This is a genomic window from Vibrio sp. TAP-3B, assembly GCF_057784735.1.
On the sequence record NZ_CM173495.1, the window covers coordinates 1,903,161 to 1,960,656 of the forward strand.

Consider the following 57,496-nt stretch of genomic DNA (forward strand, 5'->3'; position numbering starts at 1 on the left):
CTGAAGGATGGGTTTTGATATTTTCAATCTGAGCAAGCACGTTTTCTCGGATCATTGCTTCCGTGCTAGCACGCTCGCTGTTGTATTTCGTTGCTTTATGAACAATACGAGCTGAATCAGCATTTCGCAGCCAGTCATTCACCGCTGGCATGTGCTCCATACATTGACAGGTTGCAATGGCTTTCATAGCGCCACAATCTGAATGACCACATATCACTATATCCGAGACCTGCAAAGCAGCTACTGCGTACTCTATTGATGCAGAAACGCCACCGGGCTCTCGTCCGTATGACGGCACAATGTTCCCGGCGTTGCGGATAACAAACAATCCACCAGGCTCACTCTGAGTCACTAGCTCAGGCACAAATCGGCTGTCAGAGCATGAAATAAACAATGTGCTCGGACTTTGCTTCATCGCCAGATTTTTAAATAACTTTGTACGCTGGGGGTACGCTTCATTCTGGAATTTAATAAAGCCTTCAATAATATTTTTCAAAAACAACTACCTCTGTCGTTGTGTTGAAGAAAATATTATTACCTTATTGCAATAAGGTAAAAGACCCGTTTATTATCAAAGCTATAACCAAAACTTATGGAAAGAATATGATCTTAAGACATATTAAATACTTCCTTGCAGTTGCAGAGCACGGCAGCTTTACACAGGCCTCAGCCTCGATGTACGTCTCACAACCAGCGTTATCGCAACAAATCAAGCAATTGGAAGAAAATTTAGGGGTCGTACTGTTTGATCGCTCAGGTCGAAAGATCAGATTGACGGATGCCGGCGAAGTGTACGCACGTTATGCTCGTCGTTCATTGCAGGATTTAGAGGAGGGGCTCAGGGCAATTCACGACGTCGCCGATCTAAGTCGAGGTAACCTACGTATAGCGATAACGCCCACTTTCTCAACTTACTTCATCGGACCTTTGATAAAAGCATTTCACAAACGGTACCCTCATATAACCCTGAGTGTGGATGAAGTTTCTCAGGAGAAAATGGAAGAAAAGTTACTTGAAGATCAATTTGATGTGGGGATTGCATTTGAAACGGTACAATCTTCTGGTATCGATTCTCAGCCATTGCTTGTCGAAACTCTGGCATTAGTGGCCGCTCTGGATAATCCGCTGACCAAAAAAAACACCATTAACTTAAAGTCTCTCAATGATCAGTCGCTGGTACTTCTTAATCGTGACTTTGCTACTCGTGTGCATTTAGACCAATATTTCCGCGAACACCAATTACATCCTCAGGTACAGATGGAAGCTAACTCGCTAAGTGCCGTGATCGAGATAGTACGGCATACACAACTTTCAACTCTGCTCCCCGCTAGTATCGCGGAGAATTATCAAGAGTTAAAAGCGATCCCCATAGCGCCCTCATTTCTTCAGCGAACGGTGGTATTGCTACAGCGAAAAGGGGCTTATCAAACAGCAGCCACCCAAGCGCTGATTCAATTAGCCCATCAACAAATAAAAATGGATGCTTCCCTCTCTAACTCGCTTTATCACACGTAGGAACATTCATTACCATCACTAACCGCTATCTCACGATAAGCTGCTGAGCCTGTCCTCTTGGCAATACTGCCCTACAAATTTGCTAAAACCGGAGTTTGTTGGATTTACTAAGATTCCCTTGCGCACAGAATCGTCACGCGATGAACCATAGATGGACCATGGGAGAAATTTTAAGATTGATAAAGGGAGTTTATTTTGGGAAGAAAAGAGACGATAGCAGGAAAGGAAAACTGAGGTAAGATACTGAAAAGCCGAATATTTTCAAGCACCTAAAACGACGAAAGGCCGCTATAAAAGCGACCTTTCTATGTATGGTACCGGTGGGCGGACTTGAACCGCCACGCCCGAAGGCAACGGATTTTGAATACAAAATCAGCAAGGCTGATCCGTGTATAAACAATCATTTAAAGTCATTTTCACACCAGAATCCATGGTAACTTATCGTCATGAAATGCACTGTTAGATAACGCAAGTAGAAAACCTTAAATAACTATCGTTTGCTGATAATTTCGCCACAAAGTGTGACAAAGGAGATCTCATCACAACCCAGCCAGCCGTTTCACTTCTAAATCAACTATAAGAGACCATGAATCTTCTCGGTCACTTTCAGGTTCAAAATACCGTTGCTTAATGGGGAAGGTTCAAGTCTAGATGGTGTTGAGGCTAAACGTTTTGGGATAGCCATGTCCATTCATCCTCAGTCAACCAACCTGAGTACTCATCAACACGTGAAACAAACATTTTGTCACTTGCATCTAGATAGGGCGAGATCATGTCACGAATCTGTGTTGCATTATAATGTGTAGAAATGAGCCATGTAGAATCCATGATGTGATACCACTTAGAAAAGCTCTTTAAAACTTCATGTACTTTTTCGTATTTCTGACCCGGAGAATTCAAATCATAACTAACGCAGTAAACTGCCATTTTAAGTCACCTAATTAATAATAAAGAGACTTCATGATAAATAGAAAACAGGTTGAATATCTGTGGTTCACTTCCCAAAAGAGCCACGATATACGTGGTGGGTTACCACATTTCAGAAACAGAACGACAATGAGGAAGAATTAAGGGTAAGCACTATGAAGTACTTACCCTTATAAAATCAGAAATTAAACGGTACCACCACATCATCAAATGGAGATACTACCTTCGGCGAGTATTCTATACCTGTGATTTCAGATAGCGTTTCAATTGTAACCCCTAACTTTCGAGCCAACATATCAAATGTTATCCCTAAGTCAGACTCTAGTACTTCTATAGCCTGATTCATAACATGAGGAGATTCAATTGGGATTAACTCATCTCGACGCTCACCCTTTGTTTGACCAGTCTTACTAAACCAAACATTCGCAGAACGATATTGTTGAGCTGTAATAAAACCTAGAAAATGCGCTCTATAAATAATCGCCCTAGCACTCATTTTCCAACGCTGCTTCAAATCATACAAGCGATTCCAACTAATCCCTCGTTGAGTCAAACAACTTGGAAACTCAACCGCAAATGCTTCTCTAGGAAAGAGAAAAGCACTTGCGAACATATCAGCTTCCTTCTCTGTTTGTTTACAACCAGTTTCAATACCATTATGCATAATCAAATGACCACACTCATGAGCGATATCAAAACGTAAACGACATACACTGCCTTTTGCATTGTTGCGAATAATAATAGGGTATTTACGATTGACCGAAAGTGCATCCACTTTTTCTGACACACCATCAAAGCAAGTAACTATCGCCCCAGCATTCTCAGCCACATCAATCATGTCGTCTATAGGTGCATCAAGAGGCAGCCCCCAAAACTTGCGAGCACCTTCTGCAATTTTTTCAACAATCGGAGCTGATAGTTCTGGAATTTTATCTGCATCAATCAAGTTGAAGCGATTCTCAGGCAAATCTAAATTTTGGTGAAGTATACCGACTAGCTGTTCTAAAACAGTGCTGTACGAAAGAACTCTATTAGCAACTACTGCTGGAGTCGTCTTTCGCTTTCTAAAGTGACATTGCTCTGCTTTTACGTCCCCTGACAAGGGCATATAAAAGAAATCTACAGAGACACCAAGAAATTCAGCTAAAGCACCAACAACATCATCAGGAGGAGTCCTTGCCTCTCCTTCATATTGATGAATACTCTGGCGACTAACAGATACGGCATCTCCTACATCTTGTAAAGTATACCCTTTTAGCGTTCGTGCGAGACGTAATCTCTCACCAACAAAAAATTCACACATTAACGATTACCATTTTGTACATCGCTGTCTTCGTTTGGCTTTTTCTTAACTGATACCTTAGCTTTGTTAAGCTTAGCTGGTTCTGGCAATGCTTCAGTGACCTTACTTAAGACAGGAACAGGTTGTTCTAGCGGCACTTCATATGCAGACACTTGCTCTTCATTGAGATATCCCGTAAAGGTGATACGCTCAACATATCGATCAGAATCAACTTCAACCGCAAAAAGCCAGCGAATATATGATGATTCACCGATATCTTCAAACAAAAATGTCATTTGGCGATGTGCTTCCGCGCATGCAATTTGACGCCGTTTCCCAGGAGCTCTTGGAGAACCTCTATACATACGAACAGGAACGCCTCCGATAGAAAAAGTGAAGCGACCATCATCTTTTAACATACCAAGCCACGACCAATTTTCAGTATCTAACGTAGCCCAAATGATCTGCTGACGACAACATTCATAAGCTCTCAATCCCGTAGATCGGGCTGTGTCCCCAAGCTCTTCATTATGTAAATCAATAACGTCATCACGGACAGAACGAATTAGAGAAGCGGCCTGTTTAATACGTTCAGGCGTCAGCTCTGGAACAATATCCCAAGGGTCTTGCATATTTAAGGTTCCTAATAAATATATGTAGCGGTGAAATCACGTACAATAATATGCTTTTAACCAATTTTGTCAACACCATTAAAATAAGTCATCCAATAAGACACATGTCACCACAACAAGAGTAAGTCAACACACTCCTAGTAACAAAGACCTGATCCCACTAAAGGATCAGGCTCTCTATTCCGCTCATACAGTTAGACCAAATTGCTCACCACTCACTATCAGGGTAATACCATATTAAATCGGACCTCCTAGCGGAGTTATTTATATGTTTAGTTACACTCGATGAAAAACAGCACCATTTTGAGAGTTCCCATGTCCGGTATGGGTTTCTACTTTCATCAATTGCCCCACTCCCCATACCACACATCAAAATCTCAAAAATCATCGTTCTGTCCCTCCCACTTTCTACACAACCTTATCACTCACACACAAAACCAAGACGAAGCCACACTCATCAGTGGATGAGCTCTGTGGTATAAAGAGGGACGCATCACCCGCCAACAATGCACTTGGTTATAAGAGAACAACGATGAACAATGAAAACAAACCTAACCATGTTGAAGCCATAGATAAAGAACTCGACGAATACTTCCAAGCAGAAACCACCGACCAAACCACAGCATCAAGCAGCATTGAACTCGACGCTTTTCTAACGCAAGAGCAAACCGATGAATACTCAAGTAAAGCTGTCGATGATGAGCTCGATATCTACTTCGAAAATGAACAGCAGTCACCATGGCAAGCTCTCAAAGGTGATGATGAAGCGGTTCACATTGGTATAGACAGTGAGTACGTCTACAACGCCGAGGAAAACCGAAACGACATTCTGTCCTATCAGTATTATCTAATCGCAGGTGAGCACCATATGAGTGATGTCGTGCTTACCCCCGTTGCTGATGTTATCAAGAAGTCCAGAGCCGCTAACAAAAGCCGTGAAGATGAACTCAAAGCGATTAATCGCATCAAAAAACCACGTAAGAAATTTGAAGAGTTCTTGGTTAAAGTACTCCAAACTGCAATGGGGCGCGGATTTATCACAGGATGGCCAAAGAAAATCTACATCTATGCTCACTACCTTAGAGCTGACATGGTGTCATTCGAAGCGTTCTGGGATACCAGTCAGAAAGCGAAACTGGAAGTCGTCAGAAGCACATTAACCTCCACGCGTGGCGCATACGGCATCGACCTAGACGCAGTGGGTAGAACCAAACAAGCTTCAGAGCCCGCTCACTTTACAGACAAGAATGGAAAGAAACGTGAGAGTCGTGTCCGCTTTGTAGATACTTTACTACTCAGTCCAGGGCAAAGCGGACTTGATAGTGTGGGGGAACTCATCGGCATACCAAAAGAAGTAATCCCAGCTCCATATCGCAAAGACCGAATGGATGAACTACTCGTAGACAATGAACCACTCTTCCTTCGTTACGCATTGAGAGACGCCGAAATCACCGTTAAGTACGGATTGGAAATGCAACACTTCGCCCTTAACGACATCAAAGAATCATTAAAGGGTAAAATTCCAGAAAACAGGTTAGATAAACTTCAGTTTAAACATCTACCATCAACACTAGGTAACTTCTCAGTATCACTCTTCAAAGCACTCACGGGTGATAAAAACGCATTAAACCAAGCACTCGGTATGGAGACCAAAACGATTCAATATTGGAATCAAACTAAAGGTCGAGTCATGCAGAAGAAAGAAACTGTCATCACAGCAGGTCGTCGTGTCTTCGAACAACTGGCAATAGACTGTTTCCATGGAGGAAAAAACGAATGTTACGTGTTTGGTGGCGTAAACTTAGGCGATTACAACGATTTTGACCTTGCTACGGCTTACGTCAATGCCTTAATGGATATTAAACCTATTTCATTCGAGAGAAGCTTCACCTCAACAGACATCAACGATTACCTTGGTCACAAGATGGGATTTGCTTACGTTAAGTTTAAATTCCCAGAGCATACTAAGTTTCCATCTCTTCCAGTCAGAACGGACTTATACGGTCTGTACTACCCACTAGAGGGCTACTCTTACTGCACCGCACCTGAAATAGAAGTCGCATATAACATGGGATGTGATATTGAAATTCAGTTCGGAGTGATAGTTCCATGGATTGAAGATAAAGAGCCACTTTTCAAAGGCTTTACGGAACTCATCAGAGAGCAAAGACAAAAATACACGGATGAAGGCGATAAATTCAGAGAGAAGCTTTGGAAAGAAATAGGAAACACGCTATACGGTAAATTAGGGCAGGGACTGAAGGGAAAACGGGGCTTCAACTCATCAGATGGATTAAGTAAAAACATACCTCATTCTCCTGTTACCAATCCATATTTCGCAGCTCATGCGACAGGGTTCGTTAGAGCCGTTCTCTCAGAGCAATTAGCAGGGTTATCGACACTGGATGATAAAGCTAATCACGACGACGTTACCGTTGTGAGTGCCACAACAGATGGCTATCTCGTAGACTGTTCCGAAGACCAGCTCCATTTATCGGGAACCATTAGCCAACGGTTCAGTAAGATCTGCGAGCAAACGGGTGACGGTAAGATGATTAAGCATAAGCACCATGCTAAACAAATCATCGCAATGAAAACCCGTGGACAAATCACTGGTGAATATGGCGATACCAAACCCGTCATAGCAAAAGCAGGCGTTAAGCCACCTGAATCAGCTTTATCATCGGCAAAAAATGAAAATGCTTATATGGTCGAACTGTTCTTAGACCGTTACCCCGGACAGAAGATCCCAAACAACTCATTGATTTCACCTCGTGACATGTACCTGAAAGACATGGACTTGATAGAAATCCAACGAGAAAAGACGCTCAACTTAGAGTTCGACTTTAAGCGTAAACCCGTTAATCCTCGCATGACTAAAATCCGCCATCCTAAAGGTCACATCGTCAAGCATATCTACTTCGATACCGTACCGTGGAAGAACGAGCAACAGGGACAACAGACTCGCGCATTGTTCGATGGGTGGAGACGTACTAACTGCCTTAAAAATATGAGCGACTGGGAAGACTGGATCGACTACAGCAAAACCAAACCATTGTTGAAAGGGTCACACATTAAGTATGAAGAAGACGGTTCACACGGTGTCCTGCTAAAACTCGCGTTAAGAGCTCTATCTAAAGAGAGCTACGGACTCACCAAAACCATTAGCGGTAAGAAACTCACTATCAAACAGCTCACTGAACTGTTTAACAATGCAGGATTTGAAATCGCCCCTAATGCTATCAGTAACTCTAGACAAGCCGCTTTCCGTCCTAACGTACTCGCTGCAACCCCAAGACTAATCCCACTACTGCGTTGGTTAATTGCAACGTTCCCTGACATGGATATAGAACACTTTTTCCATAAAGACGAACTGGATGAAGTAAAAATGATGCTGAAGGACTTGTGATAGTGGGTAACGATAGCGGAAAACGTGAAGGTGACCGCTTACACATAAACATATAACCGATTGATTTAATAGAATTATATCAACATAAATGGATGTTACATCTTGATAGGGGATTAGGTTAACGATTTCGTGATGAGATTACTGACGTAATCAGAGGGGAATTGCGTGACCTAATTACACTATCAAGATACAACATCCATCTTTTAACTTAATATTATGATTTATATACCATTATTCAGTCAGAACTAAGTTTAGCTATCCTAATTTTTTGCCTCTATTCAAGTTAAAAAGGAGTGGACGGTATCTACCCTCCATTTAAGTGCATAAAGCGTGATCAGGTTCACAAAAAATAACGCTAAAAATCTTGCTCTCATTTGCTCTGAAAAATACCGATACATGTCTAGCAGGCTCTTAAACCAATTCTCCCGAGTGGATTAATACCCCTTTTTAGTGACAAGCAATTCGGTAATACCCTCGTTACACGCCTTTTAAACAACGATACGCCCCCTTGTAATCCACTTTTCATTTTTCACTATAAAACACTCAAAACCACATATAAGCTGTTGTTTTAAAGGCATTTTTAATATTGACCAAAAACTTAAAAGGGGCTTAAATGAGGGCTCTTTTTAAATATGGAGACAAGAAAAATGACTGATGTAAACAAAGTACTAGAACTCACTGAAAGCCGTCTAAATGAATTAACCGATGCCATAGTAAACGCGTTGTCGAACGCGGGTGCTGGTCGTGTTGTTGATAAGGAACTGTGTGAGCAAGCCCAGTACGATATTGGTGCTGCAATGCTTGAAGCTAAGCAGCTCTTTCAAGGGAACAAGAATAAGTTCGGTAAATGGCGTGATGAAAATATTATCGGTAACGGTAAACGCACAGTAGATAAGCGCACGCTTACACGTTGGACTAACTTATGTGAATTCGGAACGCTAGATGAATGCCGTAAAGTTGGATTTACCAAAGTTTACAAGTTATCGAGTAAACGCTATGCCCCTTTGCGTGAGCAAATTAAACAACACCTAGAACAACACCCGGATGTTGAATCTGACACTATCAATGAAATGTTCAACGATTTTGCAACTCAGTTAAAAACAGAGAAGAAACAAACCAACCCCGTTGTGAACGTTGTGAATGATGACTTGGTTGACAAAGTATCGGAGCTGGAAGCTCGCCTCAAAGAGCTAGAGCAGGAGAATGCCAACCTACGTCAACAATTAGAAGGTCAACCCACTCTTGAAGCTGCGTAACTTGTTACCGAAACGACATTATGACGTTTCGGTTTTGCTATCGACTATTAAGGAACACCCATGGCAACCGAAGTAAAAAAGAACACGGTGAACTTATTCAGTGTCAAGTTACAGGTGTCAACGAGTATCTTGGCATCAATCAATATCACTGATGGAAATGTCAGTGTCAGAGCAGCGAGCGGTAAACAGCTAGCTCATTTAACTCTTAAAGATGAAGAAAGTGAGCAAAATCTCGATACGCTATTTGCTGACCTTGAGAAGTTTTGTATCCGAGACGCGAATTACTGGATAACTCTCCCAACAGGTAGTTGGGTGCGGAAAAATGCCATTCTAGGATATGAATGTCACCTTAGTGAAAAATATCAAGGACTTATCCTGAGAACTCAAGGTAACCGGATTCTTTCATTTATTCCCTGTGATGATCTAGATACACAGTTAATGATTAAACAGGAAATTCTGAAGGCTACAGCAGCCTCATCACCGTCCCGTCGTTACAAACCTAACTGGGACTTCCATCAAAGCGCAGTTTAACTGCATCTTTTACTTAACTATTGGAATATAAATTATGAACATGTCTATCTATGATTTAATCGTTAATGCTTTCACCGCTGAAGCAAATCGCACTAACCAGAACCGCCGAACTCGCCTTCGTGAGGTTCGTAAAGTTGGTCAGAATATCGAGTCGAAAGGTGGCAAGATCCAACACTGGGATCAAATCCTTGATGAGCTTGAAACCGCGCTGGTGCACGACTATGACACTAAACGCGATTCTTTCGGTTACAAGGAGACAGCGAAGCGCTTGAAGCAGGTCATTAGCGAAGTCACTGGTCACTAACGTGTTACCAGTTACTCTCACTACTTAATAGTTTTTTAATAGTACGTTTTTTATCAAATAAATTGCCCAGACCTTAGCGATTATTTCATGCAAGAATTTCCATGCCCTATCTGAAAGGTGTTTGTTGACGGACGTTAGCAAGCACCTTTCGACCTTCTGCTTTCCATTCTTGAAACGACATAATTTCAGCTCGAACCCACCAATAAAAAAGAAGCAGAGTCCCCCCTACTTCTTCCTTTACTAGATAACATCTAGTTCATCCAATGCCCCTCCGATTAATGCACCTGCGACAAACCCGATCGCCCCACCAAGAACGACACCCTGTGGACCATAGCGGGTACCGAGTGTGGCACCGTACTTCGCGAATTGAACACCTGTTGACGCGCTCGGCTTAAACCAGCGCTGCTGAGGGTTAGAGTGAAAATGTGTTTTCGTCATAATGTTTTCCTTTTCTATAAATACAGAAAAGGGCGATACCTTTCGATATCGCCCTTGTTGATAAGCCTAATTTAGTGATGGGACTTAATCATCGTCATCATCAGCCATGAAGTCGCCGCCGAGCCAACCATCGTCGCCCGGTTCCATGTCGAAGTCCTGACTGAAGCCAGAATCTTCTGTGCCATCATCATAGTCACCTTGGTCTTCTGTCCAACCGCCCATAACGAATACTCCTTCTTAACTGTAATCCATTGCGCCACACGTATCGCATGACCCACCCTTGGTGACCCAACCGGGACAACCTAAAGAGCGGCATGAGTAACCTGATGCCATAAGCGGCTTAATGAATGTCACTTGCATTACTTGTTTCCTTTAATTGACGTTGTAGTAAATCTACGTTGTGTAGTATCCCACTCCGCTCGGACAGGGTATGTCCAAGACCGCAGAATGAGTGTGAAAATAGTCATCGTCATTGCCCTACCTTATCCGATGAAAGCTATGCCAAATCTAAGTGCGTGACGGTTAGAAACATTTAAAAATGTTTTGCCCTCAACCTGTCCAAGGGAAACCGTACGCTAGTAGTATGAGCGATAAGAGTGAAAAGCTAGCTTTAAGGCTAGGTGACATATTGACGAGATTGTTTATGGGAGAAGTGCTCTCCCCTGAGCAGTTGGTCGCGGATTATCAGGTAAGCGAGAAAACCCTGAGACGCGATTTCAATGAAAGGCTCGTCAACGCTCCAATTATCCGCACCAATGAGGGTTATCGGTTAGATCCAGTAACTCGAAATAATGGTAATGCGAATACCAACAAGGTACTGCACGATACGGGGTTGTCCGCGCTACTACCTAATCACTACAAGTTCAACGGTCACACTCCCGTTCTGTTTAAGAACCCACGCTCCGAACCCATGGAGAAGTTCGATGCGCTGTTTAGACAACTGACCGAAGTTATTACCACTCACTCTGTTATTGACCTTATTTACAATGGCAAAACGTTTGAATCTGTCCACTGTTATCGTTTGGTTAACGACCGTGGTATATGGTTCCTCGCTGCGACCTACTGTGACCAGCTACATTCGTACCGATTACCAAATATTTCACGAATTCACCGCCGGGAAGATAAATACAAACCGAATCAAAAGGTCCACGAGGAGATACATAAACAAGGGATGGAGTGGCTAACTCCGGATGATGCTGAGGTGCTTGTACAGTGACTTTTATCTCATCGAACACGCCCATTTCCACGTAGCTAAGAAAGTTGGATTCCCACATCGAGTAGAACTCCATTACCTCACTACTTGTTATTGGCAGTTCTGGAACATAGGAAAAACTGGCTGTTCCAGATGAGAAGTTAAAATCCACCTCTTTAACCAGTTCGGGATAAGGAACACCGCAATACGCAAAGTCAGTGATGTAATCAAAAATCCACTGGTCGTAGAGGCGAACAAGCCTGATTTCAACAGGGTGCCAACCGCCAGACTCAGCACTGTAGCTTGTATCTCGGAAGTTGATCACCACCGATTGGATCATGGGTGTCCATTTGCCTGATTCGCTGATCACTCGGTTTAAAGCATCTTGAAGATCGACACTGACAGGCAGCAGTAATCGCTCAACGTCAAAAGTTAAGTTCATAATAAAATCTCTTTTAGTTTGTTAGGGATGCACTCTTGTTAAGTGCTCGGTATGAAAGCCAGAATAGGCTTAGTGGGTAAGGCTTGATGTGGTTTTGGGGTTATTCAGCTTTAGCTTCAGAATCCACTAGAGACAGGATTTCCTCTCGAATCGTTACGTAGTCTGGCGCTAGAACGTGGAGAAACACTGATTTCTCCGACTGGATGATAAGACCAAGCCCCCTACAACAAGCTGCCATAAAACCCGCGTTGTTCGCTGACTGTCCAGAAAATACACACTTCAGCACAGAACTCTTGAACGGCTTATCACCCTGAACATCTAGTACAGCGGTGATATCTTTAAGCGGGATCATCTCTTTACTATGCAGTCCAGAGCCCTGATTTCCAGTCATACGGATATAGAGCTCGTTTTCTTCATCATGAATGGCTATTTCATAGAACACGTGGTTCTCTGTTTTCGGACTTAACTTCTTCGCTTTACCCTCGCGCACGATATTAGTGAAATGATCTACTTGTTGATCGTCAGTGACCGAGATTTGTTCATTGCCTTCTACAACTTCTGGTAGAACGGCTGCTTGATTATTGCTTGGTTTACGTGCCATAGGGCACCTCCTTTAAGATGGAATTGTTCAGGTTTATTTGGTTTTAAGATTCAGCTTGGTCAGCTAACTTGGCGACAGGGAACGTTGGACTGTTCATTGGAGCGCAGCAGTACACACCTGAGCCCTCCATGGTCACTATGGCGACCGCCAGCAACCAAGGACAGTCATCGTCGTTTAACAACAGCACCCATTCTGGGTAGTTAGATACAAATCGAAGGAAGTGCAGATCTTCCTCAGATTCTTCACTCAAGGTTTCGTCGGTATCGGACTCCTCAATCAAGTACAAGGTCGTACCGACCTCATCCCAAAACGTTTTTGTGCTTTCTTCATCACCGAATGACTCTATCAGGTGTTCGAGCAGTTTTGCTTTCACACCATCAGGCATTGGTAATGATTGAATGTCTTCAAACTTGTTTACTGTTTTCATTTCTAATCTCCGTTTAATAATGAAAAAGCCCCTGTTTAGCTCGTCGCTAAACAGGGGCTTTTCTAATGTCATTTCTAAATTAATTGGTTAAACCTAACTTCTTCATTCCCAACGTATCTCTGGCTTCGCAGTCACCATATCCGATAAACGAGAGCCAATATCCCTCCGACGCCCTACAGTCAATTTTGAGTAGCGCCTTGTTGATGAAAGGTCAGCGTGATTCAACTGCTTGGCTATGTCGTGTAACGAGACTCCTTGTGACGCCAAAAGCGACCCAACGGTATGACGAGCACTGTGCAAGGTTAGATTCGCTTTATCACCGGGTATGTCGGGCAGTCCCATCTTGGCTTTAATAGCCTTGAAAGCATGCCTAGGTTGCCCTACTGGTTTACCCTTTTTGCGTCCAGGAAAGAGATACGGATTATTCGCCACATGAGGCACCGACCTCAAAATATCAAGCATGTAATCACTTAGGAATAAAACGTGGCTACTACCGTTTTTCGTATGCGGAATAGTGAGTGTTTTTTCCTCCCAATTCACATCGGATTTCAAGCGCAAACGCAGCTCTTTATCCCTCGCGCCAGTCAAAAACAACAAGGCTAGGTACGCGCCAATACTTTTGTCTTCATGGTTCAGAGCGTGACCGATGAACTCCTTTAGCTGCGATTCGGACAAGTAACCAGTACGCACGTTATCCTCTTTCAACAAGCTCACCTTGTCAGCAATGAGCGGAGCGTCCATCAACTTGTATGCTTGACGATTGACCGTTTTCAATAGAGCTAAAACGCGATTAATCGAAGCAGGAGCATACGGTTTACCCTTAATCGTAACGGCGTTTTGCATCTCCATTTGGACTTTGATGATATCGGCGGCGGTTAGGTCATGAATTGAGATATGATGTATCGACTTTGCTAAACGAAACCGAGCGACATCATCCTTCCAACTGCGTTTCTGTTTAGCCAGTGGCAGGTACACTTCATCAAAGAACCGTTCTAGAGTCATCGTCTTCTCGGTCGTCTGATTGTCACGTTCAAGCTTGGGATCAACGCCTTCAATAATTTGCTGGCGATACTCTTTGGCTGTTTTGCGCAATGTAGAAAGATCGGTTTCAGGATGCTTACCAAGACCAATAGATGCCTTCTTACCTGTTACCGGACTGGTATAACGCAGCAGGAAGCGTTTACCGCCGGACTTACCTACTAAGCAGCGAACACCAGTAGGTAAGCCACTGTCTTTCATAGCAGATAAATTAACTTCGTAATCGGTGGATTTAGCGTTAGCCGGATTGGGTTTAAGGTTGTTGAGGAAAGTGGTGGTGAGTCGCTGTGATTTACTCATTCAAACCTCCATTAACTAGATATTCAATTAGTTAATATGTGTTTGAATGAGTCTCTGTTACGGGTGAGATCTGTATGAAAGAGCCACTTGGTGCTAACAATGACCGATTGGACTGAACTAGCTCGTTTTTGGACATAAACGAGCTAGGCTTTCAACCTTACCTCAGTCTATGTCCATTAGAGTAAGTATCTTGAAACATCAAATGCTCGTTAGGTTCTGAGCAGTTTTGACATATAGAATTCGTCAACATACTGACCGTCAACTTTCAAAGAGTTCCGCTTGGTCCCCTCAACTTCAAAACCATGTTTGCTGTAAAGATTAAATGCTCTTGCATTGTGACACATGACCGTTAGCTCTAGCCTTGTAAAATCTTGAGTTAAAGCCCAAGCTTCTAAGTGTTCCAGCAATTGCTTGCCATAGCCACGCCCTGAAGCTGATTGCTTGATTCCCATGACGCAATACATGGAGTGACGATTTCGATTAGCGGTATTTCCTATGCCAGCAGCAAAGCCATATACCTCTTGCCCATCTGAAATCACAAACATAGTCTTAGAATTACTTTCACAAAATGACTCTAGAATTCTTACTTGTTGCTCAAGAGTGGTGTTCCTTTCACCCTCTTCTAACAACATAAATTTCGACTCACGATCTAGTTGATACATGAGACTTAAAACTGATTGAGCGTCACTCGTTCTTACTTCCCTGATTTGCATACAACTTCCCATCTTCTCTCAATATCTAGTGCCACCTAGACTTCTATCTAGTGTAATTAACAATCACAAAACCTAATCACTTTACCTGAGTTTAATTTTTTTAATCAAGTGCTTAGGCATTGAAGGCCACTTGACTTTTTATAGTGCTGCATAGGTCAATAAATATCAGCATTCGGATAACATTTTATAAGGGAAGTGCTCAAAAAATGATATTAGTGTGTAACTGAAGTAGCTCGGAAAGGGGCAACTTCACGTTACCCCATTTATGTTCCGCTGAGTATTCAAGGAAAGTTACAAAGTGACTTGTACCTGAATTCCTGACTCTTGGGCAAAATCATAATCATGGCTTACAAGAATAAAACCACCACGGTAAGTACATAGAGCTTGTGCCAGCATCATTTTAGAATCTAAGTCGAGATGATTATCTGGCTCATCGAGTAATAAAAAAGGTTGTTCTGGTTGATGGCTGACAATAAGCATGGCTAGCTTCATCTTCTCTCCGCCACTCAACATACTACCAAAACGAAATACACTATCACGCCGAAACCCGATACCTGCCAGCAAGGTTCTGCCATCGCTATCTTTGACTCCACTGCACTGCTGTATCAAATTGTCCAGTATCGACAACTCGGGTCGAATAACACCAAAATGCTGATCAAGATAATACAAAGGCGTATTTAATTGCAGTTCCCCTTTTTGCAGCGACAACTCACCCAACAGAGTTTTTAACAGTGTTGATTTACCGCAACCATTTTTACCTACAAGGTGCACCTTGTCATTGGCATAGACTTGCAGCGAGATTGTCTTACTACTGCCAAAAGGTAAAACCCCTTCAAGTATCGAAATCACTTTACGTGACCGGCTTAGACTATCCTGCAGATAGAGCGTTTGCCCTTTCAGTTGCTCTTTTCTCGCCTTTAACGAATGTTCTTTATCTTTTAGGTGAGCTTGACGAAGTTGCTCATTTTTATTGCAATTCGATGCTCGTGCTGTGGCTTTGTCTTTTTTAAAATCAAGTAAGCTTGTTCCATGACTACCTTCTTTGCGTAATTTGATACCTTGTTCAGCTCTTTGATCTGCCTTTTCTCGGGTTCGCTGTGCTTGCATTTCCAGCTTTTTTCTCTGCTTATCAACGCTCGCAAGTTGTCGCTCTACCGCTTGTAACTCAGTACTTTTCTGTTTGGCGTAAATATCATAATTCCCACCAAATACTTGTAATCCAAGCCCAGAAAGCTCCCAAATTTCGTTCATTTCGCGCAATAACATTCGGTCATGACTGACAAGTAAAATCGCACCTTTGAACGCTCGCATCGATTCCAGTAACCAGCGCTTTGCTTGCGCATCAAGATGGTTAGATGGTTCATCAAGGATAAGTAATTCAACGTTGCTTTCAAACAACTGCCAAAGCTGCAATCGTGCTAATTGTCCTCCACTGAGTTGAGCGCAAGGTAAATCAGTGTCTTGTGGTAAGCCGAGCTCTTTAAGTTGCAGAGGAAGTTGCAAGGGTAAATCCCATTGCTCCTCAATCACATCAAACCAATGCTGTGAACAATCACCTGATTCAACATGCTTTATCGCTTTAAGCACCTCATCTTTACCCAAGAACTGGGCAATAGAAAGTTCACCAGATAACAACTGAGATGGCTGCTGACGATACACCGCAAGTGACTTAGGTAACGTGACCGTTCCACTTAACGGTTGCTGTTCGCCACTTAAGACCGAAGCGAATATCGATTTACCAACACCGTTACGGCCAACTAAGCCGACACGATTGTTAGTCATAGAACATGACAATTGTTGAAACAGCATCTCGCCGTTATCAAATTGATGACTTATGTTGTAAGCCTGTAATACTGGCATGATTTGCCTCCTGTATGACAGGGACAACAGCCGCAGCTAGATAATTCAGAGATGAGATCAATACAAATACACGCTCTTACCTAAGCGCAAAACTATACAAATGTACTTGCAGAGAAATATCGGAAAGTGAGCTACGCCTACTAACCCTGTAAATCCAAAAATAAAATGAAAAATGGATGACAGGTTTAGTTGTTCATATCGGCGTAATCTCCTTAAGAAGTAATAGACAAAGAGTACTGTATTCACTCTTCTCTAGTCAAGGTACGTAGTACTGACAAAGCTATCCTTAGGATAACTTTTGGTAGGGGAAATGAACGTAAATTGGATGGTATAGAGCATTTAATCTAAATGACTTTGGGGCATTTCCAAATCAGAGCACTTTGTCATTAACCCAGAAAGCCACAACCATTTATCATATCCCCAACGCACTTACTAAACACACCGCAAAACCGCCTATCCCAAGCCGACTTTTCGACTATCCATCGAAACGATCAGTTGTTCCATAAGAGCAAAGCCAAAACCGCATAGCACCGTAAAGTCACCATGGTCGTACCATGGTTCTTCTCGCTCGAAGCCCTTGATAATACTGGCTTGTGCGACGGCTGCTTTTTGCATTTGTTGGATTTACTGGGATTCCTTTGCGCACAGAATCGTCATGCGATGAACCATATATGAACCATGAGCGAAATTTTAAGGCGGATAAAGAGAGCCTATTGGAGCGAGAAAAGCGTCGATAACAGAAAAGAAAAACTGAGGTAAGCAACTGAAAATCCGAGCATTTTCAAACGCCTTAAACGACGAAAGGCCGCTATAAAAGCGACCTTTCTTTGTATGGTACCGGTGGGCGGACTTGAACCGCCACGCCCGAAGGCAACGGATTTTGAATCCGTCGTGTATACCAATTTCACCACACCGGCATCTTGGGGCTTTGCCCTTCGATGGTTGGCATTATACGGAAGCATTTTACCTGCGCAAGCAGAAAAGTCTTAAATAACTATCGTTTGCTGATAATTTAGCCATAAAACGTGACCAGTAGCATTAGTCGAGAGCATCGCATCATTACTCCAAAAGTGCAGAACCAGAATTTCGCTTCCTAGCCAAGCTTACAACCTATTTACTGTAATATCAGAAATATAACCATTGCCAATACTCGACAAGGCATTGTGGATCATCTCTGCGGCATCTTTGGCTTGCATAAAACCGGAGGTATCCAAAGTCTTACCGCTGGTTTTCCAGAACTCTGTCGCCATTCCACCCGGATAAACTGCGATAATTTTCATCGGTTTCCCCTTCAGCTCCAAACGAACCGACTCAACCAAGCCTTTAATCGCCCACTTCACTGCACAATAAGTAGACTCTTGCGCTTTTGGTTGTTGAGCGGCAGTCGACATGATCATAACGACATTAACTGGGTGATCTTTATAGCGCTTTACTAACTCTCTCAATACATAAATCGCAGAATTCAGGTTATTATCAAGCAGCTTTTGAATCTCTTCAGGCTCCTGCTCTTCCAACAGCCCAAAATAGCCACTTCCGGCGCTATGAATCACCATTTTAGGGGGATGTGTTACACCATCAAATAAGAGTTCCACCTCTTTATGCGATGCAAGGTCACAGGATTGATACCCCATATTATTAGGCAGTGCATTGGCAAGCGCAGAAAGTTTATCTGTATCTCTCCCTGTAATATACGTTGGCTTACCTTCAGTATCATAACGTTTTGCAAGTTCAGCTCCTAAGCCGCGGCTTGCGCCTGTAATTACGATCATTTTTACCTCTCTTTTTCTTCACCTTCATTAATGCATACAAGCTTTGATGTTGAGTAGCGTAACACTTATGAGCTCACACTCTACTATCGTAATTCTTTAAGTATAAAGCGCATTTAGATGCGCATCTGTGACAAATTATCATCCGGATTTCAACAGAAATGAGCACTCTGTGCGTTAGGTCTCTTCCCACATAGTGAGGTAGTCTATATTCTGACGCACAATTTTTAAGGTAAGTGATGGAATCATGACAACATCTACAACTCTTCAAACTGCGGGTCTCTTTCGTCGACTTGCAGCTTTGGTCTATGACACATTGATTATTATCGCGATTGAAATGATGGCTGCTGGCATTGTCATGGCTGTTGTATTTGCACTGAATGCGGCTGGGTTATTGAGTTATGGCCAATATGTGGATGCCGCAGATATGCTAGGAAAGCACCCCGTATTGAGCCCTCTATTTACGCTTTACCTCGCGGCTGTGTGGATTTTCTTCTTTGTGTTTTTCTGGACACGCGCAGGACAGACCCTCGGTATGCGCGCTTGGAAGCTTCAAGTTCGTAATGCAAAAGATGACGCACCAATTACGGTAACACAGGCCTTAATCCGTATTGCAACTTCTGGCTTTGGCTTGGCGAATCTCACTGTGCCCATTGACCCACAGAAGCGCGGCTTCCATGATATTTGGGCTAAAACAAAAGTGGTGGTATTAACTAAAGCGCAATAGCCGCCCATGAATACCAAAAGGAAGGCATTGCGCCTTCCTTGTTTGGTTTATAGCTTTCTTCTCAGCAGTGCTACCGCGATGGCTAAGAATACGAGACTCGGCGCCAAAGCTCCAAATACAGGTGATATTCCATACACCAAACTTAACGGGCCAAAGAACTCACTGGAGATATAGAAAGTAAACCCAGCAACCACGCCCGACAATACCCTCGCCCCCATGGTCACACTCCGTAGCGGACCAAACACAAACGATAGTGCCATCAACATCATCACAGCAATAGAAAGTGGCTGAGTAAGCTTACGCCAAAATGCCAGCTCATAGCGTGAAGCATCTTGCTCAGATTCCTTGAGGTACGTTACGTAATCATACAGTCCACTGAGCGAGAGCTCTTCTGGCTTCACCGTGACTACAGCAAGTTTGTCCGGTGCCAGTGACGTATGCCATTCCATTTGTTCGAGGTCTTGTTTGGAAATCACGTTTTCATTTTGCATATTCGTGACTTGTACATTGCGCATCAGCCAGTTGTTGCCTTGCTGGTAGTCTACCTCTTCTGAAAAAATCACTTTTTGTAGATTTTTATCGTCATCGAAACGCCACATGTTTAGGGCGTACAGCTTGTCATCTTCGACTTTTCCGATGAAGATAAAATCGTTCGCATCCCTCGCCCAAACGCCTGATCGCACTGACACAATGCTCCCACCAGAGATCGCAAAAGAACGTAAATCACGAGCCATTTTTTGTGCCTCTGGTGCCCCCCACTGACCGAGCGTCATCACGATCAGCATCAGCGGTACTGCCGTTTTTAGTACGGATAGGCCAATATCTAGTTTCGAGAAGCCTGCCGCCTGCATGACCACCAGCTCTGAGCTTGATGCCAACATGCCTAAACCAATCAGGGCGCCCAGTAAGGCTGCCATTGGAAAGAACATTTCGATATCACGTGGGACACTCAACAACACAAAATACAATGCGTGAGTCAGGTCGTAAACGCCCCGCCCAACTTTGCGCAGCTGCTCAACGTATTTGATGATGCCCGACAAGCCAACAAATGTCGCCAAAACCAAGGCGGTGGTAGAAATGATGGTTCTACCGATGTAAAGATCTAAGATTTTGAACACAGCTTACGCTAGCCTCTTCTTACGGAATTTGTCTTTTAATCGTCGTGCAAAAACACTGTCCATCATATTCGCCATGATAGCGACCACCAGTAATATGGCATTGATAGGCCACATACCAATTTCCGCGGGGAGATCACCATCTTCCAACGCAGATTTCGTCGCACTAATCGCCAGGAAATATGCCAAATAGATCAGAATCGCAGGGCCAATTTTGGCAAATCGTCCTTGACGCGGGTTCACCGCTGACAATGGAATCACCAACATAGTCAAGAGGGGAATGCACACAAACAGCGAGATCCGCCATTGCAATTCTGCTTGTGCTTCTGGGCCTGGGTGACCAATCAAATCGGCGGTAGGATACGCTTCCCAGTCACGGCCTTTCTGCTTAACCTCACGTTGACCAATCACGCCTTTGTATTCATCAAATTGAGTGATCATATATTCAACGCGAGTTGGCACGCCTTCATAGCGCGTCCCCTCTTTCATCGTGATGACCTGGCGTCCGTCAGACAACTCTTTTACTTCACCAGAAGATGAGAACATCACGCTCGGAAGCACCGAGTCACGTGGACGCATTTGAGCAACGAACACATTACTTAACGTATTGTCTTTAATGTCATCAATGAACACAACTGATGAGCCATCAGGCGTACCTTGGAATTGACCTTTTTTCAACAAGTCAACGCTGTTTTCAGCCGCCACTTGTTCGTAAAGATGCTCAACACGATCTTGTGACCAAGGCGATAGCCATAATGCATTAAATGCCGCCACAGCAGAGGTAATCAGCGCTAAATACAAGGCAGCTTGTACCAAGAACTTGTTACCAATCCCTGTCGCGTTCATTACAACGATTTCACTCTCTGCATACAGGCGACCAAACGTGATCAATATGCCGATATACAGACTCAAAGGTAGCATCAATAATCCCATTGCCGGCATATTCAAACCAACAATCGAGAAAATCAATCCAGCAGGAATATCCCCGTCAGAAGCATCAGCAAGAACACTGATGAATTTCTGGCTTACAAACACCAAAAAAAGTACGAAAAATATCGCAAATTGGCTCTTGAGTGTTTCGCGGATCAAATATCTAACAATAATCACGCTGAAATTACCTATACAAAACTTGTTTTTTTAGTCGAATCACTATAGTTTCCCGTTGAACCATTTATTTTTAAAAAAATTATAAACTAGATGTTAGTCGCTTAATCAGCTCTGCATGTAAGCTTGGAGCTAAACTTCAACAAGTAAGCGATCATTATCTAACATTTAGAGCAATTTGTCTTCAGGATGTAGGAGTACGCATGGAGTTCAGTGTAAAAAGTGGCAGTCCAGAGAAACAACGTAGCGCATGTATCGTTGTTGGTGTGTTTGAACCACGTCGCCTTTCTCCAGTAGCCGAGCAACTTGATAAAATCAGTGACGGCTACATCAGTTCACTACTTCGCCGTGGTGATCTAGAGGGTAAACCGGGTCAGATGCTGCTACTGCATCAAGTGCCAGGTGTTTTGTCAGAGCGTGTTTTACTTGTCGGCTGCGGCAAAGAACGTGAGCTTGGCGAACGCCAGTACAAGGAAATCATTCAAAAGACGATCAGCACACTTAACGAGACAGGCTCGATGGAAGCGGTATGTTTCTTGACAGAACTCCACGTTAAGGGCCGTGATACTTACTGGAAAGTGCGTCAGGCAGTAGAAGCGACCAAAGATGGTCTATACACATTCAATCAATTTAAGAGCATTAAGCCGGAGACTCGCCGCCCACTGCGCAAACTTGTTTTCAATGTGCCGACGCGTCGTGAACTCAACTTGGGTGAGAAAGCCATCACCCACGGTCTCGCGATTTCTTCTGGTGTGAACGCATCTAAAGACCTTGGCAACATGCCACCCAACGTCGCCAACCCAGCATACCTAGCCTCTCAAGCTCGTCGTCTTGCCGACGATTACGAAACCGTAACCACCAAGATCATTGGTGAGCAAGAGATGGAAAAACTGGGCATGACGTCTTACCTCGCGGTAGGTCGTGGTTCAAAGAACGAATCAATGATGTCTATCATCGAATACAAAGGCAACCCTGACTCAGGGGCAAAACCTATCGTGCTAGTGGGTAAAGGTCTAACGTTCGATTCTGGTGGTATCTCTCTAAAACCGGGTGAAGGTATGGATGAGATGAAGTACGACATGTGTGGTGCAGCGTCTGTATTCGGTGCAATGAAAGCACTGGCGAAGCTAAACTTGCCGATCAACGTGGTTGGTATTCTCGCAGGTTGTGAAAATATGCCTGGCAGCAATGCTTACCGCCCGGGTGATATCCTAACGACAATGTCAGGTCAAACTGTAGAAGTTCTGAACACGGATGCGGAAGGTCGTTTGGTTCTGTGTGACGCACTGACTTACGTTGAGCGTTTCGAACCAGACTGCGTGGTAGACGTTGCAACGCTAACTGGTGCCTGTGTGATTGCGCTAGGCCACCACATTAGTGGCGTGATCTCTAACCACAACCCTCTGTCTCACGAACTAGTAAACGCTTCTGAGCAAGCAAGTGACCGTGCATGGCGTCTACCAATGGCAGACGAGTACCACGAGCAGTTGAAGAGCCCATTTGCGGATATGGCAAACATTGGTGGCCGTCCTGCTGGCACTATCACTGCGGGTTGCTTCCTGTCTAAGTTTGCTAAAAAGTACAACTGGGCTCATATCGATATCGCCGGAACGGCGTGGAAGTCAGGCGCAGCGAAAGGCTCAACGGGCCGTCCTGTCTCAATGCTTGTCCAATTCCTTTTAAACCGTAGTGGCCAAGAGACAGAAGAATAATTTCTGAACAACATCTAAAAGGGCCGCAAGGCCCTTTTTTATTGTCCCGATATTCTTGAGCAAGAATGAGGGGTAAAATGGTCTTAGGACGAGACCGAGGCAAATGAGAAAATGATGCAAACAGCGACCTTCTACATCATCAAAGAAGACAGTCCGCAAGCGCAAACCGCAGGCTTTGAAAAGTACATCGTGTTTTTAGCTCAGCACTTTGCCCGCCAAGGCGCTAAAGTCTATCTGAACTGTCACGACAAAACGCATGCAGAGCAACTGGCGGAAGCCTTCTGGCAAATTGATGCAGATAAGTTCATGGCACATAACCTCGTAGGCGAAGGACCGAAATACGCCACTAACATAGAAATCGGCCATAACGGTGTAAAGCCAACTTGGAATCGTCAATTGGTAATTAATTTGGCGGAAAATGAGACAACCTTTGCGAACAAGTTTACAGAGGTGGTAGACTTCGTGCCCTGCGAAGAAAAAGCTAAACAACTCGCAAGAGAAAGATATAAAATTTACCGTCAAGCTGGTTATCAGCTGCAAACGATCGAAATTCATTTTCCTTAATGGTCAATCCTTATAGTTAAGGCGATCTTATTAAGATCCCTCACTTATAAAGATTGACTAAGATTCAACCATCAACGTATCCATTAAAAGAGCGCTATGGAAAAGACATACAACCCAACTTCAATCGAACAAGCTCTGTATCAGACTTGGGAAGAGAAAGGCTACTTTAAGCCACACGGTGACACTACTAAAGAATCATACAGCATCATGATCCCGCCACCGAACGTCACTGGTAGCCTACACATGGGCCACGCGTTCCAAGATACGATCATGGATACGCTTATCCGCTGTGAACGCATGAAGGGTAAAAATACTCTTTGGCAAGTAGGTACTGACCACGCTGGTATCGCCACTCAGATGGTTGTAGAACGCAAAATCGCGGCAGACGAAGGCAAAACTAAACACGATTACGGTCGTGATGCTTTCATCGACAAAATCTGGGAATGGAAAGGCGAGTCTGGCGGCACCATCACTAAGCAGCTTCGCCGTCTTGGCGCATCGGTAGACTGGGATCGTGAACGCTTTACCATGGACGATGGTCTCTCTAATGCCGTTCAAGAAGTGTTCGTACGTCTATACGAAGACGACCTAATCTACCGCGGTAAGCGTCTAGTTAACTGGGATCCTAAGCTGCACACAGCGATTTCAGATCTAGAAGTAGAAAACAAAGACACTAAAGGCCACATGTGGCACTTCCGCTACCCGCTAGCAGACGGCGCAACGACGGCTGATGGTAAAGACTACATCGTTGTTGCAACGACTCGTCCAGAAACCATGCTCGGCGATACTGGTGTTGCGGTTAACCCAGAAGATCCACGTTACAAAGATCTTATCGGTAAAGAAATCCTCCTTCCTATTGTTGATCGTCGCATCCCAATCGTGGGCGATGAGCACGCCGATATGGAAAAAGGGACTGGCTGTGTGAAAATCACACCTGCGCACGACTTCAACGACTACGAAGTCGGTAAGCGCCACCAGCTACCAATGATCAACATTCTGACTTTCGACGCGAACATCCGCGACGCAGCAGAAGTGTTCAATACCAACGGCGAAGCAAGCGATGTTTACTCAACAGAGCTTCCAGCTAAATACCACGGCATGGAGCGTTTTGCAGCACGTAAAGCGATCGTTGCTGAATTCGACGAGCTAGGTCTGCTTGAAGAAGTAAAAGATCACGATCTACAAGTGCCTTACGGCGACCGTGGTGGTGTGGCTATCGAACCCATGCTGACTGACCAGTGGTACGTACGTACTGCGCCTCTAGCGAAAACCGCAGTTGAAGCCGTGGAAAACGGCGACATCCAATTCGTGCCTAAGCAATACGAAAACATGTACTTCTCTTGGATGCGTGACGTTCAAGACTGGTGTATCTCTCGTCAGCTATGGTGGGGGCACCGCATCCCAGCTTGGTACGACAATCAAGGCAATGTTTACGTAGGTCGCACTGAAGAAGAGGTTCGTAACAACAACAACCTAGAATCAGTGATTGAACTGCACCAAGACGAAGACGTACTGGATACCTGGTTCTCTTCTGCCCTATGGACGTTCGGTACTCAAGGTTGGCCAGAGCAAACTGACGATCTGAAAGTCTTCCACCCTTCAGACGTACTGGTTACTGGTTTCGACATCATCTTCTTCTGGGTTGCGCGCATGATCATGATGACCATGCACTTCGTCAAAGACGAAAACGGCAAACCACAAGTACCATTTAAGACCGTTTACGTTACCGGCCTAATCCGTGACGAAAACGGCGACAAAATGTCGAAGTCGAAAGGTAACGTGCTTGACCCAATCGACATGATCGATGGTATCGATCTAGAGTCTCTGGTAGAGAAGCGTTGTGGCAACATGATGCAGCCTCAGCTAGCGAAGAAGATCGAGAAGAACACACGTAAGACGTTTGAAAACGGTATCGAAGCATACGGTACCGACGCACTGCGTTTCACACTTGCTGCAATGGCATCAACAGGTCGCGATATCAACTGGGATATGAAGCGTCTTGAAGGTTACCGCAACTTCTGTAACAAACTATGGAACGCGAGCCGTTACGTCATGATGAACACAGAAGACAAAGATTGTGGTTTTGGTGAAGGTGAGATCGAGTACTCACTAGCAGACAAGTGGATCGAGTCTCAGTTTGAACTCGCAGCGAAAGCATTCAACAACCATATCGACAACTTCCGTCTAGATATGGCAGCGAATACGCTATACGAATTCATCTGGAACCAATTCTGTGACTGGTATCTAGAGCTAACCAAACCAGTACTATGGAAAGGCACGGAAGCGCAGCAACGTGGTACTCGCCGTACCCTAATCACGGTACTTGAGAAGACGCTACGTCTAGCTCACCCGGTGATTCCTTACATCACAGAAACTATTTGGCAAAGCATCAAGCCGCTAGTTGTCGGTGTCGAGGGCGAGACAATCATGCTACAAACTCTGCCTCAGTTTGACGAAGCGAACTTCCACCAAGAAGCGCTAGACGACATCGAATGGGTGAAAGCGTTCATCACTAGCATCCGCAACCTACGTGCTGAGTACGACATCAACCCTGGCAAGCCTCTAGACGTGATGCTGAAAGCAGCGAATGAGAAAGACGCCTCTCGTCTAGAAGCAAGTAAACAAGTATTGATGTCTCTAGCGAAGCTAGAAGCCGTACGCGTGCTTGAAGCCGGCGAAGAAACCCCAGCGTGTGCAACGGCACTGGTTGGTAAGTCTGAGCTGATGATCCCAATGGCGGGTTTGATCGACAAAGATGCTGAGCTTGCTCGTCTAGATGGCGAAATCAAGAAGACGCACGGCGAAATCAAGCGTATCGAAGGCAAACTGGGCAACGAAGGCTTTGTAGCGAAAGCACCTGAAGCGGTTGTTGCTAAAGAGCGTGAGAAGCTGGAAGGCTACAAAGAGACACTAGCGAAGCTAGAAGAGCAAAAGAACACCATCGCGGCGCTTTAATCGTTAGCGTTGAACTAGAAGCAAAACGCTTCGGCTCTTAAAATCAGAAAGGTTGGTCATCATGACCAACCTTTTTTTATTATTGAACTTGACCAAAAAACTTAAATCCATCGTTTTTACCTATCAAATTAATTTCCATTACCCACTAGCAATAATGAGAATTATTATCAATAATGTACTTATCGAAACGGACAAGATTGAGTAATTATCATGAAAAAGACACTAACCTTCGCAACGCTGCATTTTACTATCGCATTTAGTGTCGCTTATGTGCTTACTGGCGACATTCTTATTGGTAGTTTAATTGCCATGATCGAGCCTTCAGTGAACACCGTCGCCTTCTACTTTCATGAAAAGGCATGGGCAAAAGTCCCTGTACTTAAAGCTCGTCAGTTCATGACCAAATTAAAAACCGTGAGTTTTGCAACTGTGCATTTTAGCGTGGCTTTCACTGTGGTTTATTTGTTGACTGGTGATGCATTTATCGGCGGTGTCATGGCGACATTAGAGCCAAGCTTGAATACCGTGGCTTACTACTTCCACGAAAAAGTTTGGTTACGTAAATCATCAACACAAACCACAGCCCCGCAGTTTTGTTTGCATCGACACACTTAAACGCAATATATTGAGCCTAAGAGCTCAATATATTAGGTACGGCATGGAACAAATTGCGGATTTTTTACTTCGTCCACTCACACCTCAAGATAACTCTGGCATTGCTAATGTGATTCGCCAAGTTTCGGCTGAGTATGGACTCACCGCCGACAAAGGCTATGGTGTGGCAGATCCCACTCTCGATGACATGTGCTCCGTTTACGCGCAAAAAAGGGCCGCTTACTGGGTCATTGAACAGCAAGGTGAGATCGTCGGTGGTGGTGGTTTTGCCCCACTAACAGGTGAACCGAATGTGTGTGAACTACAAAAAATGTACTTCTTGCCGCAAACTCGTGGACACGGCTTAGCCAAACGCATTGTCGCGTTAAGTTTGCAATTGGCGAAACAACTCGGTTACCAGCAGTGCTACTTAGAAACGACCGAATGTTTGAAAGAGGCCGTCAGATTATATGAAAATCTTGGCTTCGCTCACTTGGACGCCCCGCTTGGACAAACAGGGCATGATGCATGTGAAGTGGTCATGCTAAAAGCACTGTAACAGAAGCAACCATTAGATCACCACATGAGTCGCGCACAGCTGTTGGCTTAGCGCGACCGAAAAGTCTTGGCGTTGACCGTCCAACTCGACAGACAGCGAATACAGATCGTTAGGATCAGGATTCTTTACATCGGCGTATTTGGGAGCCTCGAGCTGAAACAGTGCACTGACATGATCGGTACGAACATCAATCGGAATACTATAAGTCATTCCATTAAATTTTACTGACGCAGACACCAGCCCCGGTACAAGGGTTTGATAATAGAGATCCACTTTAAACTCGCAACCACCACCATGATGCCAAATCTGCTCGGTAGCAACACGCTCTAAACGCACATTGCGAATAAACTGCAGGCAAGGCTCTTGCCATATTCCCAACCGTTCATCGCTTTTCTGGTAACCTTGGCCAGCTAACAAACAAAGCTCGGGTTGATCTTCTTCGAACAACAAGGCTTCTTCTTCTTCAAGAAATAAAATTTCAAAACGGTTACGGCCTAGTTGTAGATATGGGCGGATCTCTTTTTTATATACGTTCTGATCACCATCACAATCAAACACTGCAACGCCATTCAAACGGACTTCAACATGATAGTCGATACCACCTAACACCATTTCAACCGCAGGAAATGCCATCATGGACTCATCCACATCAATGTCATGCATCAAATGCCATTCTTGCTGACGAATCGCCTCCTCCGTTAAATATTCAGGTAATGCCTGACTCAAAGGAGCAGGGAAAGAGATATCATCCTGTGGAATAGAAAGGTCCGTCAGTGGAGAAACTTGCCATAAACCGGCGAGTGAAAGTTGCATATGCACCTTGAGCTAGATCAATTTTCCCGCATTATAGGGAGAAACCCTCTATAAACTCAATGTGAATTATGTAACGACGTTGTTTCAAGAAACAAAAAAGCCAGCGTTGAACGCTGGCTTTTTAGTAAGAAATAACAATCAATTATTCAACGTCTTCATCTGCGTCAGGGTAAAGTGCATCTTCGCCTTCGTAATAAGTTCCCCAACCATCGTAGATGATGTCGTATTTTTCAGCTAAGTGAATGAGCTTTTCAACTTGAGCGTCAATAGCTTCTGCATCCAATGTTGATTCCATTGTCGCATCACAACAAAGCAGCTTCTTACCGTCTTCATCTTCTGTTTCTTCTGCTTCAAGTACTTCAAAGCCCATCTTGAACGCTTCCACGACCGCTTTCTCTAGCGTGTCAAAGTCTTCTGCGAACAGATGGTGCTCGATTTCATAAAGTGAATCTGGGTCGCTGCCATCTTCTAGCAATGCTGCAATGATATCGCGAGTCTCTTCCTTTTGAATCTCAATTAATTCTTCTACTGATAGATATTCATCTTCGTGAGACATGTTTTGGCTCCAGATTAGTTACTTGGTATTCAGATCCGATGAAATATGGCATGGATCGCGATGAAAAGCCACAAACAAACACCACCCCACGACGATTCTTATCCGTTATTCAAAGGTAAATATTCCCCTCCTCATCCAAAAAAACAAACAATTAACAAAAAGTGTTTTTTTTTAATATTCAGAACATTCTAATCAGCGCATTTTATCGCTACATTCTCTTTCTATGCGTGTTTATGAACCATTCTTGAATATAGTTACACACTCTTAATTCAGTGATGACGAATAAAGCCAGCCTAATACATATACAAAAACGAATACATATGCACATTTAATTCATTAAGCATGGGAACGCCTTTTATCAAAGTAAAAAGAATAAAAACGCATCTTTTCCAAAATAGATATCAAAATACTTAATGCCAAACAAGGCCTTAAAAAATAAATAATTTAAAACTTAAATCCAAAAATAAACTAAATTAAAGAATATAAGAAAACTTAAGTAACTTGCACCTTTCCGATAAGCTTGTCATAAATGATGGTTGGAATATTTGTAAGGATACAAAATGAGCAAGCTGTACGTCGGATCAGAAGTCGGCCAACTTCGACGAGTTCTACTCAATCGCCCAGAGCGAGCCCTCACCCATTTAACCCCATCAAACTGTCATGAATTACTGTTTGATGACGTACTGGCGGTAGAGGCTGCAGGAGAAGAGCATGACGCGTTTGCTCGCACTCTGCACGATCAGGGTGTCGAAGTGCTTTTACTCCACGACTTACTGGTCGAAACTCTTGCCGTTCCAGAGGCAAAGCAGTGGTTATTGAACACTCAAATTTCTGATTTTCGTTATGGCCCGACATTTGCTTGCGACTTACGTCAGTATTTCTCTGAAATGGATAACGAGCACCTCGCAACCATCTTTCTCGGCGGTTTGGCCTACTCCGAGCTCCCCATTCAATCCTCTTCAATGCTGCCTAAGATGAAACGCCCGTTGGACTTTGTGATCGAGCCACTGCCTAATCACCTTTTCACCCGCGACACCTCGTGCTGGGTATACGGCGGCGTATCACTCAACCCGATGATGATGCCAGCACGTCAGCGTGAAACCAATCACTTGCGGGCGATTTACCGTTGGCACCCGATTTTCGCTGGCCAAGACTTTATTAAGTATTTCGGCGATGATGACCTGCATTACGATAACGCGAACGTCGAAGGTGGTGATGTTCTGGTTATAGGTAAAGGTGCCGTGCTCATCGGTATGTCAGAACGCACAACTGCACAAGGCGTTGAAAATCTAGCAGCAAGCCTTTTTAAAGCCAGTCAAGCCACCGAAGTGATCGCTATTGATTTGCCGAAACATCGTTCATGCATGCACTTAGATACGGTGATGACACATATGGATACCGACACTTTCTCAGTATACCCAGAAATCATGCGCAAAGATCTCGACACATGGCGTCTCACACCCAAAAACAAGGGTGAAATGCATGTAGAAGCATCCCATAATTATCTGCATGCAATAGAAACCGCCCTTGGTTTAGATCAACTAACAATTATCACCACCGGTGGTGACACCTATGAGGCAGAGCGTGAGCAATGGAATGATGCCAACAACGTTCTCACAGTAAAACCGGGCGTGGTTATTGGTTACGAACGCAATGTTTACACCAATGAGAAGTACGATAAAGCAGGCATTCAAGTACTCACCGTACCGGGTAATGAACTAGGCCGAGGTCGAGGAGGCGCTCGCTGTATGAGTTGTCCAATAGAGCGAGATGATATCTAACTTTCTCTCCCTTTCTGGTGAGTTAAGCTAAGGTTGATGTGCAAACATCAACCTTTTCTATTGGTCCCCAAGCAGCATCAAGCGAACAACAATTAAAATAAACATTCACATTAAAAGCATTTATATGCTTTAATGTGATCATTCAATCACACGTACAAAGGGACGAGCTATGGCTTTCAATTTACGTAACCGCAACTTTTTGAAGCTATTGGACTTCTCAACCAAAGAGATCCAATTCTTGCTCGAACTGTCCGCAGAGCTAAAAAAAGCAAAATATACCGGAACAGAGCAGCAGAAACTTCAAGGCAAAAACATTGCACTCATCTTTGAGAAGTCGTCTACTCGCACCCGATGTGCGTTTGAAGTGGCTGCCTTTGATCAAGGAGCACAAGTGTCTTATATTGGCCCTTCTGGTTCGCAGATTGGCCATAAGGAATCCATGAAAGATACCGCTCGCGTGCTTGGTCGCATGTATGACGGCATCGAATACCGTGGTTTCGGTCAGTCCATCGTGGAAGAGCTTGGCACTTACGCGGGTATTCCAGTCTGGAACGGGTTAACCGATGAGTTTCATCCAACCCAAATCCTTGCCGACTTCCTAACCATGCAAGAATACGGTCGCGGTAAACAACTGCATGAAATGACTTTCGCTTACCTAGGCGACGCTCGAAACAACATGGGTAATTCACTCATGGTTGGCGCAGCCAAAATGGGGATGGACATTCGCCTTGTCGCACCAAAGGCGTTCTGGCCAGAAGAGGGATTAGTTACGACTTGCCAAGCAATAGCTCAACAGACTGGCGCGAAGATAACCCTAACTGAAAGCGTTGAAGAAGGCGTCAAAGGTTGTGATTTCCTGTATACCGACGTGTGGGTCTCCATGGGTGAGTCAGCAGAAACCTGGGATGAGCGTGTAGCTCTAATGACTCCATATCAAATTAATATGGACGTTATTAAACAAACGGGCAATCCCCACGTGAAGTTTATGCACTGCTTACCCGCTTTCCATAACGATGAAACTGCCGTCGGCAAAGAAGTGGCAGAGAAATACGCAATGAAAGGTCTTGAAGTTACAGAAGCGGTATTTGAGTCTGACTACTCCATCGTCTTTGATGAAGCCGAAAACCGCATGCATACTATCAAAGCCGTGATGGTCGCCACCCTAGGCAATTAACCTGCGTGCAAAAGAGGTGGCTAAAAGCATGATGTAATCGCTTGCGCTCACGAAACTTAAGCGTATAATGCTCGGCAATTTGTCTGAGGATTACGAAATGACCAAACTGATTGTCGACGTAAAATCGCGATTTTCTTTCGCTAAGCGACTGCGCTTATGCCATGTTATTTTTGTTAATTCTATCGAATTTTAAAACCTCCCCATTTGGGGAGGTTTTTTTATGTCCAAACCTCTTGCTAGGAGTTTTTGGAAAGAGTCATCACAATTATAGGGAAGAAGATCATGGCGAATTCGCTTTACCAAAAGCACATCATCTCTATTCCAGAGCTTTCACGTGAAGAGCTGGAACTTATCGTAGACACAGCAGGTAGCCTTAAAAAAACACCGCGACCAGAACTGATTAAAAACAAAGTTGTCGCAAGCTGTTTCTTTGAACCATCGACTCGTACTCGTTTGTCTTTCGAAACCGCGATCCAACGTGTTGGTGGTGATGTTATCGGCTTTGATAATGGTAGTAATACTTCTCTGGCGAAAAAAGGAGAGACACTGGCTGACTCAGTACAAGTTATTTCTTCTTACGTGGATGCTTTTGTGATGCGCCACCCACAAGAAGGCGCGGCTCGTTTAGCGTCTGAATTCTCAAACGGTGTACCTGTGATTAATGCAGGTGACGGTGCAAACCAGCATCCAACTCAAACCTTACTTGATCTCTACACCATTGCGGAAACCCAAGGTCGCTTGGATGATCTAAACGTCGCATTCGTCGGCGACCTAAAATACGGCCGTACGGTTCACTCATTGACCCAAGCTTTAGCGAAATTCAATAACATTCGTTTTTTCTTTATTGCGCCTGAAGTACTGGCAATGCCAGATTACATCTGTGAAGAGCTGGACGAGGCCGGTATTCAATACAGCCTACATACCGATATGGAAGCCGTGATTCCAGAACTTGACATCCTTTATATGACTCGTGTTCAAAAAGAGCGTTTTGACGAGTCGGAATACGCTCACATCAAGTCGGCTTATATTCTGACCGCCGCTTTACTTGAAGGTGCGCGTAAAAACCTAAAAGTGCTTCATCCTCTTCCTCGCATCGATGAAATCACCACCGATGTAGATAAAACCCCGCACGCTTACTTCTTTCAACAGGCTCAAAACGGTGTGTATGCTCGCCAAGCCTTGTTAGCACTAGTTCTAAACGAAACACTGTAATCGAGGAGAAAAAGACATGACTAAAGAAACTCAATTGCAGGTAGAAGCAATCAAAAATGGCACGGTTATCGACCATATTCCCGCGCAAATCGGCATCAAAGTATTAAGACTGTTCGATATGCACAACTCCTCGCAGCGTGTCACGATTGGCCTAAACTTACCGTCATCAGCACTAGGGCAAAAAGATCTACTGAAAGTCGAGAACGTGTTCATCAATGAAGATCAAGCGAGCAAACTTGCGCTCTACGCTCCACATGCGACGGTCAATCAAATCGAGAACTACGAAGTGGTGAGGAAACTTGCACTAGAGCTCCCCGAGAAAATTAACGATATATTCGAATGCCCTAACTCAAACTGTATTTCTCACAATGAGCCGGTAGAGAGCAGTTTTAGCGTATTTGAAAAGAAACAAGAAATCCGCTTAAAATGTAAATACTGCGAAAAAGTCTTCTCTCGCGAGATCGTAACCGAAAGATAGCCCCCACGCACTAGGCTGTAATGCGTTTAAAATACCCTGTTAAATCGGGGTATTTTGCTCTTTACCTCCCCCTACTTTAAAGGCAAACTGCTTACACTCAAGTAGCCTCAAGATGCTTGGTTACACTCTTTATTCCCCTACAACCGGATGGAAAAATCAAATGACGAAAGTACTTCACACTGAGTCTGCACCAGCAGCAATCGGCCCTTACGTTCAAGGCGTAGACCTAGGTAATATGGTTCTGACTTCTGGCCAAATTCCTGTCAACCCAGCGACCGGTGAAGTGTCAGAAAACATCGCAGAGCAAGCACGTCAATCTCTAGAAAACGTCAAAGCCGTGGTTGAGTCTTCTGGTCTAAACGTAACTGATATCGTAAAACTAACGGTTTTCGTGAAGGACTTAAACGATTTTGGTACCGTAAACGAAGTATACGGCAAGTTCTTTGACGAGCACCAAGTTGCCAACTACCCTGCACGCTCTTGCGTTGAAGTGGCTCGTCTACCGAAAGATGTAGGCATCGAAATTGAAGCCATCGCCGTTCGCAAATAATTGCCGATATTGGATTGATGAGAAACAAAAATGGGTAGCCTAGGCTACCCATTTTGCTATGCGTTATTGATACGTTTACGCGGCGTTGCGCTGCTTCACTTCTTCGTCCAGCGCTGCTAATTTCTCTTTCATTTGCGCATGACAGATATTTGCAAGCTCACGAATGCCTTCTTTGCCATAGTTCTCGGTACTAATTGGTGGCAGCATCTCAACAATTACATGACCGTTGTTCCAGCGGTTTAGTTTAATTTTATTGGTAGAGCTGCAAACGATAGGAATAATCGGTACTTTAGCACCGATAGCGGCATGAAATGCTCCCGTTTTAAAGGGCAATAAGCCTCGCCCACGTGAGCGCGTACCTTCTGGGAACATCCAAACCGACACATCGCTCTCTTTCATGCTATTCACCACTTGATCTATGGTGCCTTTTGCTTTGGAACGGTTCGCACGGTCAATCAAAATATTTCCCGTTAACCAGTAGATCTGACCAAACAATGGCATCCATGCGAGACTCTTTTTGCCAACCGTTACGACTTTTGGCGTGACCGCTGAAGATACCGTAAAAAGATCCCAGTTGTTTTGGTGATTGGCGATATAAACATGCTGACCGCGAGAGTACGCATTTTCAGGAATTCTCAGCTCCAGCTTAATCCCAAATACGCGAGACATCTTGCCGAACAATCGACCAAAGGTGAATACGTGCTTAGGGTTTCGAGGGCTTAGTAGGCAGTAACTACAACCACCAATAAACATCATAATCGCAAAAATCGCGACAGCAAATACACGTAACAGTGCAATCATTTTTGTTCTCCAGGAACCGGCTTTTTGCCAGATACAGCTATTAGTTTCTCTCTTTCCATAACGGGTAATGATAGTCATGAGAGTGATATAAAAAAGCCGAAACCTGAGTTTCGGCTCTCTCGATATCCAAGTTATCTGCGGTGCAGTTTAACTTGCCTCGCTCACTCGCTCAATATTTGCGCCAAGTGCAGCCAGTTTATTTTCAATCTTATCGTAACCACGATCAATGTGATAAATGCGGTCAACGATGGTCTCACCTTGCGCGATACAGCCCGCAATCACCAAACTTGCCGAAGCTCGTAGGTCGGTTGCCATCACCTGTGCGCCACTAAGCGAGTCAACATCACCACAGATAACCGTGTTACCTTCGATCTCCGCTTTCGCCCCCATTCGCATCAATTCGGGTACGTGCATGAAACGATTCTCAAAGATAGTTTCTGTGATAACACCCCCACCTTTGGCCATCATGTTCAGTAGTGTGAATTGTGCTTGCATATCCGTAGGAAAGCCTGGGTGCGGCGCAGTGCGTACGCTCACCGCTTTCAGCTCTCGGTCGGTCATATCAACAGAGATCCAATCTTTGCCCGTTTCAACCAATGCGCCTGCTTCTTCAAGCTTCGCTAATACCGCCTCGAGTAAGTGCCCGTTAGTATTACGGCATAACACTTTACCACCAGAGACGGCGGCTGCGACGAGGAATGTACCAGTTTCGATGCGATCCGCTACAACGCTGTGCTTACCACCACCAAGGCGTTCAACCCCCTCGATCGTAATCGTATCCGTGCCTGCTCCCGAAATCTTTGCACCTAACTTATTTAAAAAGTCAGCAGTGTCTACAATTTCAGGCTCACGCGCCGCGTTGTCTAGTGTTGTGGTGCCTTCTGCTAATGCTGCTGCACACATGATGGTAATGGTCGCGCCTACGCTCACTTTATCCATCACTATGTGCGCACCTTTCAGGCGACCATCGACTTCGGCTTTTACGTAACCATCTTCTAGCGTAATGGTTGCACCTAGTTGTTCTAGACCAGAAATGTGCAAATCAACCGGACGAGCACCAATAGCACAACCGCCAGGTAAAGAGACTTGCCCTTGACCAAAGCGTGCCACTAGTGGGCCCAATGCCCAGATCGATGCTCGCATGGTTTTTACTAAATCATAAGGTGCACAGTATTCAGTTATGCTGCTTGGATCAACGTAAACGGAACCGTTGCGGCTGACTTTGGCGCCTAGACGCTTTAGCAGTTCCATCGTTGTGTCGATATCGCGAAGATGTGGCACGTTCGCCACTTCTACTGGCTCTTCAGCTAAAATAGACGCAAATAAAATCGGCAGTGCTGCGTTTTTTGCACCGGAAATGGTCACGTCACCCAAGAGTGGCTTGTCTGACCCAATAACTCGAAACTTTTCCATCAATAAACCTTAAAGTGACATCAGTTTCTTATCACGAGCCCACTCTTCTGGTGTGAACGCTTTTATCGATAATGCGTGAATGTCGTTACGCTGGATATATTCTACAAGAGGACCATAAATTAACTGCTGCTTCTTAACGCGGCTCATTCCATCGAAACAAGCATCAACAGCAACCACTTCATAATGGCTACCTTCACCTTTTACATGCACTTCTTGAAGGTTTAGTGCTTCTTCCAATAACTGTTGTACTTTTGCGCTATCCACAATTTACCCCTGATCATTCTGTATGTGTTTGGCCACTAAAGATTCAACGTTGCTAAGTTGAAACAAAGTGCGCAGTTGCGTCGGCACGAAACTGAGCATTATATGACAGTTTTGCTTTTTTGCATGCTCTAATAAGTGGATTAACATCACCATTCCTGCAGAGTCAACGCGCTTTATCTGCTCAAGCGAGCATTCCAGCTCAGTTTGAGACGGTTGCCATTGCTGTGCATACGCCCACAGTGAAGGCACTGTATCTCTATCTAGCGCCCCTGTCAGCTTAAGAATATTTTGGTTTAGATGCCACTGAGCGGGAGATTGATCCATTAATTTTTCGCCTCAAAGCGAATAGGCTCCGCCGCTAATTTTTTCAAATCTTTCGCTACGGCCAAAATACCGTCTTGACGAATTTTGCTATTCCACTCTGATTGTTTACTTGATAGCAGACTAATGCCTTCCGCAATCATGTCGAATGCTTCCCAATCACCGGATTTATTATCTTTCCGCAGTTTAAACTCAAGTTTGATATTTGGACGTGGCGCATCAATGATCTCAACCTTGATGCTCGTGATCCGCTTAGAGTCGCTGATTTGAGTCTCTGGCTCAAAGGTAATTTGTTGATCGCTGTATTGCGTCAATACTTGTGCGTATGACGCGATCAAGTAAACCCGAAATGCATCAATAAACTCTAACACATCTTCTCGCTTAGCCCCTTTTAAGTTAGGACCAAGCAGTTTTAATCCGGCGTAACGGTAGTTGACGTAAGGCATTAACTCTTCTTCAACAATGTCCTTGAGTAGTTCGGGGTTTTGTTTGATTTTTGGCTGTTCCGTTTTCAATCGTTCGAACGTCATCTCAGCCACTTGCTTCATCATTTGATACGGCTGAGTTTGGTCCACTTCCACTGCACTTGTACCCAATGTGGTCAAAGCAGCACAAACACAAAGTAGTAATCTTACTAACATAGTTATTCCTTACCTGACTCGTCTGAACCACCTACGCTGTAAAGCACCTGACCAATTAAATCTTCGAGTACTAACGCAGATTTGGTGTCTTCAATGGTATCGCCATCGACCAGCATGACTTCATCATCAAAGACGAAACCTGGCACTAAACCAATGTATTGTTCACCAATCAAGCCCGACGTCAAAATTTTTACACTAGACGTTTCTGGGAACTGATTGTAACGGCTGTTGATCGACAGGCTAACAACCGGCACCAAGTTATCAGGGTTAAGGCTGATATTACTGACTCGCCCAATGACAACTCCGCCCACTTTCACTGGTGAACGCACTTTTAAACTACCTATATTATCGAACTCGGCTTTGAGTGTGTAAGTATCGCCAGAGCCAAGGCTTTTAACGTCAGCAACTTGAAAAATCATCACAAGAATCGCGCAAATTCCTGCTAATACAAAGCTGCCAACCCATAATTCAGTTTTACGTGTTTGTTGCATGATTAATTCCCAAACATCAATGCGGTCAGTACAAAGTCTAATCCCAGTACTGCTAAAGAAGAATGCACAACTGTGCGCGTAGTGGCTCGGCTAATACCTTCCGAGGTCGGAATAGCATCATAACCGTTAAATAGAGCGACCCAAGTAACCGTAATCGCAAACGCAAAGCATTTGATCATACTGTTACCAATATCTTGCCCTAGCTCAACAGAGGACTGCATCGCTGACCAAAAGCTACCGTGGTCAACGCCTTTCCAGTCCACACCAACCAGCTGAGCGCCCCAAATGCCGACCGCCATGAAAATCATGGCAAGCAGTGGCATCGAGATCACTCCGGCCCAAAAGCGTGGTGCGATCACTCTTTTCAAAGGATCCACCGCCATCATTTCAAGACTGGAAAGCTGCTCTGTCGCTTTCATCAATCCTATTTCCGCAGTCAATGCGGATCCCGCTCGACCTGCGAAAAGAAGCGCAGTCACGACTGGCCCAAGTTCACGCAATAAAGAGAGCGCCACCATTTGACCAAGACTCCCTTCAGCGCCATAGTCCACCAATACAACGTAACCTTGCAAGCTCAAAACCATACCGATAAATAAGCCCGATACGACGATGATAGCCAAAGATTGCACACCAACAGAATATAGCTGCTTAATGAGTAGCGGAAAGCTTTTGACAGGTTGAGGCTTAGTGAATAGCGCGCCCACCAACATTAACGTTGCACGACCAAAAGCTTCACTGATGGACAATGTGCGCCGTCCTACTGAGGCGACAAATTGAATCACGTTATCGACCATCAAATAAATCCTCTTCGATACTTTGGGCAGGAAAACGAAATGGCACAGGACCATCTGCGTCGCCTTGTAAAAACTGCTGCACGCGAGGATCTGGGTTCTGGTTAAGCTCTTGCGGTGTACCAAAGGCGATGATTTTGCCATCCGCCATCAGGTAAACCCAGTCAGCAATGCTCATGACTTCAGTCACATCATGAGAAACCACAATAGAAGTTAAGTCGAGCGCCTGATTCAAATTACTGATGAGCTCGACCAGTACCCCCATGGTTATAGGGTCTTGCCCAGCAAATGGTTCATCGTACATGATCAGATCCGGATCGAGTGCAATCGCTCGCGCTAGAGCTGCGCGCCGCGCCATCCCCCCCGATAACTCACTAGGCATCAGTTGAGCGGCACCACGCAAACCCACCGCTTCGAGTTTTAATAGCACCATGCTCCGAATCACATCTTCCGGAAGGTTGGTATGCTCCCTTAAAGGGAATGCGACGTTATCAAACACATTCAAATCCGTGAACAGCGCCCCAGATTGGAACAACATGCTCATTTTCTTACGTGCATGATAAAGTTTTTTACGAGAGAGTGAGGGGATATTATCGCCATCGAACCAAATCTCGCCTTGGTCAGGATACAACTGACCACCAATCAACCTCAATAATGTGGTTTTACCAATCCCCGATGGTCCCATGATCGCCGTCACTTTGCCTTCAGGGACATGCAGTTCAATACCATCAAAGATCTTGCGCTCTCCCCGTGAAAAAGTGAGGTTGTTCACGGTGACTAAATCGTTGTTCGACATATCATCTCTTTTACTGTCGTGTCGGAGCGTTAGAACTCACAGAGTCGCCAAGCCAACGCACACCAAATGTGTTTATTAACTTCACGTTGAATAAAGTAACTTCGATACACTTATCAGGCTGCAATCATAAGCACATTGGCTTTGAATTTAAAGCACCGTTCAATTAAATAAAGCGAACCTGATTCAAGCAATTCTTCGTTAATTATGATCCAATCAACATAAAGTGTTTAAATTCTAGACTGGTATCGTCGATTTAAATCAGCGATATTTACCTACATTTTCGTTACTAAGCTTTAATTTATTTGTTGTTTACCTTTCATTTTCGGCTGCAAAAGGTCAAAATTAGCGGTTATTCGTTTCACTTATTTAATACTTAGGAATTCTCATGCTCGAAGCCGTAGCGTTGCTTATTGTCGGTCTTGTTTTACTCGTTTGGAGTGCAGATAAACTTGTTTTTGGTTCTGCAGCGATAGCCCGCAACGTCGGTATTTCACCTCTTGTTATCGGCATGACAATCCTTGCCATGGGTTCTTCTGCACCTGAAATGATGGTGTCTGCCACCGCCGCTTGGGACGGGAAAACCGATACCGCGGTTGGTAACGTACTCGGCTCTAACATTGCGAACATCGCCTTAATCTTAGGCATCACTGCACTGATAAAGCCTTTGTCGATCAACTCGGCAGTGATTCGCCGAGAATTACCTTTGATGATAGCTGTCACTTTGCTTGCTGGCGCTCTACTTTGGAATAGTCACCTCGGCTTTTATGAAGGTGTCTTATTGTTTGTTCTTTTTGGGGCCTTTTTATTTGCTATGTTGCAGATCAGTCGTAAAGAACAAAAGGCTGGCGATGCCTTTCTAGATAATCAAGCGTCTGAAATTCCTCAAGGCGTGAGTAACCCAAAAGCCATCATGTGGGTGGTTATTGGATTGATACTGCTTCCTTTGGCAGCCAACATTTTGGTTGATAACGCGGTCATCATTGCTAAATTCTTTGGCATGAGCGATCTCGTTATCGGGTTGACCATTATTGCTATCGGTACCAGCCTCCCAGAACTGGCCGCTTCCCTCGCTGGCGTCCTAAAAGGCGAAGACGATATGGCGGTAGGTAACATTATCGGCTCGAACGTTTTCAATATTCTGGCAGTAATGGGCATTCCTGGCGTCATCAACCCTTCAGTACTAAGTGAGTACGCGATGGGGCGTGACTTCTGGGTCATGTTAGGTGTGTCATTATTACTTGTGGCAATGTGTTTAGGTAAATCACGTTGCATTAACCGTATTGAAGGGGCCATCTTGTTTGTGTGCTTCTTGGGTTACCAAGTGTACTTATTCGCCAACATGGCCGCTTAATAATCACAATAAATTAGTAGAGAACTGATATGTCCACTCAATTTGATTTTCGCGCTGCTGCGAAACAAGTTCTTGATATCGAAGTCGCCGCTCTGCAAAAGCTGGACTCTTACTTTGATGAACAATTTGAGAAAGCTTGCGCACAGATCCTTTCCAACCACGGCAAAGTTGTCGTCATGGGTATGGGCAAATCAGGCCATATTGGCAATAAGATTGCTGCAACCCTTGCGAGTACCGGGACCTCTGCGTTTTTCGTTCACCCCGGTGAAGCAGCACACGGCGACTTGGGCATGATCAGCGCTGGTGACATCGTGCTGGCGATTTCTAACTCAGGTGAATCGAATGAGATTTTGTCTCTATTCCCCGTGTTGAAACGTCTCAACATCAAAATAATCAGCATGACCGGTAAACCAGAGTCCAATATGGCGAAGCTATCGGATTTTCATTTACAAATTACCGTCCCTCAAGAAGCCTGCCCGTTAGGCTTGGCTCCAACCAGCAGCACCACCGCAACGTTGGTGATGGGAGACGCACTGGCCGTCGCGTTACTTCAAGCTCGTGGTTTCTCAGCAGAAGACTTTGCACTTTCCCATCCGGGAGGTGCACTGGGGAGAAAATTACTACTTAAGCTGTCTGATATTATGCACTTTGGTAGCGCACTGCCTAAAGTCTCTCCAGACGCGCTGATCCGCGATGCTCTGCTAGAAATTTCAGAAAAAGGCTTGGGTATGACGGCTATTGTCGATGAACACGGTGCTATGCTTGGTATATTCACTGATGGCGATTTACGTCGAACATTGGATAAACGCATCGATATCCATACCACCGCGATTGGTGAAGTCATGACGAAAAACCCAACCACCGCCAACCCAGACATGCTCGCGGTTGAAGGTTTAAACTTAATGCAAAACAAAAACATCAACGCGCTAATTTTATGTAAGAACGATAAAATTGTCGGTGCACTGAATATGCACGATTTACTAAAAGCTGGCGTGATGTAATATCAGCATAATGATTTAAAATTTATTACACAAATAAAGGCAATAGTCAGGGAAGTACTGAGCTAAACAATAGGCCTTCATTATATGAGTTTTACTCGCCTTATATATTTGCTCTTGACCTTTGTCGTTGCATGGTGTGGTTATTATCTGCTCACACCAAAAAGCAACGATACAATTCAAGTAGCCCCAGATTCTGAGCTGCCCATGTTCAGTGGCACTGGACTGGAAAATATCACCTACGGTGAAGATGGTGTTCGTAGCTACATCATCCGTTCCACTAACTTAGATCATTATGCTAAGAGTGGAGACACAATTTTTAACAACCCGACCTTAATGATTTACCGTGAAGGTAGCGTTATTGAGTGGAAGGTGACAGCCGCAAGCGCTGTGTTAGATGAAGACCAGATTTTAACGTTATATGACCAGGTCTTAATGCAAAACCTGTTGCCTGGTGCGAGCTTTGATACTATGACGACAGACAAGCTGATCATTAATCTAACCAATCGTGATTTTAAAGCCAATCAACAGGTCATGTTGGTTGGGCCACAATTTGAAACTACTGGAGGCGCAATGCAAGGAAACTTGAAACAGCATACTGCGACTCTGACAAATGAAGTTCAAGGTCGATATGAAACCGTTACACCTTAGCCTACTGGCACTGGTACTGGCAGCGCCTCAAGCGCTGGCCCTTAAGTCGGATACTCAACAGCCGGTTTACATCAACTCTGACACCCAGCAGGTGGACATGAAGAGTAACCAGGTTATTTTTAAAGGCGATGTCTCCCTTAAGCAAGGTAGCATCAATATCAATGCAGACAGGATCGTGGTTACCCGCGATCCTAAAACCGAAGCAATTAAACAGATTCAAGCCTTTGGTCAACCCGCCAAGTTCTCACAACTGATGGACGACGGTAAAACATTAAGTGGTCAGGCTGTGGAACTGGATTACCGCCTTGCTAAAGACGAACTGACCATGAAAGGTCAAGCGCAACTGGCACAAGACAACAACACCATCAAAGGCTCTTCGATTCGTTACCAAATTGGTAAACAAAAGCTAGTCGCAGATAGCTCTAAAGAAGAACGCGTGACAACCATTTTGCAACCCAATCAGATAGAGAAATAACATGGCGGTACTGAGTGCAAAAAACTTGGCGAAAAGCTACAAAAAACGCAAGGTAGTCACGGATGTGAGCTTAGAAGTTGAGTCAGGCCAAATTGTAGGGCTATTGGGTCCAAACGGTGCAGGTAAAACCACCTCGTTTTATATGATTGTAGGGTTAGTGCCGCGAGATGAAGGCACCATCACCATTGATGATAAAGACATCAGTATTCTGCCAATGCACAGTCGCTCACGCCTCGGAATTGGCTACCTTCCACAAGAAGCATCGATTTTCCGTAAGCTCTCTGTAGAAGATAACATCATGGCGGTTCTCGAAACTCGTCAAGAAATCACGCGCGAAGAACGCCAAGACAAACTGGAAGATTTGTTGGAAGAATTCCACATCCAGCACATCAGAACCAGTGCTGGTATGGCACTATCGGGTGGTGAACGACGTAGGGTTGAAATCGCTCGCGCCTTAGCAGCAAACCCACAATTCATTTTATTGGATGAACCTTTCGCAGGTGTTGACCCTATTTCGGTCAACGACATCAAAAAGATCATAGAACACCTACGTGATCGGGGCCTTGGCGTGTTAATCACTGACCATAACGTACGTGAAACACTGGACGTATGTGAAAAAGCCTATATCGTGAGTCAGGGGAACCTCATTGCATCGGGAACTCCAGAAGACGTTCTCAATAATGAACAGGTGAAACAAGTTTATCTCGGTGAACAATTCCGTCTATGATTATATTAGGAACAGTAAGATTCTGAGCATTACAAGGTAAGTAACACTGAATGAAACCTTCATTACAACTCAAGCTAGGTCAACAATTAGCCATGACGCCACAGTTGCAACAAGCAATTCGCTTGCTGCAACTGTCGACACTCGATCTTCAACAAGAAATCCAAGAAGCATTAGATTCAAACCCACTATTGGAAGTTGAAGAAGGCCAAGACGAGCCTCTAGCTAACGGTGAAGATAAATCAGCCGCCGAAGCGTCTGATAACAACAGTGCCAACGAGCCAACAGAAATCGACGTCCCTGATAGCTCGGACGTGATTGAAAAATCAGAAATAAGCTCAGAACTTGAAATCGACACCACCTGGGATGACGTATATAGCGCCAACAGTGGCAGTACTGGTATAGCGCTGGATGACGACATGCCGGTCTATCAAGGCGAAACCACAGAATCACTACAAGATTACCTGATGTGGCAGTTAGGCTTAACGCCGTTCAGTGAAACTGACCGTACTATCGCTCTTGCTATTATTGATGCCATCGACGACTACGGTTACTTAACGCTTACCCCTGAAGATATCCACGAGAGCTTCGACAGCGAAGACATCGAACTAGACGAAGTAGAAGCGGTTCGTAAACGAATTCAGCAATTCGACCCGCTTGGCGTTGCCTCACGCAACTTACAAGAATGTTTACTGCTACAACTTGCCACGTTCCCTGAGGATACGCCTTGGCTTTCGGAAGCTAAAATGATTCTTGCTGATCACATCGATCACCTTGGCAATCGTGACTACAAGTTGGTGATTAAAGAGACCAAGCTAAAAGAAGGCGATTTACGTGAGGTCCTCAAACTGATCCAGCAACTGGATCCACGTCCGGGCAGCCGTATTACTCCAGATGATACTGAATATGTCGTCCCAGACGTTTCGGTATTCAAAGATCAGGGAAAATGGATCGTTTCCATCAATCCTGATAGCATCCCAAAACTAAAAGTAAACCAACAATATGCTCAGTTAGGTAAAGGCAACAGTGCCGACAGCCAGTATATTCGTAGCAATTTGCAAGAGGCAAAATGGCTAATTAAGAGCTTAGAGAGTCGAAACGAGACACTACTCAAAGTTGCAAGGTGCATTGTTGAACATCAACAAGATTTCTTCGAGTATGGTGAAGAAGCCATGAAGCCTATGGTACTAAACGATGTCGCCTTGGCGGTGGATATGCATGAATCGACGATTTCTCGTGTAACAACACAAAAATTCATGCACACACCTCGTGGTATTTTTGAATTGAAGTACTTCTTCTCTAGCCATGTGAGTACTGACAACGGCGGAGAATGTTCGTCAACAGCAATTCGCGCACTCATTAAGAAACTGGTCGCGACAGAGAACACAGCAAAACCATTGAGTGACAGCAAGATTGCTGCTCTTCTGGCTGACCAAGGGATTCAGGTAGCAAGACGTACGATAGCAAAATATCGCGAATCCTTGGGTATTGCCCCTTCAAGTCAGCGTAAACGCCTGTTATAAGGCACCAACTGAAAAGGAAAGTCTATGCAAATCAATATTCAAGGCCATCACGTCGATCTTACCGATTCAATGCAAGACTATGTTCAATCTAAGTTTCAGAAGCTCGAAAGGTTCTTCGAGCATATCAATCAAGTACATGTTGTGCTAAAAGTTGAAAAAACCACCCAAATCGCGGAAGCGACGCTCCACATCAATCAAGGCGAAATCCATGCGTCAGCCGATGACGAAAATATGTATGCGGCGATTGATTCGCTGGTAGATAAATTGGTTCGTCAACTTAATAAGCACAAAGAAAAAATGAACAGTCATTAATCATGCAATTGAGCGAAATACTGTCATTGGACTGCACCAAAAGTGCCGTCCAATGTACGAGTAAAAAACGCGCCCTTGAAATGATCAGCCGCATCGTGGCTGATCAGACGGGCCAAGATTCTACCAAACTATTCGAGTCCATGCTCAACCGAGAGAAGATGGGCAGCACTGGTATTGGGAACGGTATTGCTATCCCGCACGCTAGAATGCAATCGAGCGATAGGGCGATTGCTGTCCTGCTGCAATGTGATGAAGCGATTGAATTTGATGCGATTGATAATCGACCTGTCGACCTGCTTTTTGCGCTCCTAGTACCAGAAGAACAGTGCAAAGAACACCTCAAGACTCTATCCTCTATGGCAGAACGTCTGAGCGATAAGCAAGTATTGAAGCTACTGCGCAATGCTCAGAGTGATGAAGAACTCTACGACATCATGACTCACCAATAAGCAGGACTATCACTATGCGCTTAATCGTTGTTAGCGGGCACTCCGGTGCCGGAAAGAGTATTGCATTGCGGGTACTGGAAGATTTAGGTTACTACTGTGTCGACAACCTACCAGTAAACTTACTTGATGCCTTTGTTCACTCTATTGCTGATAGCAAACAAAATGTTGCGGTGAGCATTGATATCCGTAACATTCCGAAAAAGCTAAAAGAACTCACGGGAACACTGGAAAAGCTCAAAACAGAGCTGGATATGACGGTGCTTTTCTTAGATGCGAATAAGGAAACACTACTCAAACGTTATAGTGAAACACGCCGAATCCACCCCTTATCGTTAGGCGGTCAATCCCTTTCTCTTGACCAAGCCATTGAACTTGAAAAAGAAATTTTAACGCCGCTTAAAGCTCATGCTGACCTGGTACTTAATAGTAGTGGGCAATCTTTGCATGAGCTAAGTGAAACCATACGTATGCGCGTTGAGGGACGTGATCGCAAAGGACTCGTGATGGTCTTTGAGTCTTTCGGCTTTAAATATGGGCTTCCTTCCGATGCCGACTACGTGTTTGATGTGCGATTCTTACCGAATCCGCACTGGGAGCCAGCTTTGCGTCCGCTCACTGGCTTAGAAGCCCCAATAGGCGCCTTCTTAGAGCAGCACCAGTCAGTATTAGAACTTAAGTATCAAATAGAGAATTTTATTGAAAATTGGCTTCCACTGCTCGAGAAGAACAATCGCAGTTATCTTACCGTTGCAATAGGCTGTACTGGCGGGAAGCATCGCTCGGTATACCTAACCCAGCAAATCGGTGAGTACTTCGCCAATAAAGGACACCAAGTGCAAATTCGCCATACCTCGTTAGAAAAGATCCCCAAGGAGTAATGGTGGAGTTAAGGCGCAAAGTATTAATCCAAAATCGTCTCGGTTTGCATGCACGTGCAGCCGTTAAACTGGTAGAGCTCGCTCAAAGCTTTGAAGCGATTATTACCATTGATAACGAAGAAGATAAAACAGCGACAGCGGACAGCGTAATGGGGTTACTGATGCTCGAATCTGCTCAAGGTCAATACGTAACAATTCATGCAGCTGGCGGTCAAGCCGAAGAGGCCCTTGAAGCCGTTTGTGACCTAATAGAAGATAGGTTTGATGAGGGCGAGTAATGCACTCGTTTTTTATTCTCTCAGCCCAAACAATCGCAAGATGCAAGATTTACCACCGCTCGTGGCTACGCCTACGAGCTAAATCACTCTCGCACTGCCATAATTTTAATCAAGTTTGGGGATAAATCGCCTTCCAACCTCTTTGCCCAGTAAATAAATTTGCCAAGTATTATAAGTTGTTATTAAAAGGCGCCTAGAATTAAGTTATTATTCAGCGCATTATACACATCAGGAATTAGGAGGAACGAATGGCAGAGCAAATTGAATTCGACCAAGCTCACCAAGCCCTCCAAGAAGTCACAGAAGCGCTTGAAAATGGCCGCTTCGTCCATGTCCGACGTCAGTTACAAGACATGGAGCCTGAGGATATTGCTCATCTTTTAGAAGCATCCCCGCGTAAAAGCCGTGAAGTTCTTTGGCAACTCACCGACCCAGAAGACTACGGTGAAATCCTTGACGAGCTAAATGAAGACGTCAAAGATAGCCTAGTATCCAAAATGGCTCCAGCAGCGCTCGCTGAAGCCACGGAAGGAATGGATACCGACGACGTAGCTTACGTCTTACGTAGCTTGCCAAACAAGTTATCCCGCGAAGTGCTATCACAAATGGACTCAGCAGAGCGCCTGCGTGTCGAAACCGCTCTATCATACTCAGAAGACACCGCTGGTGGACTGATGAACACCGACGTTATCACGATTCGTGGGGACGTGGATGTAGATGTGGTTTTACGCTATCTGCGCATGAAAGGCGAACTGCCAGAAGCAACAGATGCGCTATACGTTATTGATGAAGAGAACAAACTAATTGGTGAACTACCAATTACTCTGCTGATCACCACCCAGCCTGATGTCAAAATTATCAACATCATGGAAGATACTGACGAAGCGATCACTGTCGACACCAGTGCTTCAGATGTCGCGAGCCTGTTCGAGCGTCGTAACTGGGTGTCTGCTCCGGTTGTCGATGAAAACCTTCATCTGGTTGGCCGTATCACCATTGATGACGTGGTGGATGTCATCCGTGAAGATGCCGAACACTCGATGATGAGTATGGCCGGTATGGATGACGATGAAGATACCTTCGCACCTGTCGTAAAATCCGCACGCAAACGTAGTATCTGGCTTGGTGCTAATGTACTTGCGGCGCTTGCTGCCGCTTCTGTTTCCAACATGTTTGAAGCCACGCTAGACCAGATGGCGGCCATTGCCGTATTGATGACCATCGTTCCCTCCATGGGCGGCGTTGCAGGTAACCAGACCGTTGCTCTGGTCATTCGTGGACTAGCACTTGGTCATATCGGTGACTCGAACAAACGAGAACTGTTGATGAAAGAAGCCTCGATCGGTTTACTCAACGGTATCATGTGGGCGCTGATTATTGGCGGTATTGTTGTCGCTTGGAAAGGTAACTGGATGCTAGGCGGAATCATTTCCGCCGCGATGCTGACTAACTTATTGGTCGCAGGGGTTGCCGGAGTAACGATTCCAATTCTCTTAAAGAAAATGAACATCGACCCAGCTTTAGCTGGTGGTATGGCGTTAACGACCGTAACGGATGTAATTGGTTTATCTGTATTCTTGGGGCTCGCCACAATACTGATTACCTAACAGTCAAAACTAAAAAGCCTGATGAACACATCAGGCTTTTTTTGTTTCTGAGAGCGGTGAGTACTATTCACCCGCCACTTTCATCGTATCAAGTAAGATAGAACCGGTTTGAATAGGCGAGCGCGTTTCTACATCACTACCTACGGCCACAATCTTAGTAAACATCTCTTTCAAGTTACCTGCGATGGTAATTTCCGAGACAGGGAATTGAATTATACCATTCTCGACCCAAAAACCAGCCGCACCGCGAGAGTAATCTCCCGTCACGACATTCACACCTTGTCCCATTACTTCCGTAACCAGCAAGCCTGTACCTAGCTCTTTCAGCATTTGTTCGAAATTCTGCCCAGTCGACTTCACGTACCAGTTATGGATACCACCCGCGTGACCCGTTGGTGCCATTTTCATCTTACGCGCCGCATAACTGGTTAATAGATAAGTCGCAAGCACACCATCCGTAATGATCTCACGATCTTGGGTATATACGCCTTCACTATCGAATGGGCTGGAAGCCAAACCACGTAATACATGTGGACGCTCCGAGATATTGAACCATTCAGGAAGCACTTGCTTACCAAGGTGATCAAGTAAGAAAGAGGATTTACGGTATAAGTTTCCACCGCTGATCGCCATAACCAAATGACCAATCAAACCTGTCGCTACATCGGCCGCAAACATAATTGGGTACTGACCTGTTTTTAGTCGCTGTGCGTCCAAACGATTGATGGTGTTTTCTGCCGCTTTACGGCCTACCATTTCTGGAGCCCAAAGATCATCCCGGTGACGCGCAACGCTATAGCTGTAGTCACGCTCCATTTCACCGTTTTTCCCCACACCAATCACACAACAACTGGTACTATGGCGACTAGACGCATAACTCGCCAGTAATCCATGGCTATTACCATACACTTTGACGCCATAGTGGCTGTCATAACTTGCGCCATCACTTTGCTTAATCGCACCGTCATAACTTAACGCTTCTTTTTCCGCGGCAATGGCCACTTTTGCTGCGTAGTCAGGATCTGGCGTGTCGGGATGGAACAGGTCTAGATCGGGAACCTCTGTCACCATGTATTCTTTTGCCGCTGGTCCTGCAAAGGGATCTTCGGAGGTGTAATGCGCAATATCCAGTGCCGCAATAACGGTTTGTTCGATTGCGGCTTCACTCAAATCGGACGTGGAAGCACTGCCTTTACGTTGACCACGGAAAACGGTAATGCCAAGCGCACCATCGCTGTTGAACTCGACATTTTCTACCTCGCCCATGCGGGTAGAGACACTTAACCCAGTGCTCTTAGTAATTGCGACTTCGGCGGCGTCAGATTTCGCCGATGCGAGCTCTAATGCTCTTGCGACGGCTTGCTCTAGCTCGGTACGTTGCTCAGCAACCTGCTGTTTAATATCCATTGTCTTTCACATCTTGTCTTTGATGCACAATAGAATAACAAGAATTTCGCTTTCTCCCCAAGATTCTTGTTAAAATAGTCATAATATTAATCAAAACACAGGCAACTGAAATGGCACGTAAGAATCAAAAAGCGCCATGGGAACCAGAAGAAGAGATCATCTGGGTAAGTAAATCCGAGATGAAGCGAGACATGGAAGAGCTACAGAAACTTGGCGAAGAGCTTGTCGGCCTCAAACCCGCTGTTCTAGAAAAGTTTCCAATGAGCGAAGACTTGCGAGAAGCAATTGCTGATGCACAGCGCTTTAAAAACGAAGCGCGTCGTCGTCAACTGCAACGTATCGGTAAGTTAATGCGCTATGAAGACCCAGAGCCAATCCAAGCGGCGCTGGATAAAATTCGTAACAAGCACTCTCAATTAACGGCGGTCTTCCACAAGCTTGAAGCACTGCGTGATCGCGTAGTTGAAGAAGGCGATAAAGCGATTGATGATGTAGTGGACCTCTACCCTGCGGCAGATCGCCAACGTCTACGTCAACTTGCTCGCCAAGCGACGAAAGAGAAAAAGGCAGGCAAACCAGCAAAAGCCTACCGTGAAATCTTCCAGCTCCTTAAAGAGCTGAACGAAGAAGAAAATTAAGTCACGGTGACTTAACGCAAAAAGCAGACGATTACGTCTGCTTTTTTAATATCTGTCCGCCCTCAAGCTAAGCGATTGAGACTTTCCCCGCGCTCAAACGCATTGATATTCTCAATTAAAATGTCCGCTAAGCGCTGAATCGAAGAGTCACTTCCCCAGGCCACATGCGGCGTTAACAGCAAGTTGGGTAACTGCTGCATATTGGCGATAAGAGGATTGCTTTCATCGGCCGGCTCTTGAGTAAACACATCAAAGCCAGCACCAGAGATCTCACCCGCTTTAAGGGCATTCACCAAAGCAAGCTCATCAACGAGCCCTCCTCGCCCAGTATTAATCAGGATTGCGCTCGACTTCATGTGCTTTAATTCCGCTTCGGCAATGAGGTGGTGTGTATATTCGTTCAACGGACAATGTAGAGTAAACGCATCGGCCTGATGGAGTACCATTTCAAATGGTATATACCCCTCTCGGCATTCACTGGCCCCTTTACGCTCTGCAAAGAGAACCTTCATACCCAGCGCTTTCGCCAGTTGCGCGGTTGCTTGTCCTAATGCACCACTGCCTATCACCCCTAATGTGCTGCCCGCAATATCACCAATAGGATGGGTAAAGAAACAAAACTGTTTGTTGCGCTGCCACTCTCCCTCTGCAATGTCTTGATGGTAGCCAAATAAATTTCGGCGCAAAGCAAACAGCATTGCAATCACATGTTCTGGCACCGAGCGAGTAGCATAGCCACGCACGTTAGCAACGGCAATATCATGCTTTGCACAGTAATCCACATCGACGTTATTAAAGCCCGTCGCAGCAATGGCAATCATGCGCAACTTGGGCAGTTGTTCCAGCACATGTTGGTCAAGCAAGACTTTATTACTGATGACGATATCGGCATCCGTCAATCGTTCTATCACCTGTTCCGGAGCCGTCAAGTTGTACTCACACCAATGATGCTCAAAACTCGGTCGAGGTACCTTAATGTGCTCTGGGATGGTTGCTCGGTCTAAAAAGACCACGTTTGGAAAAGACATAACACCTCCTTGTTCACTGCCCGAGAAAAATACGTTATGGACGTGGCAGGGTTTTATAATCAGGTAATGTACGCTCTGGCATAAAATAGTTAAAAACCGTCGTTTTCGCTTCAGGATAAAAGTCACAAGGCACAAAAATACTGTCCAATTGCGCAGTGATCGGATGATAAAAGCTTAATTCAGCAGCGTGCAGCTCTAAACGGTCCGAAAACTGGAAAGCGGTTTCATTGGCATAAAACTCATCACCAACAATGGCATGGCCAATCGCCATTAAATGCACACGTAACTGATGCGAACGACCAGTAATCGGCAGCAAGCGTACAATCGTAGTTTGGGTACCGTCGGTATGTACTTCACGTTTAACAACCTGAAACAGCGTCTTGGAAGGCTTACCATCATCAAAACAGACTTTTTGTCGCGGACGGTTTGGCCAGTCACCAATCAGTGGCAGGTCAACCTCTCCCTCTTGCGGCTCGAGATGCCCCCAAACGCGTGCGTAATACACTTTATGGGTGAGGCGATATTGAAACTGCTTTTTCAGGGCACTCTCTGCGGGTTTATTTTTCGCAAACAGCATCAAACCCGACGTCGACATATCCAAACGATGCACAACTTGAATGGCCGGATACAACGCCTTTAGGCGACTCCACATACTATCGTAATGCTCTGCAAGACGCCCAGGCACCGACAATAAGCCTGATGGTTTATTGACTGCCAGAATGTGTTCATCCTCAAAAACGATGTTAAGCCAAGGATCTGTTGGAGGGGTATATTCAAGCATCGCCATGGGAAAGATCTCTACAAAATAAAAACGCCGCGATTATATACCCAAATGACATCAAGAGGCAGGATTCCGAGCGCAGTCATTGGTTCGACGACAAACAAGAAAAGCCCAAACCACAGCAAATCAACCAAAGTCAATCACGAAATAAAAAAAACAAATCCACACATTGTAAAATAAGATTGACAACTCTACTCGTCACTGAATAGAGTGGTAGATGCATATCACACCTATGCCAGCAACAGACCGAAAAATAAATAACTCAACAAAAACATCATTTAAATGACATCACCGCTGTGCGGCACACGATGAGCTTCCCAGTTCACCAATAAAGCTGCGACATGATTCCAGCATAAGAAATACATCAAATAAAAAGGACAACAAGCAATGGACTCCGCTGTTATCGATAAACCCACATCCAAACTCTCCTTATTCTTTCGTTCGCTTGGGCCTGGTATCTTAATGGCGTCAGCGGCGGTCGGTGGATCTCACCTCGTCGCATCGACGAAAGCGGGGGCGATTTATGGCTGGCAGCTTGCCGCACTGATTCTTCTGGTCAACTTTTTTAAATACCCCTTCTTTCGAGCAGGCGTGCAATACACCATGGGAACAGGACTCACCTTGGTAGAGGGGTACGCGAAATTAGGTCGTCCTTATCTTTGGCTGTTTCTATTTTTAAGCATGGTGTCTGCGGTGATCAATACCTCTGCATTGTTGATGTTCAGCGCCAGCTTGCTGGGGTATTTCATACCGTTCTCGCTATCAATGGCGTCATTAAGCATCATCGTGATAGTCACGTGTCTGATTATCTTATTTGCGGGTCATTATAAGGCGCTCGATACGTTATCTAAAGTTATCATGTCTGTGTTAACCATCGCGACATTACTTGCCGTTGCAATCGCCTTTGGTAATCCCGTTGAGCAAGTAGCCAACTTCGAGCCACCGTCACCTTGGTCTATTGCTGCAATCGGCTTTATCGTCGTAACCATGGGCTGGATGCCGGCACCGATAGAGATCTCCTGTTTAACCTCGGCATGGCTAAAACGCCAATCAAGCCAGCAAGAAGTCACTTACCGCTCTGCTCTATTTGACTTTAATGTCGGTTATATTGGCACGGCTTTTCTTGCGATTATCTTTGTATCGTTAGGCTCTTTGATGCTTTATGGCTCTGGCGTTGCGCTTGAAAGCTCAGGCGTTGGCTTCTCCCATCAATTGGTTGGCTTGTATGCGTCGACGATTGGCGAATGGTCTCGTTACTTGATCGCAGTAATTGCATTCTTCTGTATTTTTGGCAGCACGATTACGGTGATTGACGGTTACTCTCGCGTCATTTCAGATTCTCAACGCCTGCTGCGATCGCAACCCGATACGGATCCGAAAGCGACATCAGCCATCATGCTCGTGGTCGCCTTACTTGCATTAGGTATTGTGATTTTCTGGGCTTCTGCATTATTGCCTATGCTGAACTTTGCGATGATATTGGCGTTTATGACCACGCCATTCTTTGCGCTATTGAACTACACCCTCGTGAGTAAAACGGATTTACCCGAGCCGTTAGCTGTCGGTCGTAAGTTGAAGTGGTTGTCGATTGTCGGCCTAATTTATCTGTTTGGCTTCTTGGCACTATTTATTTGGTGGAAATGGCTGATGTAAGCGGCTCCCCACAATTAAAAAATAAAAAGGCCTTCAAATTGAAGGCCTTTTTATTGGTTTAAATGTTGGTGTTTCTAGTTGTGGCTGACAACAATCAGACGCAGTGAATCCAGCTGAACTTGAGCTTGGTTAATGTAACCCGTGAGCTCTTTGATCTGCTCTTCAATCACTTCAATTTCTTCATCACGAATGTTGGGATTCACGGCTTTCAGCGCTTGCAAGCGTTCAAGATCCGCGTTCAAGCTTTGTTGCATATCTCGATGCGCTTGCTTGCGTACTTCTTCTACCTTCTGCTCAACAAACGCATCGCCCGCTTCAATTAAACGGTGGACGTCTTTTTGTACCGAGGTCACTAGCTTGTTACCTAAGTGACGGTTTACAGGGCTGAGCTGGCGGTTAAAGCTTTCAAATTCCACTTGAGCAGACAAATCATTACCACGCGAGTCCATCATCAAACGGATTGGCGTTTTCGGTAAGAAGCGCGCAATACCACTGCGCTTTGGTGCTTGCGCATCAACCGCATAAATCAGCTCAAGCAGAATCGTCCCCACTGGTAAGGCTTTGTTTTTCAGTAGCGATACCGCAGAAACGCCCACGCCTTCACTCATCAGAAGATCAATACCACCTTGGATCATCGGGTGTTCCCAACTGATAAAGTGCATGTCTTCACGTGACAACGCCGTTTCACGATCAAACGTAATTGTCGCCCCTTCGTATGGCAAACCTGGGTAGCTTGGTACCATCATGTGCTCAGATGGCGTCACAACCAGCGCGTTTTCACCTTTGTCGTCTTGGTTCAAACCAATGGTGTCGAACAGAGAAAGTGCGAAGGTAACCAGATTAGTGTCACCGTCGGTTGATTCAATTTTTTCCACGATTTTCTGCGCTTTTTCGCCGCCATTTGAATGCATTTCTAACAGACGATCGCGACCATGTTCCAATTGAGATTTCAGCTCTTTGTTCATTTTGGCTGACGCTTCAATGATCTCATCCAAAGTGCTGGTATCGCCAGAAGCAAGGATCTCAATTAAGTCGTCTGAGTACTTATCGTATACCGCTCGACCTGTTGGGCACGTTTCCGCAAATGCGTTCAGACCTTCATCAAACCAGCGAGCTAGGATCGCCTGAGACGTACCTTTCAAATACGGAATATGAATATCGATGTCGCGCCTCTGACCGATTCGATCCAAGCGACCAATACGCTGCTCAAGCAAGTCTGGATTGAACGGTAAATCGAACATCACCAATTGGTTGGCAAACTGGAAGTTACGGCCTTCAGAACCGATCTCACTACAAATCAAGACCTGTGCGCCGCCTTCTTCTTGCGCAAAGTAAGCGGCTGCTTTGTCACGTTCAAGAATCGACATACCTTCATGGAACACAGTGGCACGAATGCCTTCACGCTCACGCAGTGCTTGCTCCAGTTGTAGTGCGGTACTCGCACGAGAGGCAATCACCAGAATTTTCTCGCTGCGCTTCTCTTTGACTTTTTCAAGCAACCAGTTGACGCGCGAATCAAACTGCCACCAGCTGGCATCATCGCCTTCAAACTCTTGGAAAATCTCTTCTGGGTAGAGGTTCTTCATTGCACGCGCTTCAGAGCTCATTTTACCGCCTATCATCCCTGCTACGCGCATTGAGGTGGTGTATTGCGGTGGAATGTCCATTGGCATCAGGTACACGTTACGCGCAGGGAAGCCTTTGATAGCAGCACGTGTGTTACGGAATAAAACACGACCGGTACCGTGACGGTCCATCAAGTTATCAATTAATTCTTGGCGTGCAGACGCTTTGGCTTCTTCGTCGCTTTCACTTTCGATAATCCGAAATAGCGGTTCAACATCTTGCTCTGACAACAGCTCGGTAATTTTATTTTTTGCTTCATTCGGCAGTTTTTCGCCGGAAAATAAAGACGTGATCGCATCCGCAACTGGGGCGTATTGCGCTTCTTCTGCCACAAACGTTTCATAGTCGTAGAAACGGTCTGGATCTAACAGGCGTAAACGTGCGAAGTGACTTTCACGACCTAATTGCTCAGGGGTGGCAGTTAATAGTAAGACGCCCGGAGTGCGTTCAGCCAAACCTTCTACCACTTGGTATTCACGGCTTGGCTTGTCTTGGCTCCATTCAAGGTGATGCGCTTCATCGACCACCAATAGGTCCCACTCGCCCTCTAATGCCTGTTCAAAACGCTTGCGGCTTTTACGTAAAAAATCCAAAGAACACAATACGTACTGCTGAGTATCAAATGGGTTTTCTGCATCCGCGAATGCTTCGATACAACGCTCTTCGTCAAAGATAGAGAAATGCAGGTTGAAACGACGCATCATTTCAACCAACCACTGGTGTTGCAGTGTTTCTGGTACCACAATCAAAATACGTTCAGCGCGACCCGACAGCACTTGCTGGTGGATGATCATGCCCGCTTCGATGGTTTTACCCAAACCGACTTCATCCGCGAGCAATACGCGTGGCGCATGACGACGGCCAACTTCGTGCGCAATGTAAAGCTGGTGAGGAATTAAACCTGCACGCATGCCACATAGGCCGCGCATTGGGCTCTTATGCTGCTCAAACTGGTTGGTTAGCGCACGGTAACGCAGAACAAAGTTGTCCATACGGTCGATTTGACCGGCGTACAACTTATCTTGAGGTTTATTAAAACGAATTTGGTTGCTCAGAAAAATCTCACGCAGAA

Annotated in this window: 59 protein-coding genes, 1 tRNA gene and 2 pseudogenes (2 of these 62 only partly in view); 30 read left to right on the forward strand and 32 right to left on the reverse strand. The window is 45.0% G+C overall.

Features of this window, described 5'->3' with window-relative positions:
* Positions 1–496: the 5' portion of a carbonic anhydrase gene (locus AC3D28_RS08975; RefSeq protein ID WP_488534569.1), read on the reverse strand. The gene continues 146 nt to the left of window position 1, outside the view; 496 of the gene's 642 nt are visible here — the first part of the coding sequence; the start codon lies at positions 494–496; its stop codon lies off the left edge, out of view.
* Between the two features lie 107 nt (positions 497–603).
* Here AC3D28_RS08975 and cynR point away from each other — a divergent pair, with 107 nt between their 5' ends.
* A complete protein-coding gene (gene cynR / locus AC3D28_RS08980; protein WP_488534570.1) occupies positions 604–1,515 on the forward strand; it encodes a transcriptional regulator CynR in 912 nt (303 codons plus the stop codon).
* 663 nt (positions 1,516–2,178) lie between these two features.
* On the opposite strand, the gene AC3D28_RS08985 is transcribed toward cynR, so the two are convergent.
* The 3 genes from AC3D28_RS08985 to AC3D28_RS08995 all read right to left on the reverse strand — a co-directional run bounded on the left by AC3D28_RS08985 (position 2,179) and on the right by AC3D28_RS08995 (position 4,356).
* A complete protein-coding gene (locus AC3D28_RS08985; protein ID WP_254063484.1) occupies positions 2,179–2,343 on the reverse strand; it encodes a hypothetical protein in 165 nt (54 codons plus the stop codon).
* A 277-nt stretch (positions 2,344–2,620) separates the two neighbouring features.
* Complete coding sequence (locus AC3D28_RS08990; RefSeq protein ID WP_140372263.1) at positions 2,621–3,745, reverse strand: helix-turn-helix domain-containing protein; 1,125 nt, start codon at positions 3,743–3,745, stop codon at positions 2,621–2,623.
* The gene (locus tag AC3D28_RS08995) at positions 3,745–4,356 is read right to left on the reverse strand and encodes a peroxidase (protein WP_488534571.1); all 612 of its coding nucleotides are present in this window, start codon (positions 4,354–4,356) and stop codon (positions 3,745–3,747) included. The genes AC3D28_RS08990 and AC3D28_RS08995 overlap by 1 nt, the downstream gene beginning before the upstream one ends.
* Before the next feature lie 532 nt (positions 4,357–4,888).
* Here AC3D28_RS08995 and AC3D28_RS09000 point away from each other — a divergent pair.
* The 4 genes from AC3D28_RS09000 (at position 4,889) to AC3D28_RS09015 (ending at position 9,856) form a co-directional block, all read left to right on the forward strand.
* A complete protein-coding gene (locus AC3D28_RS09000) occupies positions 4,889–7,765 on the forward strand; it encodes a DNA polymerase (protein ID WP_488534572.1) in 2,877 nt (958 codons plus the stop codon).
* A 647-nt stretch (positions 7,766–8,412) separates the two neighbouring features.
* The gene (locus AC3D28_RS09005) at positions 8,413–9,021 is read left to right on the forward strand and encodes a hypothetical protein (RefSeq protein ID WP_488534573.1); all 609 of its coding nucleotides are present in this window, start codon (positions 8,413–8,415) and stop codon (positions 9,019–9,021) included.
* A gap of 60 nt (positions 9,022–9,081) precedes the next feature.
* Positions 9,082–9,552, forward strand: coding sequence for a hypothetical protein (locus AC3D28_RS09010; RefSeq protein WP_488534574.1), 471 nt, complete (start codon positions 9,082–9,084; stop codon positions 9,550–9,552).
* 34 nt (positions 9,553–9,586) lie between these two features.
* Positions 9,587–9,856: a hypothetical protein gene (locus tag AC3D28_RS09015; RefSeq protein WP_025534411.1), complete on the forward strand. Its 270-nt coding sequence runs from the start codon at positions 9,587–9,589 to the stop codon at positions 9,854–9,856.
* A gap of 240 nt (positions 9,857–10,096) precedes the next feature.
* On the opposite strand, the gene AC3D28_RS09020 is transcribed toward AC3D28_RS09015, so the two are convergent.
* The 3 genes from AC3D28_RS09020 to AC3D28_RS09030 form a co-directional block, all read right to left on the reverse strand.
* Positions 10,097–10,294 carry a hypothetical protein gene (locus tag AC3D28_RS09020; protein ID WP_069534693.1) on the reverse strand — a complete coding sequence of 66 codons (198 nt, stop codon included), beginning with the start codon at positions 10,292–10,294 and terminating at the stop codon, positions 10,097–10,099.
* Between the two features lie 84 nt (positions 10,295–10,378).
* On the reverse strand, positions 10,379–10,516 hold the full coding sequence (locus AC3D28_RS09025) for a hypothetical protein (RefSeq protein WP_023585706.1): 138 nt from the start codon (positions 10,514–10,516) through the stop codon (positions 10,379–10,381).
* A gap of 15 nt (positions 10,517–10,531) precedes the next feature.
* On the reverse strand, positions 10,532–10,654 hold the full coding sequence (locus AC3D28_RS09030; RefSeq protein ID WP_254901957.1) for a hypothetical protein: 123 nt from the start codon (positions 10,652–10,654) through the stop codon (positions 10,532–10,534).
* Between the two features lie 283 nt (positions 10,655–10,937).
* On the opposite strand from AC3D28_RS09030, the gene AC3D28_RS09035 reads away from it, so the two are divergent.
* Entirely contained in the window at positions 10,938–11,510 is a 573-nt protein-coding gene (locus AC3D28_RS09035) for a DeoR family transcriptional regulator (protein WP_488536076.1), read from the forward strand.
* On the opposite strand, the pseudogene AC3D28_RS09040 reads toward AC3D28_RS09035, so the two are convergent.
* From AC3D28_RS09040 to AC3D28_RS09080, 9 genes and pseudogenes are all read right to left on the reverse strand, one after another.
* Positions 11,503–11,928: pseudogene (locus tag AC3D28_RS09040) on the reverse strand (DUF2787 domain-containing protein); the annotation flags it as partial. The gene AC3D28_RS09035 and the pseudogene AC3D28_RS09040 overlap by 8 nt on opposite strands.
* Before the next feature lie 100 nt (positions 11,929–12,028).
* The gene (locus tag AC3D28_RS09045; protein ID WP_488534575.1) at positions 12,029–12,529 is read right to left on the reverse strand and encodes a hypothetical protein; all 501 of its coding nucleotides are present in this window, start codon (positions 12,527–12,529) and stop codon (positions 12,029–12,031) included.
* Between the two features lie 43 nt (positions 12,530–12,572).
* Entirely contained in the window at positions 12,573–12,956 is a 384-nt protein-coding gene (locus tag AC3D28_RS09050) for a hypothetical protein (RefSeq protein WP_488534576.1), read from the reverse strand.
* A gap of 102 nt (positions 12,957–13,058) precedes the next feature.
* On the reverse strand, positions 13,059–14,294 hold the full coding sequence (locus tag AC3D28_RS09055; protein WP_488534577.1) for a tyrosine-type recombinase/integrase: 1,236 nt from the start codon (positions 14,292–14,294) through the stop codon (positions 13,059–13,061).
* A gap of 209 nt (positions 14,295–14,503) precedes the next feature.
* Positions 14,504–15,007 carry a GNAT family N-acetyltransferase gene (locus AC3D28_RS09060; protein ID WP_488534578.1) on the reverse strand — a complete coding sequence of 168 codons (504 nt, stop codon included), beginning with the start codon at positions 15,005–15,007 and terminating at the stop codon, positions 14,504–14,506.
* A 291-nt stretch (positions 15,008–15,298) separates the two neighbouring features.
* The gene (locus AC3D28_RS09065; RefSeq protein ID WP_488534579.1) at positions 15,299–16,867 is read right to left on the reverse strand and encodes an ATP-binding cassette domain-containing protein; all 1,569 of its coding nucleotides are present in this window, start codon (positions 16,865–16,867) and stop codon (positions 15,299–15,301) included.
* A 453-nt stretch (positions 16,868–17,320) separates the two neighbouring features.
* Positions 17,321–17,482 carry a hypothetical protein gene (locus tag AC3D28_RS09070; RefSeq protein ID WP_488534580.1) on the reverse strand — a complete coding sequence of 54 codons (162 nt, stop codon included), beginning with the start codon at positions 17,480–17,482 and terminating at the stop codon, positions 17,321–17,323.
* Between the two features lie 217 nt (positions 17,483–17,699).
* A tRNA-Leu gene (locus AC3D28_RS09075) sits at positions 17,700–17,784 on the reverse strand.
* Between the two features lie 186 nt (positions 17,785–17,970).
* Positions 17,971–18,636: an SDR family NAD(P)-dependent oxidoreductase gene (locus tag AC3D28_RS09080; protein WP_098414747.1), complete on the reverse strand. Its 666-nt coding sequence runs from the start codon at positions 18,634–18,636 to the stop codon at positions 17,971–17,973.
* A gap of 244 nt (positions 18,637–18,880) precedes the next feature.
* Here AC3D28_RS09080 and AC3D28_RS09085 point away from each other — a divergent pair, with 244 nt between their 5' ends.
* Positions 18,881–19,360, forward strand: coding sequence for an RDD family protein (locus AC3D28_RS09085; RefSeq protein WP_098414746.1), 480 nt, complete (start codon positions 18,881–18,883; stop codon positions 19,358–19,360).
* Positions 19,361–19,407: 47 nt separating this feature from the next.
* On the opposite strand, the gene lptG is transcribed toward AC3D28_RS09085, so the two are convergent.
* Both lptG and lptF read right to left on the reverse strand, forming a co-directional pair.
* Entirely contained in the window at positions 19,408–20,478 is a 1,071-nt protein-coding gene (gene lptG, locus AC3D28_RS09090; RefSeq protein WP_098414745.1) for an LPS export ABC transporter permease LptG, read from the reverse strand.
* Positions 20,479–20,481: 3 nt separating this feature from the next.
* The gene (gene lptF / locus AC3D28_RS09095; protein WP_488534581.1) at positions 20,482–21,582 is read right to left on the reverse strand and encodes an LPS export ABC transporter permease LptF; all 1,101 of its coding nucleotides are present in this window, start codon (positions 21,580–21,582) and stop codon (positions 20,482–20,484) included.
* Between the two features lie 200 nt (positions 21,583–21,782).
* Between lptF and pepA the strand changes: the two genes are divergently transcribed.
* The 5 genes and pseudogenes from pepA to AC3D28_RS09120 all read left to right on the forward strand — a co-directional run.
* Positions 21,783–23,291: a leucyl aminopeptidase gene (gene pepA / locus AC3D28_RS09100; protein ID WP_098414743.1), complete on the forward strand. Its 1,509-nt coding sequence runs from the start codon at positions 21,783–21,785 to the stop codon at positions 23,289–23,291.
* Between the two features lie 114 nt (positions 23,292–23,405).
* Positions 23,406–23,855 carry a DNA polymerase III subunit chi gene (locus AC3D28_RS09105; RefSeq protein ID WP_488536077.1) on the forward strand — a complete coding sequence of 150 codons (450 nt, stop codon included), beginning with the start codon at positions 23,406–23,408 and terminating at the stop codon, positions 23,853–23,855.
* 96 nt (positions 23,856–23,951) lie between these two features.
* Positions 23,952–26,810, forward strand: coding sequence for a valine--tRNA ligase (locus AC3D28_RS09110; RefSeq protein ID WP_488534582.1), 2,859 nt, complete (start codon positions 23,952–23,954; stop codon positions 26,808–26,810).
* Positions 26,811–27,020: 210 nt separating this feature from the next.
* Positions 27,021–27,425, forward strand: coding sequence for a DUF2061 domain-containing protein (locus tag AC3D28_RS09115; protein WP_488534583.1), 405 nt, complete (start codon positions 27,021–27,023; stop codon positions 27,423–27,425).
* Positions 27,426–27,489: 64 nt separating this feature from the next.
* Positions 27,490–27,963, forward strand: a pseudogene (locus tag AC3D28_RS09120) (GNAT family N-acetyltransferase); the annotation flags it as partial.
* Positions 27,964–27,975: 12 nt separating this feature from the next.
* Here AC3D28_RS09120 and AC3D28_RS09125 read toward each other — a convergent pair.
* Positions 27,976–28,776, reverse strand: a complete 801-nt coding sequence (locus AC3D28_RS09125; protein WP_488534584.1) for a glycosyl hydrolase 2 galactose-binding domain-containing protein — start codon at positions 28,774–28,776, stop codon at positions 27,976–27,978.
* A 142-nt stretch (positions 28,777–28,918) separates the two neighbouring features.
* Positions 28,919–29,332, reverse strand: a complete 414-nt coding sequence (gene rraB / locus AC3D28_RS09130; RefSeq protein ID WP_098414737.1) for a ribonuclease E inhibitor RraB — start codon at positions 29,330–29,332, stop codon at positions 28,919–28,921.
* Between the two features lie 560 nt (positions 29,333–29,892).
* On the opposite strand from rraB, the gene arcA reads away from it, so the two are divergent.
* The 5 genes from arcA to AC3D28_RS09155 all read left to right on the forward strand — a co-directional run bounded on the left by arcA (position 29,893) and on the right by AC3D28_RS09155 (position 34,527).
* The gene (gene arcA, locus AC3D28_RS09135; protein ID WP_488534585.1) at positions 29,893–31,113 is read left to right on the forward strand and encodes an arginine deiminase; all 1,221 of its coding nucleotides are present in this window, start codon (positions 29,893–29,895) and stop codon (positions 31,111–31,113) included.
* 169 nt (positions 31,114–31,282) lie between these two features.
* Entirely contained in the window at positions 31,283–32,287 is a 1,005-nt protein-coding gene (locus AC3D28_RS09140; protein WP_488534586.1) for an ornithine carbamoyltransferase, read from the forward strand.
* A gap of 282 nt (positions 32,288–32,569) precedes the next feature.
* On the forward strand, positions 32,570–33,499 hold the full coding sequence (pyrB, locus tag AC3D28_RS09145) for an aspartate carbamoyltransferase (RefSeq protein ID WP_098414733.1): 930 nt from the start codon (positions 32,570–32,572) through the stop codon (positions 33,497–33,499).
* A gap of 16 nt (positions 33,500–33,515) precedes the next feature.
* A complete protein-coding gene (gene pyrI / locus AC3D28_RS09150) occupies positions 33,516–33,977 on the forward strand; it encodes an aspartate carbamoyltransferase regulatory subunit (protein WP_098414732.1) in 462 nt (153 codons plus the stop codon).
* A gap of 160 nt (positions 33,978–34,137) precedes the next feature.
* Positions 34,138–34,527, forward strand: a complete 390-nt coding sequence (locus AC3D28_RS09155) for a RidA family protein (protein ID WP_098414731.1) — start codon at positions 34,138–34,140, stop codon at positions 34,525–34,527.
* A 75-nt stretch (positions 34,528–34,602) separates the two neighbouring features.
* Here the strand turns inward: AC3D28_RS09155 and AC3D28_RS09160 are convergent, their stop codons facing one another.
* The 8 genes from AC3D28_RS09160 to mlaF form a co-directional block, all read right to left on the reverse strand.
* Entirely contained in the window at positions 34,603–35,328 is a 726-nt protein-coding gene (locus AC3D28_RS09160) for a 1-acylglycerol-3-phosphate O-acyltransferase (RefSeq protein ID WP_488534587.1), read from the reverse strand.
* A gap of 147 nt (positions 35,329–35,475) precedes the next feature.
* On the reverse strand, positions 35,476–36,741 hold the full coding sequence (murA, locus tag AC3D28_RS09165; protein ID WP_488534588.1) for a UDP-N-acetylglucosamine 1-carboxyvinyltransferase: 1,266 nt from the start codon (positions 36,739–36,741) through the stop codon (positions 35,476–35,478).
* A 9-nt stretch (positions 36,742–36,750) separates the two neighbouring features.
* Entirely contained in the window at positions 36,751–37,005 is a 255-nt protein-coding gene (gene ibaG / locus AC3D28_RS09170) for a BolA family iron metabolism protein IbaG (RefSeq protein WP_098414728.1), read from the reverse strand.
* A gap of 3 nt (positions 37,006–37,008) precedes the next feature.
* On the reverse strand, positions 37,009–37,329 hold the full coding sequence (locus tag AC3D28_RS09175) for an STAS domain-containing protein (RefSeq protein ID WP_098414727.1): 321 nt from the start codon (positions 37,327–37,329) through the stop codon (positions 37,009–37,011).
* Positions 37,329–37,967 (reverse strand): phospholipid-binding protein MlaC, encoded by a 639-nt coding sequence (mlaC, locus tag AC3D28_RS09180; RefSeq protein WP_098414726.1) that lies wholly within the window; start codon positions 37,965–37,967, stop codon positions 37,329–37,331. Before mlaC ends, AC3D28_RS09175 begins: the two co-directional genes overlap by 1 nt.
* Before the next feature lie 2 nt (positions 37,968–37,969).
* On the reverse strand, positions 37,970–38,458 hold the full coding sequence (gene mlaD, locus AC3D28_RS09185; RefSeq protein WP_488534589.1) for an outer membrane lipid asymmetry maintenance protein MlaD: 489 nt from the start codon (positions 38,456–38,458) through the stop codon (positions 37,970–37,972).
* A gap of 2 nt (positions 38,459–38,460) precedes the next feature.
* The gene (mlaE, locus tag AC3D28_RS09190) at positions 38,461–39,252 is read right to left on the reverse strand and encodes a lipid asymmetry maintenance ABC transporter permease subunit MlaE (protein WP_098414724.1); all 792 of its coding nucleotides are present in this window, start codon (positions 39,250–39,252) and stop codon (positions 38,461–38,463) included.
* On the reverse strand, positions 39,242–40,045 hold the full coding sequence (mlaF, locus tag AC3D28_RS09195) for a phospholipid ABC transporter ATP-binding protein MlaF (protein WP_098414723.1): 804 nt from the start codon (positions 40,043–40,045) through the stop codon (positions 39,242–39,244). The genes mlaE and mlaF overlap by 11 nt, the downstream gene beginning before the upstream one ends.
* Before the next feature lie 385 nt (positions 40,046–40,430).
* On the opposite strand from mlaF, the gene AC3D28_RS09200 reads away from it, so the two are divergent.
* From AC3D28_RS09200 to mgtE, 11 genes are all read left to right on the forward strand, one after another.
* A complete protein-coding gene (locus tag AC3D28_RS09200; RefSeq protein ID WP_098414722.1) occupies positions 40,431–41,396 on the forward strand; it encodes a calcium/sodium antiporter in 966 nt (321 codons plus the stop codon).
* A 29-nt stretch (positions 41,397–41,425) separates the two neighbouring features.
* Positions 41,426–42,397: an arabinose-5-phosphate isomerase KdsD gene (gene kdsD, locus AC3D28_RS09205; protein WP_488534590.1), complete on the forward strand. Its 972-nt coding sequence runs from the start codon at positions 41,426–41,428 to the stop codon at positions 42,395–42,397.
* A gap of 84 nt (positions 42,398–42,481) precedes the next feature.
* The gene (lptC, locus tag AC3D28_RS09210; protein ID WP_098414720.1) at positions 42,482–43,045 is read left to right on the forward strand and encodes an LPS export ABC transporter periplasmic protein LptC; all 564 of its coding nucleotides are present in this window, start codon (positions 42,482–42,484) and stop codon (positions 43,043–43,045) included.
* Positions 43,026–43,520, forward strand: a complete 495-nt coding sequence (gene lptA, locus AC3D28_RS09215) for a lipopolysaccharide transport periplasmic protein LptA (RefSeq protein ID WP_488534591.1) — start codon at positions 43,026–43,028, stop codon at positions 43,518–43,520. Before lptC ends, lptA begins: the two co-directional genes overlap by 20 nt.
* Position 43,521: 1 nt before the next feature.
* Positions 43,522–44,247, forward strand: coding sequence for an LPS export ABC transporter ATP-binding protein (gene lptB, locus AC3D28_RS09220; RefSeq protein ID WP_098414719.1), 726 nt, complete (start codon positions 43,522–43,524; stop codon positions 44,245–44,247).
* Between the two features lie 50 nt (positions 44,248–44,297).
* Positions 44,298–45,767 carry an RNA polymerase factor sigma-54 gene (locus AC3D28_RS09225; RefSeq protein WP_098414718.1) on the forward strand — a complete coding sequence of 490 codons (1,470 nt, stop codon included), beginning with the start codon at positions 44,298–44,300 and terminating at the stop codon, positions 45,765–45,767.
* A gap of 24 nt (positions 45,768–45,791) precedes the next feature.
* On the forward strand, positions 45,792–46,079 hold the full coding sequence (gene hpf, locus AC3D28_RS09230) for a ribosome hibernation promoting factor (RefSeq protein ID WP_098414717.1): 288 nt from the start codon (positions 45,792–45,794) through the stop codon (positions 46,077–46,079).
* A 2-nt stretch (positions 46,080–46,081) separates the two neighbouring features.
* Positions 46,082–46,528, forward strand: coding sequence for a PTS IIA-like nitrogen regulatory protein PtsN (gene ptsN / locus AC3D28_RS09235; RefSeq protein ID WP_488534592.1), 447 nt, complete (start codon positions 46,082–46,084; stop codon positions 46,526–46,528).
* A 14-nt stretch (positions 46,529–46,542) separates the two neighbouring features.
* On the forward strand, positions 46,543–47,406 hold the full coding sequence (gene rapZ, locus AC3D28_RS09240; RefSeq protein WP_488534593.1) for an RNase adapter RapZ: 864 nt from the start codon (positions 46,543–46,545) through the stop codon (positions 47,404–47,406).
* A gap of 2 nt (positions 47,407–47,408) precedes the next feature.
* Positions 47,409–47,684 carry an HPr family phosphocarrier protein gene (locus AC3D28_RS09245; protein ID WP_488536078.1) on the forward strand — a complete coding sequence of 92 codons (276 nt, stop codon included), beginning with the start codon at positions 47,409–47,411 and terminating at the stop codon, positions 47,682–47,684.
* Between the two features lie 248 nt (positions 47,685–47,932).
* Positions 47,933–49,291 (forward strand): magnesium transporter, encoded by a 1,359-nt coding sequence (gene mgtE / locus AC3D28_RS09250; protein ID WP_488534594.1) that lies wholly within the window; start codon positions 47,933–47,935, stop codon positions 49,289–49,291.
* A gap of 63 nt (positions 49,292–49,354) precedes the next feature.
* On the opposite strand, the gene pmbA is transcribed toward mgtE, so the two are convergent.
* The gene (pmbA, locus tag AC3D28_RS09255) at positions 49,355–50,698 is read right to left on the reverse strand and encodes a metalloprotease PmbA (RefSeq protein WP_098414713.1); all 1,344 of its coding nucleotides are present in this window, start codon (positions 50,696–50,698) and stop codon (positions 49,355–49,357) included.
* Positions 50,699–50,808: 110 nt separating this feature from the next.
* Between pmbA and yjgA the strand changes: the two genes are divergently transcribed.
* A complete protein-coding gene (gene yjgA / locus AC3D28_RS09260; protein ID WP_098414712.1) occupies positions 50,809–51,336 on the forward strand; it encodes a ribosome biogenesis factor YjgA in 528 nt (175 codons plus the stop codon).
* Positions 51,337–51,398: 62 nt separating this feature from the next.
* On the opposite strand, the gene AC3D28_RS09265 is transcribed toward yjgA, so the two are convergent.
* Both AC3D28_RS09265 and AC3D28_RS09270 read right to left on the reverse strand, forming a co-directional pair.
* Positions 51,399–52,364: a D-2-hydroxyacid dehydrogenase gene (locus tag AC3D28_RS09265; protein ID WP_488534595.1), complete on the reverse strand. Its 966-nt coding sequence runs from the start codon at positions 52,362–52,364 to the stop codon at positions 51,399–51,401.
* Positions 52,365–52,398: 34 nt separating this feature from the next.
* Complete coding sequence (locus tag AC3D28_RS09270; protein WP_488534596.1) at positions 52,399–53,151, reverse strand: pseudouridine synthase; 753 nt, start codon at positions 53,149–53,151, stop codon at positions 52,399–52,401.
* A gap of 381 nt (positions 53,152–53,532) precedes the next feature.
* Between AC3D28_RS09270 and AC3D28_RS09275 the strand changes: the two genes are divergently transcribed.
* Complete coding sequence (locus tag AC3D28_RS09275; protein ID WP_488534597.1) at positions 53,533–54,798, forward strand: NRAMP family divalent metal transporter; 1,266 nt, start codon at positions 53,533–53,535, stop codon at positions 54,796–54,798.
* Between the two features lie 74 nt (positions 54,799–54,872).
* Here the strand turns inward: AC3D28_RS09275 and rapA are convergent, their stop codons facing one another.
* Positions 54,873–57,496, reverse strand: partial view of an RNA polymerase-associated protein RapA gene (gene rapA, locus AC3D28_RS09280; protein WP_488534598.1) — the 3' portion only. The gene runs 286 nt beyond the window's last position; the window shows 2,624 of its 2,910 coding nt (coding positions 287–2,910); the start codon falls outside the window, past its right edge; its stop codon occupies positions 54,873–54,875.

Excerpts from the sequence above, each read along its gene's own strand:
- AC3D28_RS09050 (WP_488534576.1), bottom strand. The coding sequence starts at position 12,956 with ATGAAAACAGTAAACAAGTTTGAAGACATTCAATCATTACCAATGCCT.
- AC3D28_RS09045 (WP_488534575.1), bottom strand. The coding sequence starts at position 12,529 with ATGGCACGTAAACCAAGCAATAATCAAGCAGCCGTTCTACCAGAAGTT.
- AC3D28_RS09140 (WP_488534586.1), top strand. The coding sequence starts at position 31,283 with ATGGCTTTCAATTTACGTAACCGCAACTTTTTGAAGCTATTGGACTTC.
- mlaD (WP_488534589.1), bottom strand. The coding sequence starts at position 38,458 with ATGCAACAAACACGTAAAACTGAATTATGGGTTGGCAGCTTTGTATTA.
- mlaE (WP_098414724.1), bottom strand. The coding sequence starts at position 39,252 with ATGGTCGATAACGTGATTCAATTTGTCGCCTCAGTAGGACGGCGCACA.
- pyrB (WP_098414733.1), top strand. The coding sequence starts at position 32,570 with ATGGCGAATTCGCTTTACCAAAAGCACATCATCTCTATTCCAGAGCTT.
- pmbA (WP_098414713.1), bottom strand. The coding sequence starts at position 50,698 with ATGGATATTAAACAGCAGGTTGCTGAGCAACGTACCGAGCTAGAGCAA.
- AC3D28_RS08995 (WP_488534571.1), bottom strand. The coding sequence starts at position 4,356 with ATGCAAGACCCTTGGGATATTGTTCCAGAGCTGACGCCTGAACGTATT.
- AC3D28_RS09080 (WP_098414747.1), bottom strand. The coding sequence starts at position 18,636 with ATGATCGTAATTACAGGCGCAAGCCGCGGCTTAGGAGCTGAACTTGCA.
- AC3D28_RS09175 (WP_098414727.1), bottom strand. The coding sequence starts at position 37,329 with ATGGATCAATCTCCCGCTCAGTGGCATCTAAACCAAAATATTCTTAAG.
- murA (WP_488534588.1), bottom strand. The coding sequence starts at position 36,741 with ATGGAAAAGTTTCGAGTTATTGGGTCAGACAAGCCACTCTTGGGTGAC.
- AC3D28_RS09225 (WP_098414718.1), top strand. The coding sequence starts at position 44,298 with ATGAAACCTTCATTACAACTCAAGCTAGGTCAACAATTAGCCATGACG.
- AC3D28_RS08985 (WP_254063484.1), bottom strand. The coding sequence starts at position 2,343 with ATGGATTCTACATGGCTCATTTCTACACATTATAATGCAACACAGATT.
- AC3D28_RS09020 (WP_069534693.1), bottom strand. The coding sequence starts at position 10,294 with ATGACGAAAACACATTTTCACTCTAACCCTCAGCAGCGCTGGTTTAAG.
- AC3D28_RS09085 (WP_098414746.1), top strand. The coding sequence starts at position 18,881 with ATGACAACATCTACAACTCTTCAAACTGCGGGTCTCTTTCGTCGACTT.
- AC3D28_RS09070 (WP_488534580.1), bottom strand. The coding sequence starts at position 17,482 with ATGCAAAAAGCAGCCGTCGCACAAGCCAGTATTATCAAGGGCTTCGAG.
- AC3D28_RS09110 (WP_488534582.1), top strand. The coding sequence starts at position 23,952 with ATGGAAAAGACATACAACCCAACTTCAATCGAACAAGCTCTGTATCAG.
- AC3D28_RS08990 (WP_140372263.1), bottom strand. The coding sequence starts at position 3,745 with ATGTGTGAATTTTTTGTTGGTGAGAGATTACGTCTCGCACGAACGCTA.
- lptC (WP_098414720.1), top strand. The coding sequence starts at position 42,482 with ATGAGTTTTACTCGCCTTATATATTTGCTCTTGACCTTTGTCGTTGCA.
- AC3D28_RS09030 (WP_254901957.1), bottom strand. The coding sequence starts at position 10,654 with ATGCAAGTGACATTCATTAAGCCGCTTATGGCATCAGGTTACTCATGC.
- AC3D28_RS09035 (WP_488536076.1), top strand. The coding sequence starts at position 10,938 with ATGGGAGAAGTGCTCTCCCCTGAGCAGTTGGTCGCGGATTATCAGGTA.
- ptsN (WP_488534592.1), top strand. The coding sequence starts at position 46,082 with ATGCAATTGAGCGAAATACTGTCATTGGACTGCACCAAAAGTGCCGTC.
- mlaC (WP_098414726.1), bottom strand. The coding sequence starts at position 37,967 with ATGTTAGTAAGATTACTACTTTGTGTTTGTGCTGCTTTGACCACATTG.
- rraB (WP_098414737.1), bottom strand. The coding sequence starts at position 29,332 with ATGTCTCACGAAGATGAATATCTATCAGTAGAAGAATTAATTGAGATT.
- mlaF (WP_098414723.1), bottom strand. The coding sequence starts at position 40,045 with ATGTCGAACAACGATTTAGTCACCGTGAACAACCTCACTTTTTCACGG.
- pepA (WP_098414743.1), top strand. The coding sequence starts at position 21,783 with ATGGAGTTCAGTGTAAAAAGTGGCAGTCCAGAGAAACAACGTAGCGCA.
- AC3D28_RS09265 (WP_488534595.1), bottom strand. The coding sequence starts at position 52,364 with ATGTCTTTTCCAAACGTGGTCTTTTTAGACCGAGCAACCATCCCAGAG.
- AC3D28_RS09200 (WP_098414722.1), top strand. The coding sequence starts at position 40,431 with ATGCTCGAAGCCGTAGCGTTGCTTATTGTCGGTCTTGTTTTACTCGTT.
- AC3D28_RS09270 (WP_488534596.1), bottom strand. The coding sequence starts at position 53,151 with ATGGCGATGCTTGAATATACCCCTCCAACAGATCCTTGGCTTAACATC.
- hpf (WP_098414717.1), top strand. The coding sequence starts at position 45,792 with ATGCAAATCAATATTCAAGGCCATCACGTCGATCTTACCGATTCAATG.
- arcA (WP_488534585.1), top strand. The coding sequence starts at position 29,893 with ATGAGCAAGCTGTACGTCGGATCAGAAGTCGGCCAACTTCGACGAGTT.
- lptB (WP_098414719.1), top strand. The coding sequence starts at position 43,522 with ATGGCGGTACTGAGTGCAAAAAACTTGGCGAAAAGCTACAAAAAACGC.
- AC3D28_RS09155 (WP_098414731.1), top strand. The coding sequence starts at position 34,138 with ATGACGAAAGTACTTCACACTGAGTCTGCACCAGCAGCAATCGGCCCT.
- AC3D28_RS09275 (WP_488534597.1), top strand. The coding sequence starts at position 53,533 with ATGGACTCCGCTGTTATCGATAAACCCACATCCAAACTCTCCTTATTC.
- AC3D28_RS09010 (WP_488534574.1), top strand. The coding sequence starts at position 9,082 with ATGGCAACCGAAGTAAAAAAGAACACGGTGAACTTATTCAGTGTCAAG.
- lptA (WP_488534591.1), top strand. The coding sequence starts at position 43,026 with ATGAAACCGTTACACCTTAGCCTACTGGCACTGGTACTGGCAGCGCCT.
- rapZ (WP_488534593.1), top strand. The coding sequence starts at position 46,543 with ATGCGCTTAATCGTTGTTAGCGGGCACTCCGGTGCCGGAAAGAGTATT.
- AC3D28_RS09115 (WP_488534583.1), top strand. The coding sequence starts at position 27,021 with ATGAAAAAGACACTAACCTTCGCAACGCTGCATTTTACTATCGCATTT.
- AC3D28_RS09125 (WP_488534584.1), bottom strand. The coding sequence starts at position 28,776 with ATGCAACTTTCACTCGCCGGTTTATGGCAAGTTTCTCCACTGACGGAC.
- AC3D28_RS09065 (WP_488534579.1), bottom strand. The coding sequence starts at position 16,867 with ATGCCAGTATTACAGGCTTACAACATAAGTCATCAATTTGATAACGGC.
- yjgA (WP_098414712.1), top strand. The coding sequence starts at position 50,809 with ATGGCACGTAAGAATCAAAAAGCGCCATGGGAACCAGAAGAAGAGATC.
- AC3D28_RS09160 (WP_488534587.1), bottom strand. The coding sequence starts at position 35,328 with ATGATTGCACTGTTACGTGTATTTGCTGTCGCGATTTTTGCGATTATG.
- pyrI (WP_098414732.1), top strand. The coding sequence starts at position 33,516 with ATGACTAAAGAAACTCAATTGCAGGTAGAAGCAATCAAAAATGGCACG.
- AC3D28_RS09055 (WP_488534577.1), bottom strand. The coding sequence starts at position 14,294 with ATGAGTAAATCACAGCGACTCACCACCACTTTCCTCAACAACCTTAAA.
- AC3D28_RS09000 (WP_488534572.1), top strand. The coding sequence starts at position 4,889 with ATGAACAATGAAAACAAACCTAACCATGTTGAAGCCATAGATAAAGAA.
- AC3D28_RS09025 (WP_023585706.1), bottom strand. The coding sequence starts at position 10,516 with ATGGGCGGTTGGACAGAAGACCAAGGTGACTATGATGATGGCACAGAA.
- AC3D28_RS09005 (WP_488534573.1), top strand. The coding sequence starts at position 8,413 with ATGACTGATGTAAACAAAGTACTAGAACTCACTGAAAGCCGTCTAAAT.
- AC3D28_RS09105 (WP_488536077.1), top strand. The coding sequence starts at position 23,406 with ATGCAAACAGCGACCTTCTACATCATCAAAGAAGACAGTCCGCAAGCG.
- cynR (WP_488534570.1), top strand. The coding sequence starts at position 604 with ATGATCTTAAGACATATTAAATACTTCCTTGCAGTTGCAGAGCACGGC.
- mgtE (WP_488534594.1), top strand. The coding sequence starts at position 47,933 with ATGGCAGAGCAAATTGAATTCGACCAAGCTCACCAAGCCCTCCAAGAA.
- AC3D28_RS09060 (WP_488534578.1), bottom strand. The coding sequence starts at position 15,007 with ATGCAAATCAGGGAAGTAAGAACGAGTGACGCTCAATCAGTTTTAAGT.
- AC3D28_RS09015 (WP_025534411.1), top strand. The coding sequence starts at position 9,587 with ATGAACATGTCTATCTATGATTTAATCGTTAATGCTTTCACCGCTGAA.
- kdsD (WP_488534590.1), top strand. The coding sequence starts at position 41,426 with ATGTCCACTCAATTTGATTTTCGCGCTGCTGCGAAACAAGTTCTTGAT.